The organism is Paenibacillus sp. FSL R7-0272, from assembly GCF_037969905.1.
In the GTDB taxonomy this organism is placed as follows: Bacteria; Bacillota; Bacilli; order Paenibacillales; family Paenibacillaceae; genus Paenibacillus; species Paenibacillus polysaccharolyticus.
The window spans coordinates 3,169,690-3,227,360 of sequence record NZ_CP150221.1; the positions used below are offsets into that span (position 1 = coordinate 3,169,690).

Sequence of the window (57,671 nt, forward strand, 5' to 3'; positions counted from 1 at the left end):
GCAGTCCGTCTCTCTAGTAGCGTGCCAGGTGAATTATCATTCACAGCGTTGTTCGGCAGAGGTTCCGTGTTACAATGGTCGCCGTTATCGGGAGCGCTAAGACATCCGGTCGGGTTCCAATCGTTGATCGATCGAATCGAACAGCGCAGCAATGGTGAACTGATCGTCCGGGGAAGAAGCGGGGGAGAAGGTGGGATTCGTTTTTGTTGTGCGATTCGGATCATGCACGAACAAGGAGAACTTCAGTATTCGAGTGGTCAAATGTCACTTTTAAATGCTGATTCCGCCACCGTGCTGATCGCAGCATGCACTGATTTTCGTTATGACAAGGAAGATTTGGAGGCAGAATGTTTACGAAGAATAGATGCGGCCTCCGCCAAAAAGTATGATCAGTTACTTCAGGATCATATCACTGACTATCAGGCGCTGTTCAAACGAATGGATCTGCATCTGGAAGGTGGACACACAGATACCAGTTATATGACTCTGCCGATGAATCAACGAATCGAGCGTCTTAGAGCAGGCGGTGATGATCCTGAACTCGTAAGTTTGTACTTCCAGTTCGGGCGATACTTGCTAATCTCCAGCAGCCGGCCCGGTTCGTTACCTGCCAATCTGCAGGGCATATGGAACAAAGACATGCTTCCGGTATGGGATAGTAAATACACCATTAATATCAATACAGAAATGAACTATTGGCCAGCCGAGAGTTGTAATCTGCCGGAGTGTCACATCCCGTTATTTGATTTTATCGAGCGACTACAGGAACGTGGAAGGGAAACGGCCAGCAAGATGTATGGCTGTAGCGGATTTGTAGCACATCATAATTCTGACATATGGGCAGATCCTGCCCCGCAGGATGTATGTCTAACGTCGACCTTCTGGACGATGGGCGGCGCGTGGTTGTCTCTTCACCTGTGGGATCATTATGAATACGGTAGGGACAAGATTTTTTTGAAAAAAGTATATGAAACGATGAAAGAGGCAGCTTTGTTTATTCTGGATTTCCTTGTACAAGACCCGGAGGGGAATCTCACGATATGTCCTTCATCCTCACCGGAAAATATCTATATCCTGGATAATGGTGAGTCGGGTGCGCTTTGTTATGGGGCATCGATGGATAACCAGATTATTCGGGAGTTGTTCACGCGGTGTATTTATAGTACACACATTTTGCAACAAGATCAGGAATTTGCATCACAGTTACAAGAAGCATTAACTCGCATTCCGGATATCGCTATGGGAAAACACGGACAGATTCAAGAATGGAGCAAGGATTACGATGAACTTGAACCAGGTCATAGACACATATCACATTTGTTTGCGCTGCATCCGGGATCACAGATTACTCCGAAAGCGACGCCTGATCTGGCAAAGGCCGCTCGTGTTACGCTGGATCGCAGACTTCAGCATGGCGGCGGACATACAGGCTGGAGTCGGGCCTGGATTCTGAACATGTGGGCCAGACTGGAGCAGGCTGAACAGGCACATGATAACGTTATGGAGCTGCTTCGTTCCTCGACACTGCCTAATTTATTCTGTGATCATCCTCCGTTTCAGATTGATGGAAACTTTGGAGGTACGGCAGGCATAGCCGAAATGTTGCTCCAGAGTCACGGCGGTGAGATTCGTTTACTTCCTGCGTTGCCAAAAGCATGGCCTACAGGTTCCGTTCGAGGGCTGCGAGCGCGCGGCGGATTTGAAGTGGATATGGAATGGAGCGAAGGGAAGTTGCTTCATGCCAGCATACGTGCAAGCGAGGCAAGTAAAGTCAGCGTTTCTTATCTGGATCAACATATAGAACTGAATTTTCAGAGTGCACAAGATTCAATTATTTTAAAAGGGGAAAAGTGGAAAGTAACCTCTTGATTAGAAGGATAAGGATATAGCATAAAATTCACCTCTATTTCTTAAGCGAAACGTCCGGGTTAAACTCGGTTCTGTTTCGCTTTTTTTATATTATGAAGCTGATGTCTGTACTTTCGCGCAATAAAATCAACGATTCACGCAATGAATTTGCTCACGGCAAAGGATAGAATGAGAACCATCTTGTATAAATAGCTGCAGAATTGTAAGCGGTTTCTAATTATAATTGGAATATACCGTTTTTTGTTGATTTCATTCAACGATTTTCGCTTGAAGGGAAGGGGCAGATCATATGTTAAAAGTACTTCTGGTCGACGATGAGATGTATATCCGTAAAGGAATGCATGAACTGATTGATTGGCACAGTCTTGGCATGGAGATTGCGGGGGAAGCAGAGAATGGACTGGAGGCGCTGAATAAGGCGGAGTGTCTACATCCTGATGTCATTATTACCGATATCCGAATGCCTATTCTGGATGGACTCGAGCTCATCCGTGCCGTTGACAAGTCACCTACGCTAGAGCCTGTGTTTATTATCATTAGCGGTTACCATGATTTCAAGTATGCACAACAAGCAATAAGGTACGGTGTCCAGGATTACATCCTCAAGCCGATTGATGACGAAGAAATGACCGCAACGCTGCAAAAGGCGGCTAACCTGATCCAGAATAAGCGAAAACATGCATTTTTGGAGGAAGGACAAGCCAGTCGAATTATGTTAAAAGATATGATCAAGGGTCAGATTCGAAAAGAAGATGAGATCCGGTATGCAGAAATGTTAGGTATTGACCATCAGACGTCATTGATCATTGTGCTGTTTGAATTACAAACAGGCTCAGAGCACCGGAAAGTGACTCTTCACCAGGTTAATGAAATCCTTCATTCGTTGGCGGATCATCGGTTCAACCTATACGTTATTGAGGAACAGCTAGGTAGATTTGCCTTGATTGTTCTATTGAAGGAACCCTCACCAAAACAACGTGTAGTCGATAAAATTCAATGGATTCAAAACATGCTCAGCGACCACCTTGGCGCAGATGTAGGCTTGTACGCAGGTACATTAATAGATGACATGAGCGATGCACCTCGGTCTTATGCGGAAGCAGAGGAAGCATCCAAGCATAAATTTGCAGAGCCTGGAAGTGTTGTCCATTATGCAGAAGTGAAGGATAAAGCGTTATACGTATTTAACATAAATCAGGAAGAGGTTGATCCCCTAATTCTAAGTCTGGAAGAGCGAAATCGTGAGGCTTGTCATGAGATTGTGCACGATATGTTTAACAAGTTTCACTCTCGCCGGTTTTCTACTCAGGCAGTTACAGGTTCTCTGTTGCGTTGCATTACGGGCATACTCGCGGTTGTGCATGAAATGGGAGGTACGGACGCAGGGTTACAGAAACTCAAGTTATTAGCTGAGCAAGGTCAGGATGGATGGAATTTGCGACTATTGAAAATTGCATTTTTGACTGCATTGGAGGAAGCAGAGGAGTATATTGCGCAACTGCGGATGGAGCAGTCCAAAGGAGATATCAACAAGATCAAACGATATATCGATTCCCATTACATGGAGAATATCAGTCTCAAAAGTATAGCGGCCCAGTTCTATATGAATCCGGTCTATCTGGGTCGACTTTTCCGTAAAAGTTACAACCAGTATTTTAATGAGTATCTGCTGAATCTTCGGGTTCAGGAAGCCCAGAAGTTGCTTCGCCAGACGGATCTGCGAATGTATGAGGTGGCGGCTCGTATCGGATTTCAGAATGCGGATTATTTTGTGACCCAGTTTGAGAAAATCGTTAATATGACGCCAACAGCCTACCGTAATCTTCTCAAAGAGGATGGACAGCGGGGGGCCCAATGATCAGGTGGAAGTGGAACTACATGAAGCTTCGGGACAAATTGTTGCTGATGTACGTGTTATCGGTGTTCATTCCGATTGTTGTGACGAATGTCGTTTTCTATCAAGTAACCACAGCCAATATCCGTAACCAGAAATCTCGTGATGCCGGAATGGCGTTAAACAATCTGAAGAACGAATTACGTGTGACGATTGACCAGGGGGTAGGTCTGTCGTATTCGCTCTATGCTGATCCTGTATTCAATGACACGTTATCTCGTTCGTTTGAAAGTAACTCGGAGTATATTCGGGCATATAACTCCTATCTCAAAGGAGAGTTTTCCGGTCAACTGAGTCAAGGCATTCGTTGGTACCAAGTGTATACCGATAATCCAACGATTTTGTCCTCAGGCTACATTGAACACTTAAATGAAGCGGTTCGCAGCACGAGCTGGTATAAGCAATTACAGGATAATGTTGTACCTTATCCAACCTTGATTGCAACCGATCAGATGTTAAGCCTCATCCAGCGGTTAAACAATCAGGACACGGGCGGTATCGAACAATTACTCAAAATTGACTTTAATATGGATCTACTCCAAGAGCAATTTCGCAACAGCGGTTTTGATGGCAAAGTGTATTTGGTTGATCCAGGAGGCCATATTCGCTTTTCGAATGATATAAGCACAGAGAATGTTTCAATTGGACAGCTTTACGGAAAAATGGAATTCCCCAATAAAACCATTCGATTTGATCGTGTCTATTCTGGCATTAACTATTTGGAAGGGTGGTCCCTGCAAGGTGTGATGGATGAGGAAATCGTGTTACAGGAAGTTCGTAAATCACGATCCTTCGTCGTCTGGCTGGCATGTATCAATTTCGTGTTGCCTTCGATTATCATTGCGGCGATGTCCCGCTCCATTCACGTCAGACTGGTACGTATTCTCAAACATATGAAAAAAGTAAAAACACAAAATTTTCAGACCATTCCTCCTGAAGATGCAAGGGACGAGATTGGACAATTGACAACCGAATTCAACCGGATGACCGAGACGATTCGGAATCTTATTGATGAAGTATATCTAGCGGATATTCAAAAAAAAGACCTGGAGCTTAAACAGCAGCAGGCGCAGCTTCATGCATTACATAGTCAGATTAATCCGCATTTCCTGTTTAACACGCTTGAATCTGTGCGAATGCGGAGCCTGATCAAGGGCGAGAAAGAGACCGCTAAGATTGTGCATCATATGGCAAAAATGTTCCGTAAGTCCATTAGCTGGAATCAGCATGACGTGACCGTGAAGGAGGAACTGGAGCTAATCGACAGCTTTTTGCAAATCCAGAAGTATCGCTTTGGGGAAAAACTCCAGTATTATATTGAAGCTGATCCTGAAGCGTTAAAGTACCGGATACCAAAAATGGTCATCTTGCCATTCGTGGAAAACGCCAGCATACATGGCATTGAATCTACACCGGGTGAAGGCATTATTCGGCTTGTTGTTCAATTGGAGGGTCAGAATCTTCATATCGGGCTGGAGGATAACGGTATTGGCATGTCCGCAGCAAGATTGAAAGAATTGGTAGGATATCTGGAACAGAATATGGATATGGGTGAGCATGTAGGGATGAAAAATGCCTATAGCCGGTTGAAACTTTGTTATAGGGATCGATTCTCTTTTTCTATCCATTCAGAGGAAAGCAAGGGGACGTGTATACAAATCAGGCTCCCGCTTGATGGAGATGAGTCTGAAGTTAAATGATGGTTCGATATACTTTTTAAAGAACAATGTACAGTTTCATGGGTAACTATGAAAGCGTTATCTTGATATATTGAAAATGCTTACATACACCGTTTAACTAAAAAGGGGGAACAAAACACATGTTAAAACCGCTTTTGAAAACGACAGGATTAGCCGTATTATTGGCATCCCTGTTGGCTGGGTGCTCGTCAGGCAGCTCTTCTCCAGGGGCTTCGTCTACAGCAAAAGAAGATGATAATAGCCCGGTTACATTTTCGTATTACATGTTTTCTTCGGGCAAGAAGGATACTTTGGCAAGTGAAACAACGATTGGTAAAGAACTGCAGAAGCAGACAGGTGTAGATTTTAAATTGGAATATCTGGTTGGTGACAGTGCGACTAAAGCTGGCGTTATGATTGCGTCCGGAGACTATCCTGACGTCATCGCCTCCAGCGGAGAAATGTCCAAATTGCTGGATGCTGGAGCTTACATTCCGTTAGATGATCTGATCGAAAAATACGGTCCGAATATTAAGAAAGTGTATGGCCCGTACTTCGATAAAATGAGAAACCCGGAAGACGGTAAAATCTATGCGTTGCCATATACGGCTAACCAAGGTGAGTATTCAGGTAGCCCTAACATTGGCGGGGGGGCATTCTGGATTCAACGTTCTGTATTGAAGGAATTTAATTATCCTAAAATTACGACACTGGATGAATATTTTGATCTGATCGAGGACTATAAGGAGAAACACCCGACAGTGGATGGAGCCGAAACGATCGGGTTTGTATCCCTTGCTGGCGTAGCCAATAACTTCTTCACGTTGCAAAATCCAGCCATGCACCTTGCAGGATATCCAAATGACGGCGGCGTTATGGTAGATATGCAAACCCATGTCGCAAGAACCGTTTCAGGTACAGAAGAACAGAAACGCTGGATCAAAAAGCTGAATGAAATTAACGCCAAAGGTTTGCTTGATCCAGAGTCATTCACCATGAACAAGGATCAGTATTTGGCAAAACTGACTTCAGGACGTGTTCTCGGTTACTTTAACTACGCATGGCAAGTAGGAGATGCAACGAAAAACTTGCTGGCAGCAGGTATCGATGAGAAACGTTATGCACCGCTCCCGATCGTCTTCGATAAGAGCATCAAGGACCAATACATTGATCCTCCTGGCTTCGTAAACAACTATGCTACGGGTATTACCGTAAATGCGAAAGACCCGGAACGTATCATCAAGTATTTTGATAATTTGCTCAAAGAAGAGAATCAGATTCTAATCCAGTGGGGGATCAAAGATCAGACTTATAGTGTAGATGAAAAAGGGCGCTACTATTATGCGAATGATGAACAGCGGAAAATTCACGACGATGTCGAGCTTGGCCGTAAATTCGGATTTACCTATTTCAGTAATGACTGGCCACGTTATGGTGGAGAATCGACACTGTCCGATGGGAATGCATTTAATCCAGGCAATCAGCCGGAAGTTGTCGCAGGAACATATACAGAAGGGGATAAAAAATTCCTGGATGCCTATGGGATCAAGACGTTCAGTGAGCTGTTCAACAAACCGGAGGAACGTCCTTGGTTCCCGGCATGGTCAATTGCGCTCGAACAAGGTTCTCCTGAACAAGTTTTCACAACCAAATCGGATGACATACAGCGCAAGTACTTGCCTGAGATGATTTTGAGTGCACCTTCGAACTTCGATAACCTGTGGAATGCTTACATGGCTGAATTTAGCAAGCTGGACAAAGCAGGCTACGAGAAAAAGATGACTGAAGTCATTCAAAATCGTGTCGCAGGTAAATGGTGATTTAATCAAGACCATATAAAATAAACTGTTACGTGCGCTGGAGAGAAAGGGGGAATCGCTTTCTGGTGTATATCTCCGTATATACTCTCTCCGCGCATGAATAACAGATAGGGAAAGGAGTAACTGCATCGTGGAGGAACCCAATGTAACTCTTCAACCGATTCCACCTACTTCGCATCGAAAAGTGAACCGCGAAACCAGCTTTTACAAACGATTGCTACAGCAGCGTACCCTGGCTTTTATGTGTATTCCGTTTGTGATTTGGGCATTTGTATTCAAATATTTGCCGTTATGGGGCTGGACGATGGCGTTCCAGAACTTCAAACCGGCAAGAGCTTTCGCGGATCAGCAGTGGGTGGGGATGAAACATTTCCAAACCCTGTTTGAAGATAATACGTTCTATCGAGTGCTTCGAAATACGCTGGTGATGAGTTCTATTAAATTGGTGCTTGGGTTTGTCACAGCGATTACCTTGGCACTTCTTTTGAATGAATTGAAAAATATTATTTTCAAACGTTTTGTACAAACCGTCAGTTATTTGCCTCACTTCATTTCTTGGGTTGTTGCTTCAAGTATCGTGCTCACCGTATTGTCACCCGATGGAATCATTAACCTTATTCTTATGAAGCTGCACTTGATCGACAGTCCAGTGCTGTGGATGGGAAAAGGCGAGTATTTCTGGGGTATACTGGGTGCCACTGAGGTATGGAAAGATGTTGGCTGGAACACGATCATCTATCTGGCGGCGATTACAGCCATCGACCCTGCTCAGTATGAAGCGGCAGAGATTGACGGAGCCAGTCGTTTTAAACGAATGTTATATATCACATTGCCAGGTTTAAAACCGGTTATCGTCATTTTGCTCATTATGAATATGGGAAGCATTCTGGAATCCGGATTCGAACCTCAATATTTGCTGGGCAACGGGATGAATATGGATTATTCAGAAAACCTGGATATCTTTGTCTTGAAGTATGGTTTGGGAATGGGGAACTTCTCCTTGGGTACAGCAGCAGGTATTTTCAAAACTGTGGTCAGCTTCATCTTCCTCTTCACCGCCAATTATATCGCCAAAAAAATGGGAGAAAGCAGACTATTCTAAGAGGAGGCCTGAGCCATGCCAAAAGCAAAATCATCCCGCTTGCGGAACAGTAGCACCGGGGACCGGGCGTTTGATGCGATTAATATCACGTTTATGATCTGTTTGATGATTGTTACAATCTATCCGTTTATCAATATGATTGCCGTATCTCTCAATGATGCGAATGACGCCATACGCGGAGGGATCTATTTGTGGCCACGGGAGTGGACACTGGATAACTACAAATATATCTTCGGAGAATCCGACATTTACCATGCTACGCTGATCTCGACACTTCGTACGATTATCGGAACGATTGTCTCCGTTTTCTGTACCGCGATGCTTGCTTATACACTTAGCCGGCAGGAATTCGTACTTCGTAAGTTTGTGACGATGTTTTTTGTCTTCACGATGTACTTCAGCGGAGGACTCATTCCAGGATACCTGTTAATTCGTGATCTCGGGCTGATTGGATCTTTCTGGGTTTACATCATTCCGGGTGTAATCGGTGTGTTTAATATGATCGTCATTCGTTCTTTCATTGAAGGATTACCTGAGGGAATTCTGGAGTCGGCCCGTATTGACGGAGCGGGAGAATTTACAACGTTTATTCGAGTGGTACTGCCATTAACGATTCCAGCGATGGCAACCGTTTCTCTTTTCGTAGCCGTGGGTCAATGGAATTCCTGGTTTGACGTCTTTCTCTATAACTCGTCTAACAAGGAGTTAAGCACACTTCAATATGAATTGATGAAGATTTTGCAGACGTCAACAACGGCGGCAACGTCATCGGCAAGTGATGTGTATCAGTCTGCTGAGAACAGCGGAGTTGCCGTGACACCAACTTCTATTCGGGCAACGATGACTATTATTGCAAGTGTTCCGATTCTGATGGTATATCCTTTCCTGCAGAAATACTTCGTTCAAGGTATGACCATCGGAGGCGTAAAGGGATAAAAGTTAGGTTAAGGTTAAGATTGCTGTGTTTGAATTTGAATGGTCGGGAGATGAGAAATCGTGAATTCTATGTTCAAAAAATCACTCTGTACGATGCTTGCAGCGTTAACAGCACTACCCCTGTTTTATGTACCTGCTTCCTCCAAAGTAATGGCGGCGAACGATGCTGTAATTAACGTAACTTCACCCAAACAAGTGATTCGGGGTTTTGGCGGTATGACACATTCCGGTTGGATTGGTGATCTCACTGCCTCTGAGAGGGAAACCGCTTTTGGCAATGGGCCTAACCAGCTGGGCTTCTCTGTTCTAAGAATTCCGATTGATGAGAACAAGAACAACTGGCAACGGGAAGTGGATACAGCCAAAAAGGCGATTGAACATGGTGCGATTGTATTTGCATCTCCTTGGAATCCACCAACAGATATGACGGAACTGGTCACCATCGGCACTACTTCGGGCGGTGGTTCAACGTATGAAGCTGAATCCTCGACAACGTTGACCGGGGCTGTAGCGGGGAGTTCTTTGACAGGATATACAGGATCAGGTTATGTTACTTTCCAAAATGCGAGCGGCTCGGCTGTTCAGTGGAATACGATTCTGATTGGCAGCACCGGCACCAAAAACATTAAAATTCGATATTCACTTCCTTCAGGAACGAGTAACCTGGATGTCTACGTGAACGGCACATTAGCGCTTAGTAACGTACCATTTGAAGCTACAGGCAGTGGAAACACTTGGAAGGACAAATCGATTCAGGTACCAATGGTGAATGGTACAAGCACGTTGAAGCTGGTTACTACAGGAACGGGTGGACCGAACATTGATAACATCAACGTAACCGCATATACGCAGATTACACAGGCCAAACGACTCAAGTACGACAAATACGCGGCTTACGCTCAATATTTGAATGAATTCGATACATTTATGAAAAATAACGGCGTCAACTTGTATGCGATTTCCGTACAAAACGAGCCTGACTATGCCCATGACTGGACATGGTGGTCTCCGGAGGAAATGCTTCGTTTCATGAAAGAAAACGCGGGTTCCATCAACAATCGGGTCATTGCCCCGGAATCCTTCTCTTATGTGAAAAACATGTCGGACCCTATTTTGAATGATCCGCAAGCCCTTGCGAATATGGATATTTTGGGTGCACATACGTATGGTACGCAATATAGCGACTTTCCATATCCGTTATTTGAACAAAAGGGAGCAGGAAAAGAGCTTTGGATGACAGAGGTATACTATCCGAACAGCGAGACCAATTCTGCAGATCGCTGGCCTGAAGCTTTAGGAGTAGCGGAGCATATGTACAATGCGATGGTTGAAGGTAATTTTCAGACGTATGTATGGTGGTATATCCGTAGACATTATGGACCGATCAAAGAGGATGGAACGATAAGTAAACGTGGCTATAGTATGGCTCATTACTCCAAATTCGTGCGCCCTGGTGATGTCAGAGTAGATGCAACCAAAAATCCGGCAAATGGTGTATATGTCTCGGCATACAAGGGAGAGAACAACAAAATCGTTATCGTTGCTATTAACAAAAATACATCAGGCGTGAATCAGCGATTCACTGTGCAAAATGGAACAGCCTCCGCTGTATCCTCCTGGGTAACGGACAGTACACGTAATTTGGCGGCCGGCTCCGCCCTGCAGATTTCCGGCAACGGATTCTCGGCAGACCTGCCAGCCCAAAGTGTAACAACATTTGTTGTGCAACCGTAAGGTAGATGTAAATAAAGTGAACAAGGCAAGAAGCAAAAGAGCAGGTATAGATATAAGGAAGAGAAGAACGAGGCAAAGAAGTAAATAGAAGTGAATTGAAGTCAAAAGAAGTTAAAATAAGATAGCAGAATTTAGTAGAAGTTAAAAGAACAGGTTGCCCTTAGGCAGCCTGTTTTACTATGACCATAACTCTAATGAGAATTCGTCAATCTCTTGCTCTGCTTCGCGCATTAAATCAAGCACCTGATCTGCATAATCACCGAGCTTTTCTCTGCTTATATCAAAGTGACTCCAGCGGATCGTCAGCGGCATCTTGACTTCACCTGTCAAGGCATCCCATAGAGCGTCCAGATTGTGTCCGTAATGTTCATCCAATTGCAATTTATCTTGCAACAACTGATGGAGTGATTCCCGATTAAGAAGGTAACGACCGTCGATCTGAATGATATTCATGTGTTCCTCCGTTATTTGATCTGTTGAAAAGTCTTATAATGATCGGTGGTTTGATAGATTAGACCGTCATTCGAATATAGAATTCGGTCGCTTCCGCGTTTTCCACCAGTATAATGGATATCCGCCTCATACCAGATCCGACCTTTTTTATTGGGAAGCAGCCCTTCGCGATTTCTGAATACGTCACCGCCAATGCTCTTTCCTGGAGCGACCTGACCCAGATTGCCTTCACTAGGCTCCCAGCCCAGCCTACGAGCTTCTTTTTTCGTAATATAATTGGGCGGAAGTTCATGATGCTCTTTGATATAATCGGCGACCTCCTGAAATCCCATCTCTTTGGAGGGTTGACCAGCGTGAGAACTGGTATTGGTAATAATCTGTGAGGTACAACCTGCAAGCAATAATACGGAAAGCAAGACGAATAGAGGATACAACCATTTTCTTAAAAGCATGTTCTGATCTCCTTTTAATGATGACAATGCTCTTAATGGTAATCGGTTTCCGGCTACAAATCAATTCTAACCTCGGCTTGCCGATACCTCGTATATTTTCCCGGTGAGATTCCAACGATCTTGGTAAAGCTACGAATGAAATTGGCGTAGTCACTAAACCCTGACTGGAAGCAAACATCTGTGATGCTCAGTCCATCTGTAAGAAGTGTTTTGGCAAGTTCAATGCGTCTACCTAGAATGTAGGAGCGAAGCGTAAGCCCGGTATGCTTTTTAAATTGCCGGCTGATGGAGGTGCTGTTCATATAGAATTGTTCGGCCAATTGTCCGAGAGTAATATGTTGCGTGATGTGTGCTTCGATATATTCCATCGTTCTGCGTACCAGTTCAGGCATGATGTCTTGGGGTACAAAGGAATTATGCTGGAACCACTGGTTGATCAGAACAAGTAGTTGTGCCATAGCAGCATTGGTCTGCACGTCTGCACCATATTTGTTAGAATCAGCAGATTCTTCAATCTGACGGGTCCAATACAGAAGCTGATTTAACTGGTTCCCATTCAGATGAATGATGTTGCCACTTCCGTCAGGGCGATGATCGAAACAAGATAATAAATTCGTCAAAACTGTGGATAGCTGGCACACATAGGTTTTCTTGAGGTTAATCGTGATTCGCTCATATTCAGTCTCGTCCACAATAAGTGTCCGATGCATCTCCTCAGGAGATATGACAAGCAAGTCACCACGCTGCATGGGATAACAACGATGATCGACATAGAAGTGTACATTTCCTTGCAGAAATAAGTAGATTTCATACGCGTTGTGGCGGTGATAACTGGAATCATACCTGTAGGTTGTTAGGGGATGGCGGTACAAAAGCTCTGGCTGAATCGCATCATAAAAATAATCAGAAGACATATGGTAGAAGTACCTCCTGTCATTTCGCGCAATAAAACATGCAAACTACGCAATGAAATTGGACTTAGTTTCACTTAAAATGTAATCATCCTATCATGAAAACGTTTGATTTGCAAACGCTTTCTATTTGTTGTGCCCTAATATATGGATACCTGATTAGATATGAAAATAATGCAAGATCCATTCTATTTGCGGGAGGAAATGAAATGAACAATGAAACGATGGCACAAGCTGGGGAGCAGAAGACTGAAGCTGGCTTAACGGGTCACTTGCAGCATACACCAAAGGAGATTGGAAAGCTTCGTCCCAACGCTAATCCTCTAATGGCACACAAATTCGGAGCTGATCCTTATGCACTCGTGTTTAATAACCGGGTCTACCTCTATATGACCAGTGATAAACTGGAGTATGATGCGAATGAGATTCCTCAGAAAAACAGTTATCAGTCGATCAATAAAATTACAGTCATCTCATCGGATGATTTGATCAACTGGACAGATCATGGGGAAATCAAAGTAGCAGGTCCAGAAGGGGCAGCTACCTGGGCTTCCCAATCTTGGGCTCCAGCAGCTGCACATCGCAATTTGAATGGTGAAGATCGTTTTTATTTATATTTTGCCAATAATGCCAGCGGTATTGGTGTTCTGAGCGCACCAACACCTATAGGGCCTTGGACAGATCCGATCGGAAAAGCGTTGGTGACAAGAGAAACGCCGGGTGTTGAAGACGTAACGTGGTTATTTGATCCTGCTGTGCTTGTGGATGATGACCATCAAGCTTATCTTTATTTTGGTGGAGGCGTGCCTGAGGGAAAACCAGAGCGTCCGGATACGGCGCGAGTGATGAGACTTGGAAAGGATATGGTCAGTGTTGAGGGGAAGGCCAAGATCATTCCTGCACCTTTTATGTTTGAAAATTCGGGGATACATAAATATGATAACATCTATTATTACACTTACTGCTCCAACTTTTTTCAAGTTGAACGTGACGAGGATAGCCCGCCGCCGGGAGAAATTGCATACATGACAAGTGCGCAGCCTATGGGTCCATGGACGTATCAGGGAACAATCCTTAAAAACCCGGGCCACTTCTTCGGGATTGGCGGTAACAATCATCATGCTATTTTCCCACTGGAGAATGAGTGGTATATTGCTTATCATGCGCAGACTCTGTGCCAGGCGATGGATATCCCGGAAGGGTATCGTTCCACACACCTGAACAAGGTGCAGTACGAAGAGACAAGTGGAAGAATCAAAGCGATTCAAGCGGACTACGAAGGTGTAGATCAACTGAAATCATTCAATCCATATCAACAGGTCAGCGGGTCAACGATTGGCTGGAATGCGGGAGTGATCACCCGTCAAATAAGTGGCTCGGGTCCGGAGCAAGCGGAACAAGGCGAGTCTCCAAAACCAGATGAAGTTGCCAGTGTGATGCATGAAGGAAGCTGGATTGCGATCTCGCGTGTGGATTTTGGTCAAAAAGGGGCGGCAAGCTTTACTGCAACCGTATGCAGCCAAGGTGGAGCATGTACTCTTGAACTTCGACTAGGACGAGAAGACGGTGATTTAATTGGAAAAGTGCATATTCCTGCATCAGCGGAGGGTCAAGAATGGATGGAGGCATCGACTTCAATAACTGGCGCTAAGCATGAACACGACCTGTATCTTGTACTGAAACCATCAGAAGAAAACCCATGCATCCTTTTAAACCAATGGATGTTTGAAGAAGCCTAACATCAGGAAGGGACTTATCCTGTTGATTGGAGAGCTGGAGCCAGAGTGAACAGCTATGATGCTGAACTCCGAAAAGAGGTGTTTTACACGATGTATTCAAATCCGATTATATGGGCCGATTATCCGGATGTGGACGTCATTCGGGTAGAAGATACGTATTATATGGTAAGTACGACCATGCATATGATGCCTGGATGTGTTATTCTCCGTTCATATGACCTGATTCAATGGGAAACCGCTTCGTATGTATATGACAGACTGGATAATACACCAGCCCAGCGGCTGGAGAACGGGCAGCAGATCTACGGAAAAGGCATGTGGGCGGCTTCACTCCGTTATCATCAAGGCAAGTTCTACGTCATTTTTGTAGCCAATGATACTCGTAAAACGTATCTGTATACTTCTGAAACGATAACCGGACCTTGGAATAAACAGATTGTAGAAGGATTCTACCATGACTGCTCGTTATTTTTTGATGATGACGAACGGGTGTATCTGGTACATGGTAATCGGGAGATTCACTTAACCGAATTAAAAACCGATCTCTCCGGCCCCAAGCCGGAAGGGAGGCATCGCATCCTAGTGACAGACCTTCAGCCGCACTACTTGGGTTATGAAGGAGCACATTTTTACAAAATTGAAGGTATCTATTATGTCTTCCTGATTCATATGACGAAGGAAGCAGGGCGACGAACGCAAGCTTGTTACAGGGCGGATACGCTGGATGGTACATTTGTTGGCGGAGAAGTGTTCAATGATGATATGGGATACTTTAATTCAGGGGTTGCTCAAGGCGGAATCGTGGATACACCGGATGGTGACTGGTACGCTGTGCTTTTTCAAGACCATGGGGCCGTAGGGCGAATTCCGGTTCTGGTCCCGATGCGTTTCGAGGAAGGCGTACCTGTATTTGCAAAAGAGGCTCCGAAACAAATCGATCTGGCCAGCACAAGGCCGGGCTACCGTTACCAACCGCTGGTTGCAAGCGATCGTTTCGAATATACGCTGGATGGTCAGGGTAATGTGCGACTTCGGGATGTTTGGCAGTGGAATCATACACCGCATGATGATTTGTGGTCTGTTACGGAAGTACCGGGAGTGTACCGAATTCGAACGGGTCAACTTAGCCCTAACCTGACGTTTGCAGTGAATACACTCACTCAGCGGGCCATGGGGCCGGCTTGTGTAGCGTCAGTAACATTGGATGGCAGTGGCCTGAACGATGGTGATTATGCAGGTTTATGTTTTCTGATTGGCACGTATGGTTTGATTGCAATGACAAAAAATGAAGGCAAGTACTATCTCGTTATGCAGGCCAGAGTAAGTCAGGATAACAGCATATTTGGCAGTATGATTGACCAGGAGCCTGCCACGGAGTACGCCCGCATACCTGTAACAGGACCTGTAGTGAAGCTGCAAGCCTCAGCTAATTTTGTAGATAATCAAGATGAATGCCGCTTTGCCTATCTGGATGGGGCAGATTGGAAGAGCCTCGGGATTCCGCACAAAATGGTCTACAAGCTGGATCACTTCATGGGCTGTAGAATTGGATTGTTTCTGTTCTCCACACATGAAATAGGGGGCATGGCCGACTTTTCGAATTTTGAATATCATATCTCTCCGTAAATCAATCCTTGCTCAGAGTTATAAATAAAAGTCGCCAATCGGCGGCTTTTTCGTACTCATGACAGATCAAATGTTGTACAATGATAACAATTATGGAAAAAAGAAATAGATACGTTCATTCAATCAAAATGGGGGCATGTCACCATGCATAAGCGATGGATGTACAAAACAAGATGGACGATTATTATCTTTCTAACCGTATGTATACCTACTGGACATACGCAGGGAGACTCCGGTCATATCAACAACTTATCTAAAGATCAGCAGACCTCATCTTTGGCGGCCTATTCCCCGCCCATTCAAGTTTCTTTTGTCAGAGAAACGGGAGAAGACTTACAGCGCATGATTGAGCAACTGCCCGGTGAGACACTGGTCGATAACCGCTGGACTCGTTTGTACGAACAGGAGCTTGGTATTCAGATTCGGTATGACTGGATTGCAACGGGCGATGTGTATAATCAAAAGTTAGGGGTTTCCCTTGCTGCCGGCCGTTTCCCGGATGTCGTCAGAGTTAACCCATATCAGCTAAGGCAGCTGAGCAATGCCAATCTAATTGAAGATTTGACGGAAGTATATCGTGATTTCGCCACGCCACTAACCAAAAATATTTTGGAGGCCGAAGGGAAAGGGGCGTTTGATGCAGCTACGATTAACGGCAAGCTAATGGCTATTCCCGAATCATCTTCTTCCATTGAAACGGCACAGTATTTGTGGATCAGAACAGATTGGCTGGATAAATTGGGGCTGCAGGCACCTGAAACGATAGAAGACGTGTTGAAAGTTTCGGAAGCGTTTACATCATGTGATCCGGATGGTAATGGAGAACAGGACACCTACGGACTTGCGCTAACGAGTTATCTATGGGACCCGGTTATGGGCGTTTCTGGATTTATGGCGGGGTATGGTGCGTTTCCGAATATCTGGATTAAAGATCCTGAGGGCGGTCTGACCTATGGAGGCATACAGCCTGAGGTACGTAAGGCGTTGGAAGTATTACAGACCATGTACCTTGAGGGACAGCTTGATCCGGACTTTGCTTACAAAAATGGAAGCAAGGCATACCGTCTCATTGATCAGGGGAAAATTGGCATGCTCTATGGTGAGCAGTGGACTCCTTTTGTTGTCCAGTCTACCCGTGATGAAGATCCGGAAGCAGAATGGCAGGCATATCCGATCGTAGCTGAGACAGGTCGAAACAGAGTTGTACCGCTGCGTTCCAATACAGGAAACTACTTTGCTGTGAGAAAAGGTTTTGCCCATCCTGAAGTCGTCGTTAAACTGATGAATTTGCATCTGGACAAAAACTGGGGACAGAATGCGGAATATGAAACGTACTATAATGACGACTCACGTGCGGTGTGGATGCTGTCTCCGGTCACTCCTTTTCCGGGAACCAAAAATTTAGATGCATATCGAGATATTCGGGATGCACGTACAACAGGTGACTTTTCTGTGCTGGAGAACGAAGCGCTGGCGATTCACAAGCGAATTGCTGCTTATGAATCAGAAGGCTTGAAGAGCGGGTGGGGATGGAAGCAGACTTACGGGCCAACAGGTGCGTTTAGCATCGCGGATGATTACGATCTGAATGGACAGCTTCTGTATGATCAATTCACAGGCGGAATTACGGAAACGATGGTAGATCGGCAGATTATCCTTCGGGATCTGCAGCTTGAAGTATTTATGAATATTATTTATGGATCACCTATCGAAGAATTCGATCAATTTGTAGTAGATTGGCTTGAACTGGGCGGAAAAGAGATTACATCGGAGGTGAACGCATGGTATAGAACGCAAGCCGCCAGGGATCACCAGGCGTTCGCTTTATCCTATTAAGGCAGGTGTCTTTGATCTGAAATCAGGAGGGGAGTTCGTTGTTCAAGATACCGGCACAGTCGTGGTTTAACAGTATATTTGCGCGGCTGATTATGACCTACCTGGTTTTTGTCATACCTTTGATTCTTCTGGGCGTGTATCTGTACCACTGGAGCTATGATACGGCAAGTCAGGAAATTTCTTTATCGACAGAGAGGCGGTTAAGTCAATACGCGACAGAACTTAACCGGGAGATCGAGTGGATGGAGTTGCAGCAGTTTGACATTGCAGAGGACCGCAAGCTGAATCGGCTGGCGATCCTCTGGAACAATATGGACCAGATTGAAAAACGGGAAATACTAAACTATTTGTCCGAACGGCTGGCCTCTTTCAAAAACAGCAGCGTTTATATCAAGAACGTTTATGTACATATTCCTACAGTCAACAAGAGTATCTCCGCAGTGCAGGGAATTGATGAATTTAATAGTACCTCATACGATTATTTCAGTTCATTCACGCACGAAGAAAGCATTCGATTCACAGTTAAAGACGATACCCTGAATCTGAGTGCTGTCCGTTTAACAGGCAAAATGGGAGACGCACCGCTATTTGTTGTTCAGGTGGAACTGGATAATGTTGCTTTTCAGAATGAATTATCTCAACTTAATCTATACCCTGAAAGTGCTTCCCTCCTTATTGAAGACAAAACAGGTTTTGCTATTTTAGACCGGGAAGAGCGCGAGATCATTCTTGCCAACTACCGTGAATATAGTCAAAAGAACTCCCTTGAGAGCTTTCGCGTAAATGTTGAGGATACAGCGTACCATGTGAACCAACATCATATGCAACCTCTTGGTTTATCCATTGCTACATATTTGCCTGAGAAAATGGTCACCAAACCCTTGAGCAAGTTTTATAAATGGGCATGGATATTTGCCATCACATCGTTTATTGCGATTTCAGCATATCTCTATTCAACGTACAAACTGATTCACATTCCTTTATTATTGCTGGTGAAAAGGTTCAAAAAGATGGAGGGCGGGGTGCTGGATATCCCGATTGTACATCATCGCAAAGACGAGTTCGGATTCTTGTATGGCCGATTTAATCATATGATCGAGAATCTGCAATTGCTGATTGACCGTGATTTCAAAAAAACGATGATGATGCAGCGAGCTGAATTAAAGCAGCTTCAATCACAGATTAACCCACACTTTTTGTACAACAGTTTCTTCATTCTGAGCTCGCTTGCACGAACAGGAGAAACGGATCGTATTGAACAATTTACGAATATGCTCGGTGAATATTTTCGATTCATTACACGCAATGGGACAGATCATGTGCCACTGAAGGAAGAAGTACACCATTCCCGAATCTATACGGATATCCAGCAACTGCGATTCTCCAGACGAATCAAGGTTGAATTCGGTGAGGTTCCGCTGGAAATGCAACAGATTCAGGTTCCCAGACTTGTAATCCAGCCGATTATTGAAAATGCCTATGAGCATAGCCTTGAAAAAAATACGTCCGAAGGTCTGCTACGTATCCAATTCCATATGGAGTCATCATGGGCGGAAATTACGGTGGAAGATAACGGGCATGATCTCCAGACAGAAGATATAGAGAAGTTGCAACATAACATGCATCGTGAGGCAATGACAGATGACATAACGGGATTAATGAACATTCATAGGCGATTGCTTCTGACCTTTGGCGAAGGAAGCGGGTTGTTTTTGTCACGAAGTGAGCTACAAGGTTTAAAGGTTGTCATCCGAATCCAGTGGAACGAGGGGGAACAGGAATGTATCGACTTCTGATTGTAGATGACGAGGAGATCATTACGGATAGTTTGTATGAAACATTTGCGAGACATATGCCGGATCGGCTGGATGTATGCAAAGCATACTCTGCTACAGAAGCACTCTCCTGGATGCGGCGCTCCAGAATTGATATTGTGTTGACGGACATTCGTATGCCGGGCATGAGCGGACTGGAGCTGACGGAAGAGATTCAAAGCCGCTGGCCGCAGTGCCGTGTTATTTTTCTGACGGGTCACAGTGATTTTGAATATGCATACAAAGCCTTTCAGATGAACAATGTACGGTACCTGCTTAAGACAGAAGGGTACGATAAAGTGATGCACATGGTGGAGCAGGTTATGGAAGAGATCAGGCAAAGTCATGATATGCATAATCTTCTGGAACAACAAAGCGAGATTACATCCCGGCTAACCGCATTTAGGCAGGATGAATACATCCGAAAGCTTCTTCAGGAAGGTTCAACTGCTGCTTCATTAATTGAACTTCAGGCTGAACTACTAGAGAGGGAGATTCATCTAAAAGCTGATTCTCCGGTGTTTTTGGTGCTTGCAAGATTGAATAAGCTACATGAACCGGCAGAAGTTGAACAAGGGTGTACTGAATCATCTATTCGGATCATTGGAACATCATTGATGAGTGAGTATACGGAATGTGTCAGTGCTACGGATCACTATGGTGATACGGTGTGGCTACTTCAGCCTAAAGATGGCCAGCGAGATGCAGACCAGCATTTTGCGAGATACATGGAAGGTACCTTAGAGCTTGTCCAGGAGTCGTGTCTTGCTTCACTGGGCGTGTCGATTGCATGCACACTTAGTGGACGGGGGTGTGAGTGGTTCCAACTCCCGCAGCAATACGAGCGTCTGCGCTTGTTACAGTGGATGAAAGTCGGGGATGGCATGTCGATGGTTCTGACAGACAATTACAAGGAGCCTCAAGCGGGTACGCCGAAGGAATCACCGCGGATATCAAGCCGGGTAGAAGCAATGAATGGTTTTCTGGAGACAGGACGCTTTCAATCCTTCTATGATATCTTCGAAGAGCTTGTGGGAGAGCTCCTTCAACAGGATATGACGATGGAGCGAGCCATGGAGACATACTATCATCTGGCATTGACCTTTTACGCAGCATTTAATCGCTGGGGACTGAAGCAGAAAACCCCGGATCAGCGAAGTTTTCTGCATTTGGACCATTTTCCAAGCATGAAAGATGCCGTTCAATATCTCTATCTGGCAGCCGATGAACTGGTCAACTTCAAACGATCAAACGAAGAGGAACGTGCGAATATAGTCGTACAGAGTTTATGTAATTATATCAAGAGTAATCTGGAAAAGGATCTTACGTTAGTACGACTGGCAGAACTGCATCACTTTAATCCTTCGTATCTATCTAGATTTTTCAAACAGGAGATGGGCATTAATCTATCCGAATTTATTGATGATAGCCGAATTCGCAAGGCCAAGGAGTTGCTCATGAACCATGAGCTAATGGTGCGGGAAGTGGCCCTTCAGGTCGGTTATGAATCTGCTCATTCGTTTACGAGGCTGTTTAAAAAACAGACGGGCATGACTCCTCAGGAGTATCGAGAATCCTTACTGATTCGCTCGGTGGATCGGTAAGTGATAAGAACGTAATAAAGCACGCAGGAGTAGCATCTCCTGCGTGCTTTTTATTAGATAGATTTTCAATATATATGTAGCCTGGGATACGCTCCGAATACATACGGCTCCGTATATTACTTAATTAATTAAGCGGTGTGAGCCTTTTGTCTGCGATAGGCATTGGGACTTGACCCAGCGTAAGCTTTGAATTTTTTATAAAACCAATCGATATCCCGATATCCGACCTCCAGAGCAATTTCGTAAATCCGCAGGTCGGTGGACAGGAGAAGTTGTTTGGCTTTTTTCATTCGCTCCTTCAACATGTAGTCATTAAAGGAAACGTTCTCTTGCATTTTAAACTTCTGACCAAGATAGGCACAATTGAAATGCAACATGTCAGCGATCTTTTTCAACGTAATTTCTTCATTCAGATGATCTCTTACATAAGCTTTCACGATCCGAATCACATGATTGGAATCCATCGCTTTGCCATTGAGCTGAATCGTAGGCTTGACGGCAGGGCTTTTTTTCACAGGAACAGGCCCAAGTTTGTTCAGAAGTTCATATAAACTGTGTACAAGCGCGGAAGCACTAAAAGGTGAGGGTAAATAATCATTCACCTGATAAGTTAATGCTTTGCGGACTAGTCTGAATTGATCCCTTCCACCGAGCAGTAGAATAGGAATATCGTTTGTTTTTCGAATGTGGTGACACAACCATAATCCTGCCGTATCGTACTGCTCTGTATGCACGACGACAACACTGAAATCCCGATCAGATAGTGCTGCAAGAGCAGCGTTTGAAGAGGAAACCGAATCCGTAATTGTAAATGGGAATTTGTGGTCTTTCAGAAGCTGTTCAAGCTCTCTACACAAGCGGCGGCTATAATCAACAAGTAAAACACTGTACATGAAGCATGACCTCACCTTCTCCTGATATTCCGATCCACTGTTTAACTGAAATAAGGCTTAGTTTCATTATGGGAAGAAAAGAAAGCGCATACAATGTGCATTATTTTGCAGATAGTGCATTTCTTTACCAATTGCAGGTGAAATACCCTAAATCACTCCTCAAATGAACCTGATCTATAATCTGACCGGGTAAACACCTGTATTTAAGCAGGTTGTTTACGCTTACATTTGGACGATACACTTTGGTAGCACACGACAATCAGGGGGGAAGACAATGAAGAAAAACAAGTTTATGCTACTGAGTCTTTTGTTTGCGGTCATGTTGATGATCAACGCTTGTAGTTCTGCACCTGCTGCTGAGCCGGCACCCGAAAAACCGGCACCACAAGAGGAGCAAGCACCAGCCGAAACTGAGCCGAAAAATGAAAATTCTACACCTGAGATGGATTTTGACATGGGTGGTAGAACGATTAAGGTTGTGGCGTGGTGGGATATGCAAATTACAGATAACAATCCAGACAATATCAAACGACTCGAGAATCTCGAAGCTTTGAAGAAAAAACATAATTTCAATATCGAATATGTATCCATCGATTTTGGTGAGTATCAAGAGAAAGTTGTAGCCTCCTTGATGGCAGGCGAGCCGCTCGGAGACTTTGTTAGACTCGGTAAAAACTACGCTATTCCGGCACTGACCAAACAGGATCTGTTGTGGCCGGTAGATGATTATATCAAGAACGATCAGGTATTCAATCAAAAAACAACCAAGGAATATATGCAATACGAAGGGAAAGGTTACGGATTTACGGAAGATAAGTCTTCCTTCATCAACGGTATTTTCTACAACCGTACTCTGATGCAAGAGCTTGGCCTGAAGCCACTGCAGGAATATGTTGATGCGGACGAATGGAATTGGGATAACTTCCTGGCTGTAGCCAAACAAGCCAACAAAGACCGGAATAATGACGGCAAGCTGGATACGTGGGGCCTCGCTCAAACGGGTTTGCTTGAACCAATTCTGTATTCCAACGAAGCTTCACTAACCAAAGAGGATAAACAGAACCTTGAAGATCCAAAAACAAAAGAAGCGCTTAATTTCTTGAACAAATTGGCTACAGAGAAAGTGGGCAGACCAACAGAAGGCGGCGACTGGACTGAACCAGCTACCTTCTTCCGTCAAGGAAATACACTGATGTACTCTGGCGCGATGTACGAGATTGAAGGCATCAAAACAGATATGCCTGATTATGATATTGGCTTCCTGCCTTATCCTAAAGGCCCAAGCGCTTCGGCCTACCATTCTGGTGAATCACGTTATCAAGCGATCACGATCCCTAAAGCGGTAGAAAATCCAGAGCAACTGATGTACATCTGGGAAAAAATCAATGAGATTGATTCCATCTATGACTATCCGGAACAATCCACGCTCGAAAGACATCTGACGGATGAAGCAGATATTAACAACGCCAGAGAAGTGGCAGCTGGCATGCTTGTTCTTGACCATAACACGTTCCCGTCCCTTCCTTATTGGGATTTTGATGGAGAACTGAAAGAAGGCGTATCCGTATCTACGTTGATCGAGAAATACAAGGCTCCTTTCCAAGCCGCTATTGATGAGGTATACAAATAAGCACTGCTAAATACGGGCAGAACGCGCGAGTACCAAGTGCGGTCTGTCCGGGTAGGGCGTGTCTGAAAAGTCCGAAGGAAGCAGGTTTTGCCGGATTTTTGTTCCAAGCAAGGAAGTTTTCCGCAGGCGTGCCGGGGCACGTCAAGGGAAAGTGACGAAGCAGGGGGCGAAAAGACGGTAAAAGATGCACTTCAGCGAGTTTTATGACACGCCCTAGTCAATCATTCTTTTGCTGATACGCTTACAGGAAAGGGGATACATGCAAACATGCGGTCACGTAAGAAAAAGGTACTGATTCTGGCACTTGTTCTGGCTTTGGTGTTCTCGATCATCGTGATCTATCCATCCAAGAATCAGAGCCCCGGGACAGTGCATGCACTTGAGGATTTTGAAGCTGTAGCGGGCACAAGGGATACACGAAGTTATGAACATTATCAGGAAACGTATGCGAGCACTGCCAAACCGGACACTACCGTAAGGATTCAAGGTGAAGCTTATACGGAGGCGGATAACGGAGAGTTTAAGGTGGTGCAAGGATATGAAGGGCTGGATGGCAGTGCAGTCATTACACCCGAATCCGGAACCATTCGCTGGGATGTTCCCGTTCAAGTGAGTGGTTTATATCAGGTTCGCATTCACTATTATCCTGTCGAAGGCAAAAGTTCCGGAATCGAGCGCAAGCTGGAGTTAAACGGGGAAGTTCCTTTCCGGGAAGCGGATGTACTTCTGTTCGACAGGGTATGGGGCAATCGCGAAGATCACGTCCGTCAGGATGATCGAGGCAACGATCTCAGACCAAGGCAGGTGGAGAAGCCGGAATGGCAGCTCGCTTCGTTTAGAGATAGTGCCGGATATTTTGAGGAACCGTTTCAGTTTTATTTTGAAAAAGGCAACCAGCAATTATCTTTGACTTCTCTCAGAGAGAGTATGGCGATTGATTACATCGAACTGTATCAGGAGGAGGCCGTTCCTACGTATGCCGAAATCCAGAAGACGTATGATTCGTTAGGTCTAAAGCCAGCTAGCCCCATCTTGCTGAAAGTGCAAGGCGAAGAAGCGATCACCAAATCTTCACCTACACTTGCGCCCATCTCGGATCGATCCAGTCCATCACTTGAACCCTACGACGTATCCAAAATTCGGATCAATGCCATCGGAGGCCTGAACTGGAAACTTCCGGGGGAATGGGTTGAATGGGAGATTGATGTGCCTGAAGATGGACTGTACCAGATTGCGTTAAAAGTGAAGCAGGATCAGCTTCGGGGTATCTATGCCACACGCAGTCTTACCATTAACGGCAAAGTTCCGTTTGAAGAGATGAAACGAATTCGCTTCAACTATAGTCCGTCCTGGCAGACACAAATGCTTGGAAACAGTGAAGAAGAACCCTATCAGTTCCATCTGGAGAAGGGGAAACACCGCTTACGGATGACTGTCACACTTGGCGATATTGCCCCGTTACTTCGAACGGTGGAATCAAGCGTACTTGAACTGAATGAAATGTACCGCAAAATTCTAATGATTACCTCCAACAAACCTGATCCACTTCGGGATTATCAGTTGGAGAAACGTATTCCAGAGATGATCGAGGTTTTTGAAAAACAAGCTGTGGTACTCACATCTGTCGCGGAGTATCTCGAAAAAGCAACCGGAGAACAGAGTGACAAAGTAGCTATTTTGAATGCCATGGTTGTACAGCTCAAGGATATGGCGGCAAGGCCGGAAACCGTTCCGAAACGATTGGATACATTCAAAATTAATGTCGGTGGCCTGGGCACATGGATTCTGACTGTACGTGAGCAACCGATTACGATGGATTACCTGGTTGTAGCTCCTTCAGGACAAGAAATGCCAAAGGCTGAAGCGTCTGCGTTCCAACAGGTGAAGCATGAACTGGGTGCTTATGTCGCTTCCTACACGGAAGACTATGACAGTATCGGTAACGTGGAGAAAAAGAAGGACTCAATCACCGTATGGATCACCACCGGACGGGATCAGGCTCAAGTGCTTAAGGGCATGATTGACGATACGTTTACACCGGATACCGATGTGTCTGTGCAGCTGAGACTTGTGCCGCCAAATATTTTGTTGCCCGCAACGCTGGCCGGAGAAGGTCCCGATGTGGCGATGCAAATGGGTGAAGATATTCCTGTGAACTATGCGATGAGAAATGCCGCAGCAGATCTGAGCAAGTTTCCGGATTTCAAAGAGGTGGCTAGCAGATTCCGGGCAAGTGGAATAACACCTTATGAGTATGACGGTGGAGTGTACGCACTACCGGAGCAGCAACATTTCCCCATGCTATTTTACCGCAAGGATATATTGAATGAATTAGGTTTGGAGCCACCAAAAACTTGGCAGGACGTGTATAATGCAATCGCTGTATTGCAGAAACACAATATGGAGTTCTATCTGCCGATTGAAGATACGCTGAACAATGCCAACATGGTTCCTAACGCCACATTTGCAATGCTTTTATATCAGAATGATGGCAAGTTCTACAACGAAGACGGGAAAAAGAGTGCGCTTGATTCAGAAATTTCGATGGAAGCTTTCAAACGCTGGACGCAATTTTATACAAATTACAAGTTCCCGTTGAAAGCCGATTTTCCAAACCGTTTCCGTACAGGAGAAATGCCAATCGGCATAGCCGACTACACGACCTATAACATGCTGACTGTATTAGCACCGGAAATCCGCAACCTGTGGGACTTCACGATTGTGCCTGGCACACAGCTTCCGGATGGTTCTATACGGCATGAGGTAGCTAGCGCGAGCAGCGCAGTCATGATGCTCGAAAATGCCAGCAACAAAGAAGCGGCATGGAAATTCATGAAGTGGTGGACGGATGAGTCAACCCAGATCGAGTACGGACGAGAAATGGAAGGTCTGATGGGCGCGGCTGCCCGTTACCCTACAGCGAACATTGAAGCATTAGAACAGTTACCTTGGCCAGTGAAGGATTACCAGAACCTGGAGAAGCAATGGGAATGGGTGCAAGGGATTCCGCAGATGCCAGGGGGTTATTTTACAGGTCGACATTTGGATAATGCTTTCCGAAAAGTCGTTAACGCGAATGAAAATCCACGTGAGGCTTTATCAGACTATGTACTGTATATTGACGATGAGATTGAACTGAAACGCAAGGAATTTAATCTGAAATAAAGGAAAGGGAGGGTAACGGTTGCAAGCTAAAACATCCAAGACAGCCGCCGCTCCTGTTATGCATACACGCCAGGTCGGCTGGTGGTCCTTATTGAAAAGGAATCTGTATCTCAGCAGGCATTATTACGTCTTAATGGCACCATTTATGCTGATCTTTTTCATGTTTACAGTCATCCCGGTCGGCATATCGCTCGGTCTCAGCTTTTTTCACTTTAATATGCTGGAGTTGCCACGTTTTGTTGGTTGGCAAAACTATTCCCGGTTGTTTCTGAACGACGACGTATTCCTAATTGCACTCAAAAACACGTTGCTGTTTGCAGTGATCACAGGTCCAGTCAGTTATATTGCCTGTTTTTTATTTGCTTGGATTATCAATGAGCTGTCTCCTAAAGTCAGAGCAGTTATGACATTGGTTTTCTATGCACCGTCAATCTCAGGTAATGTATTTTTCATCTGGCTGATCATTTTCTCTGGTGACAGCTACGGTTATATGAACGGTTTTCTTATGCGCCTTGGCGTGATTCTGGAGCCGATTCAATGGCTTTCTAACGAGAAGTATGTACTGGGCATCGTTATATTGGTGCAGCTATGGCTTAGTCTCGGAACCAGCTTTTTGGCTTTTATTGCCGGTTTGCAGACGATTGACCGCTCGCTGGTGGAAGCCGGAACGGTGGACGGTATCAAAAACCGCTGGCAGGAGCTTTGGTATATTACGCTGCCATCCATGAGACCTCAGTTGATGTTTGGTGCAGTCATGCAGATTACAGCATCGTTCGCAGTAGCCGAAATTTCGATTGCCTTGGCTGGATTCCCAAGTGTTAACTATGCAGCGCATACGGTAGTCACCCATTTGATGGACTTTGGTACGATTCGCTTTGAGATGGGATATGCTTCAGCGATCGCAACCGTGCTGTTTGCATTGATGCTTGGAACGAACATTTTCACGCAAAAAATGCTGAGAAAGATAGGTGAATGACGATGACCAGCAAAGTACGTGCCGTCTTCGGCATGCCGAAGAGACTTAACCGGTCATTTACCGTCAGTTTCATGTTGTTTGCGCTACTGGCTGTGTTCGGATCATTTATGGTGCTTCCGTTGATTTATGCGGTCAACAATGCCTTTAAGCCGCTGGATGAGCTGTTTATCTTCCCGCCGCGCTTCTGGGTGAACAATCCGACGACAGAAAATTTCGCAGATTTGATTAATCTGATGGGCAATTCCTGGGTACCCTTGTCTCGATATATTGCCAATACACTACTCATTACACTAGTGGGCACAGCTGGGCACATCCTGCTTGCTTCAGCAGCAGCTTACCCCTTGGCGAAATATCGTTTTCCTGGGTCAAAAATATTATTTACCATTGTTATTCTGTCATTGATGTTCTCGCCGCACGTTACGGCAATTCCGAACTACATGGTGATGTCCTGGCTTGGTTGGATCAACACACACGCTTCCATCATTGTTCCTTCGCTGGCGTTCTCACTAGGACTATTTCTAATGAAACAGTTCATGGAACAGATTCCTGATGCATTGCTGGAAGCAGCGAAAATTGATGGCGCGAATGAATATCGAATTTTTTGGAGCATTGTGATGCCTAATGTGAAGCCAGCATGGCTCACACTTATGATTTTGCAATTCCCTGCCCTATGGGGAACAGACGGCGGTAGCTTTATTTACAGTGAAAATCTCAAAACGTTGCATTATGCACTCAGTCAGATCGTGCAAGGCGGGATTGCCAGAGCAGGGGTTGGTGCTGCCGTAGCGCTACTGCTCATGATTGTACCGATCACGCTGTTTGTTATCTCTCAGAGCAGTGTGATGCAGACGATGGCTACTTCAGGCATGAAAGAATAGAAAGGAGGCAGCAAAGTGCAGCATAGCACGCGAAAAAGCACATGGAAAGAACGTAAATGGGTCATCATGGGCATGGTCTGCCTCCTGCTGTTCAGTTCAGCAGCACTGCCTGCAAGCGCAGACGGTGATCCAGATGCCTATCACTATTCCTATTACGGAGATACCGTTCCAGCTCCGGCTGCTTATGAAGCCACAACGATTATTACGGGCAAAAAGCTGAATATAACGCCTTTCAAGGAACCGAGTGATATGCATGTAACCGCAGATGAGCGTGTCTATGTGCTTGACTCGGGTAATGGACGAATTGTCGAGATGGATCGCGACTTCAAGCTAGTACGGACAATTGAGTCGTTCCAGAATGACGGCAAAACAGATCAATTAAAAAACCCGCAAGGATTGTTTGTAACGGAAAAAGGGGATTTACTGGTGGCTGATTCGGATAATCAGCGGGTTGTACACTTGGATAACAAGGGACAGCTCGTGAAAATTGTATCTGAACCGAAGTCAGACTTGTTGAATGAGGACTTTCAATTCAAACCTATGCGGATTGTGATGGATCAGGGTGAGCGAATTTACGTAATGGCCGCAGGTGTATTTGACGGCTTCATGGAATTCAGCGCCGATGGCGAGTTTTCCTCTTTCATTGGTGCGAATAGGGTTCAGGTCGATCCGGTTGAATATCTCTGGAAACGATTCGCTACTCGGGAGCAGAGAAGTCAGATGGTCATGTTTACCCCGACCGAGTTCACCAATCTGGATATGGACGAAGAAGGATTTATCTACGCCACCAGCGGTGATCGCGGCAAAGATCCGATCAAGAAGTTGAATGCTCAGGGAACAGACATTTTGCGGAGAGAAGGATATTCAGCACCTCAAGGTGATCTAAGGTATACCACGGAAGCTGGACCATCACGTCTGATTGATGTCGATGTAGGGGACAGCGATATGTACTCTGTACTCGATTCAAACAGGGGCCGCATCTTTACCTATAATGGCGACGGTTATCTGCTCCATATTTTTGGCGGCATCGGGAACCGGATGGGTATGTTTAATACACCTGTCGCGCTGGAGCGAGCGGGAGACCGGATGCTTGTTCTGGACAAAGCGCTTGGCGAAATTACCGTATTCCAGACGACAGAGTATGGACGCACACTACATGATGCCGTGCGCAGTTATTACAATGGCGAAGAAGATCAGTCTTCGGAACTGTTTGCGAAGGCTGCCGAGATGAATGCCAATCTGGAATATGCCTATGCAGGTATTGGTAAAGCGTTGCTTCGCCAGAAAGAATATGCCGAGTCGGCGCAATACTTCAAGCAAAGCATGGAGCGTCAAGGGTACTCCAAAGCTTTTCTTCTCTATCGGAAGGAACTGATGCGTGAACACTTTTCATGGGTGATGTCCGGTATATTCCTGGCTGTAGCTGCGTTCGTCACTATCGCCATCGTTCGCAGGCAGAAAAGGAGGACAACGAATGCAGGCATCAAGTAAACAATTGTACCAGTATCCGCTGCATCTTATTTTTCATCCCTTTGACGGGTATTGGGAATTGAAATATGAGCGGAATCAAAAAACGACACTGGTGATCTCTTTAATGATTATGGTGTTGCTCGTCTTCACTAAAATTTTGCAAGCCCAGTACAGTGGCTTTCTGATTAACTTTAACAATCCAAAGTATCTGAACAGCCTGCTTGAGATGGTGTACGTTGTCATTCCCGTGTTGTTCTGGTGTGTGGCCAACTGGTCTTTAACCACATTGATGGATGGCGAGGGCAAGTTCTCTGAAATTTTCATGTCAACGTGTTTTGCCCTGGTTCCGATGTTTCTGGTGCATTTCCCGTGGATCTGGCTGAGTCTCGCTATTTCTGCACAGGAAACGGCATTTTATTACTTCTCTAATGCGATTGCGGTTTGCTGGACCGTGTACCTGTTATTTGTAGGCAACATGACTGTGCATCAGTACACACCAGCCAAAACGATTCTAACGATGCTGCTCACGCTTGTAGCTATGGCATTTATGGCTTTCTTATGCTTGTTGTTCTTTAGCCTTGTGCAGCAGATTGTCTCTTTTGTCTACACGATCTATCAGGAATTAGTGCTTCGGGGCTAGGAAGGAGGAAATCAGAATGAAATATGCCGCAGCAAAAAAATTAACCGGAATACTGCTTGTGAGTAGCTTGCTTCTAAGCGGTTGTCAGTTCTCGCCATCTACAGCGGCTCGCGAGACGGCAGCAGATGTTAGTCAAGTGGAGACTCCTTCCCTGCCTCCCGGAGAAAAACTGAAATCTGCTTTTAGTGATACACGCATTCCCGGCATGATCGGCATCGCCCGAAACAATGCTTTGCAGTTGTTGATCAACGAGGAGACTGCTGAAATTGCCGTTATTCATAGTAAAAGCGGACAAATCTGGCGCAGTAACCCGGAAGAACGCGAGAAGGATGGCATTGCAGCCGGAATTAACAAGGACCTTTTGTCCTCCCAATCCAGACTCAGCTTTTTCAACAGCTCAGGCCAGAGCAGTATGGTGAATTCGTTCACGGACAGTGTTCGGCATAAACAAGTGAGTTACGAAACATTACCGAACGGGGTACGCGTTCACTATCAATTTGGCAACACGGAGCGATCCATTGAAGATCTGCCAGTGAAGATAAGCAAGGAACGTTTCGAACAATATGTGCTGGCTAAGCTCGATAAATCCGGCGAACGGGCCTTGAAAGTCGGATATGCAGAAGATAAAGATGAAGGCGTATACAATCGGATTGACAAAGCTATGCAAGGTCTGCAACTTACCCGTGCACTGAAAGCTTTCGAAGACGCCGGATACACAGAAGAAGATCTTGTCAAAGATCACACCGAGCATGGCATTGAGCAGGAACGAAGCGGGCCACGTCTATTCATGCTCACGATGGAATATGAACTGGACGGAGAGCAGCTTAAAGTGCGAGTGCCAGCTTCAGGTATCCATTTTCCAGAAGAGTATCCCATCAACACTCTGTCTGTGCTGGAGTACTTCGGAGCTGGAGGCTCCAAAGAAGAAGGATCGATTCTCGTACCAGATGGTTCGGGAGCGCTCATCCACTTCAACAATGGTAAGTTACAGTACCCATCCTACCAGCAGGATATTTACGGTCCAGACTTAACGATGAAGCTGCGTGAAGCCAGTTCCAGTGAAAGCAAAGCAAGATTGCCTGTCTTTGGCGTGATTCGTCCGGAAGGTGCTTTCCTGGGCATTATCGAAGAAGGGGATGCGGTGGCTGTAGTGAATGCAGATATTAGTGGGAAGCTGAACAGCTACAATAACGTATATCCCAGTTTTTATGTCGTGAACAAAAGTGATATTACACTTCAGTCCAGTGACATGGTTCGCACATTACCGAAGTTCCAGAATAAACCGACGTCGTCTGATTTTGTGGTTCGTTACGCTTTTGTAGGCGAGGAGCAGGCTTCGTATTCTGGTCTGGCCTCACTGTACCGGGAGTACCTGGTGCAAACCGGGGGACTTCCTGAAATGAAATCGTCTGAGGAGCAGTCTGCAATGCCGTTTTATCTCAAGCTTTTCGGAGGCATGACAACAAGACAGCATATGCTCGGCATACCTTATAATTCCACGGAGGCTCTGACGACGTTTGATGAGGGAAAAGAGATTCTTTCGAAGCTGATGGAAAAAAATGTGTCGAACATTCAAGTGCGTTATGCCGGATGGTTCAATGGCGGACTGCACCACAGATTGCCGGATTCCATTAAGGTGGACGGAGTAATTGGCGGAAAAAAAGGAATGAAAGAGTTCAGCGCTTTTACGAGTGAAGCGGGAATCGGATTTTATCCGGATGTAGCTGTACTTAACGTGCAATCGAAAAAAGGATTCAGTCCATCGAATGAGGCTTCCCGGTCTTTAACACAGGAACCAGCGGTCCTCTATCCAATGGATCTGGCTTTGGAGCGACGGACGAAGGATGTATCTGCTTCCTATGTCCTCTCACCGAATGAGATTGACGATGTGACAACAGATATGCTGAAGGACATGGAACCACTCCAGGCGGGAGGCATCTCTCTGAAAGATATGGCAGAACAGTTAAACAGCGATATGAATCCGAAGAAATTGCTTGATCGTACGCAAGCACTGGATACGGTTCGAAAATCTTTGGATCAAATTAAACAACAAGCAGGCTCCATTGTGGCTGAAGGCGGTAACGCTTACGCGCTTCCTTACATTACAGGCCTTACGGATGCTCCGATGAGCAGTAGTCGGTTCAAACTGGAGGATGAAGAAGTTCCGTTTTTTCAGCTGGTCGTTCACGGCCGTATTCCTTATACCGGTTCTCCGTATAATCTGTCCACGTATACCGATGCAAGACAGTATGTGCTGAAGCTGATTGAATATGGAGCGAGCCCTTATTTTGCCTGGTTTAATGCCCCGGGCCATGTGGTGAAAGAAACGGATTACAACCATCTCTATGCCGTGAATTACGAGCAATGGATGGATATGGCAGCTGAGATTTATACCGAAGTTAGCCAAGTAAACAAGTCGTTCACCGGGCGTCCAATGATTACTCATGAATCTTTGAGTGAAGGTGTATTTCGAACAACCTATGAAGGCGGAGGATATGTAATTGTCAATTACAATGACTCTTCTGTTGAAGTAGAGAATCATACCGTTGAAGCCCTAAGTTATGTGACTGGTGGTGAGCAGCTCTGAAGACACTCCTGAAATCGAAATGGGGAAGTCGTACGTATGCTCAGCAAAAAGCAATGTGGGGTGTCATCTACGTACTTCCGTGGCTGATCGGATTTGTATTGTTTTTCTTCGTTCCGCTACTGGCGTCTCTGCGATACAGCATGAGCACCATTCAAGCTAACGCAGAAGGAATAGCGATTCAATTTACGGGGTTCGCCAATTATATTCAAGCACTTACCGTAAATACAAGCTTTAACCGGGCACTGATTGAGTCCATTACAGATGTACTTGTGAATGTACCGCTTATTGTCATTTTCAGTTTGTTTCTTGCAGTCATTCTGAATCAGAAATTCAGAGGCCGAGCTGTGGCAAGATCGATTTTTTTCTTGCCTGTTATTCTGGCTTCCGGTGTCATTATGTCGCTCGAAAGCACAAGTTTGATTGAAGCTGTGAACCAGAACAGCACAGGCGGAAGTGCTTTTGGCACATTGGAACTGGAAGGTCTGATGCTCAATGCAGGCGTAAGCGAATGGATTGTTACGTATTTAAGCGGTGCAGTTGATCGAATCTACCAGATTGTCAGTCAATCGGGTGTACAAATTTTGATCTTCCTGGCCGGTATTCAAACGATCTCCCCGCAGCTCTATGAAGCGTCCAAGATGGAAGGGGCGACTGGATACGAGGCATTCTGGAAAATCACGTTTCCGATGGTCAGCCCACTTATTTTTGTGAACGCGATCTATACGATTATTGACTCCTTTGCGAATAATGCGATGACCAAATTGATTCGGGACACGGGATTTGTGAAATTTGACTTTGGTCTTAGCTCCGCGATGGCATGGGTGTATTTCGTAGCCATTGCCATTATTCTAGTGATCGTATCGATCATTTTCTCAAAACGAGTCTTCTATCAAGATTAGAAAGGAGGGCATTCCGCGTGACGACATCACGATTATTATCGCTTGAGCAATGGAAGAGTTGGCTGTGGTCTATCATCCGATTTGTTCTGATCACCGGACTTTCCTTTGTTATTTTATTTCCGATATTCCAAAAAATATCCACATCGATCAAGGCCAAGGGTGATCTCTATTCGGCAGTAGTTGTATGGATTCCGCAGAACTTCTCGATCGACAATTTTAAGCAGGCCATTCGTGTCATGGATTACTGGGTAACGCTGTTTAATACGTTTGCATTGTCCGCTACAACAACACTGTTGACTACAGCCTCATGCGCGCTTGCAGGTTATGGATTCGCCAGATTGAAGTTCAAAGGAAGCAACTGGCTGTTTGCAGGAGTCATTCTGACGATTCTTGTTCCGCCAACAACCATTCTTATTCCCGTATATCTCAATCTGAAAAGCTTTGATTTGATGGGGCTGATGACGCTGTTTTCCGGGAAGCCGGTGAACTTGCTCAATACGTACTGGCCGTTTATTCTGACAGCCGTTACCGCAAATTCACTAAAGGCAGGTTTGTATATCTTCATATTCCGCCAATTTTTCAGAGGCATCCCGAAAGAAGTAGAGGAGGCTGCATATGTTGACGGCGCAGGCATCAGTCGCACATTCACTCGCATCATGTTGCCGAATGCCATTCCATCCATGGTAACCGTCATGCTGTTTTCCTTCGTATGGCAATGGAACGACAGCTTCTACACAACAACATATCTGACTTCGAGTAAAGTCATGTCAACACAGTTATCGTCGTTGCCGTACAATCTCGCTCAACAGGTGACAGACGGTGCAGCCTCTCAGGCCGATCCGTTCTATCTGAGCATGATTCAGGATACAGGTATTCTGCTTGCAATTCTCCCGTTAATTATTATTTATTTATTTGTGCAACGATATTTCGTGGAAAGTGTGGAGCGTACAGGTATCGTAGGATAGCCGTTTGGAGCGAAGAAGTGTACAGCTATAACATGTTCAAACATTCCTAAACGAAAGGAGGCATATCTCATGAGTGATTCCAAGAATTATATTAAGGACTATTCCAAGGAAGCTTACCTCAATGAGGTGAGTTTCACCGAATGGCGTACAGCTAATCTTATGTGTTACAGCCCGCATTATCATTGGATATGGAATGGCTTAAGGGAGCGCGCGCCAACCGAGTCTAGATGAGGTTAAATCTTGATCTTGCTAAATATCAGGTTTGAGGGTAGCTTCCTATCGCAGTAATGTAAGCCAATTTAATCAAACAGGAGGAATAGCAGTGAAAAAGTTCATGATGTCTTGCAAGCTTTTACTCGTTCTGGCATTACTGATTACGATTGCTCCCTGGGGCGGTAGCCAAGCTGATGCTTGGGTAGGTATGCCTATGGGGAAACTAAAAGTGAGTGGCAAAAACTTGGTCAACAGCAACAATCAACCTGTACTCCTTAATGGCTGGCATCAACCTTCCGGCGCATACTGGACGTATCAGGACAGCAATTATTACCTCAACCTTCATGGTAACAATCGTCATGCCGCAACATTGGCCTATCTGAAAGACATCACAGACACATTTGCAGATACCAGTCCGAAATATGGCAGCAATCATGGCTGGAAAATGAATCAGGTGCGTCTGTTCATTGACCGTCAAGACATGGGAGATGTGGCGGCAGGTACATACAACTTTGCCGGTGTGCAGACTGTGACGCAGAACGTCATCATTCCTTATATCCAGTATGCAAAAACCAAAGGGGTATATGTCGTTTTGGGACTGGACTTCACGTTGAAGGATGATCAGGCGACGACAGCTGCAAACTTGCAAAAGTTCAATCAAATCTGGGGGTATCTTGCCTCCCGTCCAGAGATTAAAAGTGCAGACAACGTTCACTTCGAGCTGATTAACGAGCCGGTGAAATCGTACGCTAACGGACACTGGGGTGGTTACAACGGGGAGAATGATTTTGTGGATCACTGGAATGACTTGCGTAATTTCCAAAACTCCATGATCTCCACGATTCGTAATCAGGGCGCAGACAATGTGATCTGGGCTGCGGGTCTAGGTTACAATCAGTTTTACAGCCTGACAGCAAGTCATCCGCTTACTGACCCACTGAACAACTACGGTTATGCTGTACACTGGTATCCAGGATACGGAGCGTATGATAACTTCAACATTTTGCAAGATCAATGGAATACCAACGTCAAGGCGGCTGCCGATAAATATCCAATCAACATCACAGAAGTGACATGGTTCAAAAACAAGCCAGGTGATTCAGCTTATTGGAATCTGTTCAATGGTAGTAATGAAGGTTTCGGAACGAACACCAAAAGAATTTTCAATGCGGCAGGTAATGTTAGCATCGCGGCTCATATGAATGGTTTTATCTTAGAACCGGGCGCACGCAGTTCATTCGCTGATCCAACCGCAGGACTGAAATGGGATGGAGATGCTTCACGCAGTGCGATGGGACGATTCTTGTTCACTTGGTACAATGAGCGCTCCCAGAATTACGGTAGTGGTACTCCAACCAATCCAACGAATCCGTCTACAGGTCTGGTGTCTGGTGCAACGTACAAAATTGTAGCGCGTCATTCCAATAAAGTAATTGATGTTCCTGGTGGGCAAAATCAGAACAACCTCCAATTACAACAATGGAGTGATCTGGGCGGTAATCCTCAGAAGTGGGTGCTAACCTCCATTGGTGGGGGCAACTACACGCTGACGAGTGTGAATTCACCTGATAAAGTGATCGACATTCGTAACGGTACACAGACCAATGGTGAAGCTGTGCAACTTATGGCTAATCTCAATACAACGGCACAGCATTTCAAAGTGAATGATCTCGGCAATGGCTACTACAGCATTATCAACGTCAACAGTAATAAAGCTATTGAAGTTGAGAGCGCTTCCACATCGGATGGAGCCAAACTTCAACAGAACACCTACTCGGGTGCAACGAACCAACAGTGGAAATTCGTAGCGGTTAGTAATTAACTAACCTCAACATTTCCATCACGAAATTAGTGGCAATAAATAACCTTTTCAGGTCATCTGATGACTTGAGAAGGTTATTTTTATTGTACCTATGTATGGATACAACGAAATGGGATGACTGAAAAGGTTGTTATTCATTGCCTTTGTCTCGTGAAGTTGCACATTACGCTGGAGAAATCAAGTATTGTATAGCTACAGGTGTAAATGTACCATAGGGAAGAAGTTGTACCTTCACTGTTCAGAAATGCCCGTTGTATCATGAAATGATGATCATACACCGTTAAATGTAAGCGCTTGATTAGAAAAAGGGGGGAGTACATTGAAACTCCTATGGTCCAAATTTTCACCGATGTTCCGTCGTTATTTGATTTCGTATCTAATCATTCTAATGATTCCACAGATCGCCGGATACGCCTCTTATCGGGCATCCATTGAAGCGGCAAGGGCCAGCTCGATAGAGAACAGTCTGAAGTCTCTGAATCTGGGCAAAGAAATCATTGAACGGAATCTGCTACAGGTCGAAGCGTTTACGAGGCAACTAGCCATTAATCAGGAGCTGTACCGTTTGATTGCCGATCCCAAACCACTGGATTCCTACAATGTTTATGGCATAGGTAAAATGCAGCGAAGTTTATCCATGTACAGCAGTACAAACGAATACTTATCCCATTTTTTTATTTACATTCCAAACTATAACGTCATTATTACACCCAATACGGTCTATTACAGACCTGAACATTATTACGCAGCCAACGCGTTGGAGGGTATGACCTTCGAACAGTGGAGCGAAAACATATTGAAAAAGCCACACTTTAATGAGATTATTCCACTTCAGAATTACAAACGTGAAATAAGCAGCAACTTGCGCACCACCGCACCGGCAATTACCTTTCTGCAATCCTTGCCGCTGAATAGTTTCAATAAACCACAGGCTACCATTGGTGTTTTAATTGATGAAGATGAGATGGCTAGCCTGACCCAGCATATCGTTGATCAGTATGGCGGCTGGACTTTGGTTCGAGATGCGAACGGCGAAATTATCTTCTCACGCGGTATTGAAGAAGGAGAAGCGCAGCGTTTGGCGCAAAATGTGGGTAACGATTCGAATGAGGTACAGCCTATTGAAGATGGCCGGCTGCTCATATCCATTCATTCAGATCGAAACGGCTGGAGTTACATGGCAGGTATTCCCGAGAAAGCACTTATGACCAATGCGGATCAGATCAAGAAAGTGACATTGGCCTTTACGCTTGCAACATTGACGCTTGGTTTAGGTTTTGGACTGATCCTGGCCTATCGAAATAGTGCCCCCATCTACAAACTGTTGTCTGCCTTCCGAGAACAAGTCAGTGAACCTTCAGGTAAAAGGCGTAATGAGTATGATTTTCTAGCAAGCCATATTCATCATTTAATCGCCAATAATCAATCGCTGGAGAACGCGCTGAATGAACAAATTCCGCTCTTGCGCGATGGATTCATCAAACGTCTGCTTACGGGTGAGTTCTATACTACTCGTGAACTGGAAGCTATTTCTTCTCAGACACAACTATCCATTGAGAACAGCCAGGGGATCACTGGTTTGCTCAAGGTGAATGGTTATGCGAGTCTGGATAGCGAAGAAACGATTCAGGAGCTTGGTGTGGCGAAATTAATTATCAGACAGACGATGACAGAATGGAACGAAGGTCTGCTGATGACGGACTGGGGCACAGATCAGATTGCTTTTATATGTCCCGTAACCGAGATGCCGCTGGAAACAGCAATACGTCATTGTGAGTCTGAACTCAGCAGATTAACCGAACTCATTTATAAGGAATACCGGATATCAACAACAATCGGTACCGGAGCCGCATACGAAGTTTGGAATGATGCAGGCCGTTCATTTGACGAAGCCAAACAGGCCATGGAATATGCGATTCATATGGGAGCAGATGAGCTCGTCCGATTTGAAGATACATTGAAGGAAAATGAAATGTACTATTATCCCATTGAGTCAGAACAGCGCTTGCTGAATACGATCAAGGCAGGAGAACTGGAAGAGGCTCTTCGTATTTTGGATCAGCTGTTTGCACGCAATTTCGAAGAGCGCGAACTTTCCTATGAGATGGCACAACAATTTATTATGGAGTTAAAGGGAACATACCTGAAGCTGGATGAGCCCAAAATCAAACACGATGATTCCTTTGCAGAAGAATACAAAAATGGTGTCACCAGTATCCAGATTACCGATTCCATTGCCGCATTACGTGGTAAATTCAAGCGCTTAACCGAAGATATGTGCAAAGAAGTGCTGCGAAAAAGATCATCCACACATGCGGATACCGTACGAGAAATTACGTGTTATATTGAAAATCATTATGGCGACGCGAATTTGACGATCTGCCGAATCTCCGAACATATGGGGAAATCCGAAAAATTCATCTCCCAACTATTCAAAGAGCACACCGGAGAGAATCTTTCCGATTATGTGGAGCGGGTGAGAATCAATGCAGCATCTGAACTGCTTCGGGAAAGTAATCAGACCATCGATGAAATTGCACTTTCTACAGGATATAACAGTGCGCATTCATTCCGCAGAGCATTCAAGCGTGTACGCGGCATATCACCAAGTGTATTTCGGAAGATGGATAATTAGGTCGCTGAATGTACGCTGCTTATATAGTATCTATGCGTATAATGTACGCTGATTTCCGAGATGTACCTTTACGATTTCCCCAGGCCGAACTTATGATATGGGCACAAAGAAAGCGCTACCAATACAAGGTGACGCTCACTTCAACCATAGGGTTCACTGACTGGGGGGATGATTCTGAGAACAACAATAACAAGTGAAAGCAAGTCCGGTGTGAAGGAGCGCAAGCGATCAACATTACAGCATGCGCTAGCCAGAAGTTTCAGGAGGCATTGGCAGTTATATCTGCTCATATTGCCTCCGGTGGTGTACTTTATCGTTTTCAAATATGTACCGATGGTGAATACGGTCCTTGCATTTAAGGATTATAACGTCATCAAAGGAATTTGGGGGAGCCCTTGGGCTGGCACCAAGTATTTCGACCTGCTTTTCCAGAATCCCGCTTTTATGACTTTAATCAAAAATACGCTTCTCATCTCGTTTTACAGCCTCATCGTCGGATTTCCGATCCCGATCTTGCTGGCACTGGCTTTAAATGAAATCAAAAACATGAAGTTTAAGAAAACCGTGCAGATGGTAACCTACGCACCGTATTTCATATCCACGGTGGTTATGGTATCGATCATTATGCTATTCCTCTCGCCGAGGCTTGGTATTGTCAATACCATTGCAGGTGCACTTGGCTTTGAATCGGTGAATTTCCTTGGTAATCCAGACATGTTCCGCTCAATCTATGTTTTTTCTGATGTATGGCAGAGCATGGGATATTCAGCAGTCATCTATCTGGCTGCGCTTGCGGGCATTGACCCTTCATTATATGAGGCGGCCAAAGTGGATGGAGCTAATCGACTGCAGAAGATTATTAACGTGGATTTGCCCGGCTTGTTGCCGGCAGCCGTCATTATTTTAATTTTGAGCGTCGGGAACATTATGGCGGTAGGATTCGAGAAAATATATTTGATGCAAAACCCGTTAAACCTGTCTGCTTCAGAAATCATCTCCACATATGTCTACAAAATGGGACTATTAAACGCCAATTACAGCTTTGCTACAGCGGTTGGTTTGTTCAACTCTCTCATTAATCTCATCTTGTTGTTAACCGTCAATGCAGCCGCAAAACGGCTGTCCAATACAAGCCTATGGTAACCACACGGAGGGGAGGAGACTTGAAGGATGTCTAATTTACAATCACAGGCAGGTCGTTCACGAGCAAACAAAAACCCTGTCATTAGAGAATCGCCTGGGGATCGCTTGTTTATTACGGCAATCTACATCATTCTGTCACTCGTGCTGGTTGCCGTGCTGTATCCTTTGATCTACATCGTAAGTTCGTCACTCAGCAGTCCGTCAGCCGTTTCTTCAGGCAAAGTCTGGCTATGGCCGGTTGATCTGTCATTCGAAGGATACAAGGCTGTATTGCGAAATGAACAGGTGCTGATGGGATACGCCAACTCATTGTTTTATACGGCATGCGGCACATTTATCAGCGTAGCATTAACAATTATGATCGCTTATCCATTGTCTAAAAAGACCTTTGTTGGTCGCAGTACGCTGATGATCTTCATCACGTTCACGATGCTCTTTGCCGGTGGTCTGATTCCAACATACCTCGTTGTTAAATCCCTGGGACTCATTGATACACGCTGGGCGCTTCTGATTCCCAATGCGATCTGGGTGTGGCAAGTCATTATTGCACGAACCTTCTTTCAAAATTCCATACCGGATGAGCTATCCGAAGCGGCTGATATCGATGGCTGTAGTGACATTAGGTTTATCTTCAGTGTCATCCTGCCGCTTGCCAAACCCATTATTGCGGTGCTGTCGCTGATGTATGCGGTTGGTCAATGGAACGCTTACTTCGACGCACTTATTTATCTGAAATCGCAGTCGCTCTACCCGCTACAGCTGATTTTACGAAGTATTCTTATTCTAGGTAGCTCAGGCAATATGGATGCTTCCGAAATGATCAAACAACAGCAAATGGCTGAACTGATGAAGTACTCCTTGATTGTCATGGCCAGCTTACCGGTTCTGATCATCTATCCTTTTGTACAACGTTATTTCGTACAAGGCATGTTGATCGGCTCAGTTAAAGGATAAGTCAATTACAACTTTCATGAGGGAGAGGATTTTATTGAAGAAAATAAGTGCGCTTGGATTAATAGGTGTGCTGGTTCTTACGTTGGTACTAGCAGGCTGCTCGTCATCCGATAAGAGCAATGGGGAAGTGGATGCGGACGGGAAAGTCCCGATGAATGTGTTTGTGCACCAAGGATCGGATATGAACCTCGCAACCAATAAATTCACGAAGAAAATGGAGGAAAAGTTCAATATCAAGTTCAACTGGACGACAGTTCCTTTTGATGGAGCAGCTGAAAAAAGACAGATATCCCTGGCTTCCGGGGACTATCCAGATCTGTACCTGCTCATCCCTTGGGTAGATCGTTTCTCACAGACTGACTTGTTGAAGTTCGGGCAACAGGGTGTGATCCTGCCGCTGAATGATCTGATTGATCAGCATGCGCCTAACATCAAGAAGGTGCTCGATAGCAATGATTACTACAAAGCAATGAATACCGCACCTGACGGTAAAATTTATGGACTGACCGGGCTGAATGAGTGTTTCCACTGTTCGTATCCAAACAAGATGTGGGTGAATACCAAATGGATGGAGCAGCTGAATATCAAAGAACCAACAACGACAGAAGAGTTCCGGGAAATGCTGAAAGCGTTTAAAACGAAAGACCCGAACGGAAACGGCAAGGCAGATGAAGTACCTCTGAGTGGTTCTACGGAGAACTTTGGTGTACACATTATTCCCTATCTGATGAATGGTTTCATCTATGACGATGACCGGAATTACCTCATTCTGAATCAAGGCAAAGTTGAAACGGTAGCGAATAAACCGGAGTGGAAAGAAGGTCTTACGTACATCAAATCCTTATATGATGAAGGGTTGATTGATCCGGGTTCTTTTACGCAAAATGTAGGTGCCTTCAAGAAAATTGGAGACAATGCTGACGCACAGCTTCTGGGTGCAGGAGCGGCTATGCATCCATCCTTGTTCGTAACCACGGCTGAAGGGTCACCGTACGGCAATGATTACAATCCGATTCCACCATTAAAAGGGCCAAATGCTGAATATGCTTCGTACAACTATCCGGTCGATCCTGGTGCAACATTTGTACTGACCAACAAAGCCAGTGAGCAAACGCAGATTACAGCCATAAAAATGCTGGATTACTTCTATACCCAAGAAGGAGCTATGGCTTCATATCTGGGCGAAGAAGGCTTAAGCTGGCGCAAACCGGAAGAGGGAGAAGTGGCTCTGAATGATCAGGTACAGCCGCTCTATAAAGCGATTCCGCTTCCATCCGGAGAAGAACCTCGTAATGACAGCTGGGCTGCATTAAGCCAGTACAATCATCACCGGGCATATCGCGATGCAGAAGTACAGGGAACAGATATCTATGCCAACGATGGGTATGAACGTCGCCTGTACGAAGCAACATTGTTGATGGAAGGTAAAGAACCTAAAGAGGTTTTCCCGCATTGGGCATTGTGGGTTGATCCATCCCTTGCGGATGAAACCAGCATGATGCAAACCAATATCAAGGATTATATCGACCAGAATGCGTTACAATTTGTTACAGGAGCAAAGAGTTTGGATAAAGACTGGGATGAGTATGTGAAAGGACTGGAAGGGTTGAATATGAATCGTTATCTGGAAATTATGCAGTCCGCGTATGATGCTTCATCCGTGTCATCCAAATAAAAGAACAAATTAAAGGAAAGACGGACCTTACTCGCAGCATGCGGTGGGGCCCGTCTTTTTTGTCATATTTGCGTCTTAATATACCCGATATCTTCCGCTTAAGGCGAGCATGGTGAAGAAATAAAGACAGTTATCGTAATAACGACGTTTTCCTTGGCGGAGCGGTGTGTTCCAGAATAACCGAACAAAATCATCTGCATGAGGGCCATCTGCTGCCAGTGAAGCCATCGCATTGGTTGCCAGCAAACCTACAGGATGTAGTGCAGGTTCGTCAAAAGCCTCACCCTCGATCGTATACCGGCGATAATCCGCTACGTCGATATCACTGAAAAAGGCCTGAATCCGATTGGATTGTTCCACTTGCCACGGATCTTTACGGAACCATTCCCAGTCTAGGGCAATGTTAGCTGCTACGCGATAGGCATCACTGTAAAAATGCCTGAAATCCCCGTGCGGCTGAATCGGAGCAGGAGTGCCGTCATAATTGGCGTATTCAGGCGAAAGCCCGGTTACCGGATGACAGGCTGTACGCAAATAAACCCGGCTTGCTTCGGCAGCTTCTTTCCAGAACGTCTGATCTGCTTCATTCGCGTATTCGGCAAACAGTTCATAGAAATGAGGAAGATGATAGGAAGGGTCGCTGAAAGGTAACTCTGGAATAAACTTGATTAGTCGGTTACTCGCTTCCCACATGGGATCGCCTTCACCTTGTTCTCCTTGATGCAGACAAGCATGTAGAATCTTCTGAGCTTGAGTTCTGTAATCATAAGGGGCCGGCCCATCACCCCAGCGATTCGAGGCAAAAAATAACGCCATGGCAAAGAACTCTTCACCATCAGGAGCAGGCCCCGGAGATAGACGGGTTCCATCCGGTTTGCAATGCCATGCAAAATAATCCTTGTATCGTCCTTCCGTATGTTGCATATAGGTATGAGCATAATTCCACAGACGATCAAATTCCTCTTTTTTATTCATCTGTACAGCCATCATCATGCCATAGGACATACCTTCGGAACGAACATCGTCGTTACCCGTGTCCAACATATAAGCTTTGTCTTCGCCAACAGGATAGTAGATTCGTGTATGTTCATCTCCATAAAAAAGATCATTCCAAGTCTGTTCCAGCCTTGCGTTGATTTCTTCTTCGTTATACCCCGATTTGTGAAAAAGATTGACATATGTACCTGTCTCATAAGCGCCTTTTCCTGTGATATTCATGAGATCCTCCTTCTAAAATGCTTATATATGAAAGTATATCATTCGTAATACTACTCAAATTAAAGCGTTTACATGGAAAATTATAGGTGTGATATACCATCTATTTCCATTTCGTGATACGGATGATATATTTAGGCAAGTCCTATAGTTTATCAGGTTGTTGTTAAATTATGTAAGCGCTACACTCGGAGAGAAGGAACCGCCTGATATCGACATCAGTCAAGTCCAGGTTTCTTCACATGGCAATACTCAGAGTGTAAATTTTCGCTGGAAGGTTGGTGAGGATGTAACATGCTTGGCGATTCAGGAGATGTAGATGAGAATCAAGGAACCCATGCACCACGTGACCCCGTAGGAGTTACCGTTTCATCATTTGAGGCTGAATTTGATTATAACTCTCCGACTTATCTTGACATGATCGACAGATCACTCCTGAATTTGGGGAACAACGTCAGATTAAAGAGAGCGATCGAGAAAGCCAGACGTGGTGAACCTGTTGTCATTGCTTTTATTGGGGGATCGATTACTCATGGCGCTGGTGCAGCACCGATTCATCTCCAAAGTTATGCCTACCACTCTTATGAACACTTTAAAAAAATGTTCGCTTCGATGGACAGCAGTGCAGTAAAGCTGATCAAGGCGGGTGTAGGCGGGACGCCTTCGCAACTTGGCGTCATTCGTTATGAGCGGGATGTGCTCCGGGATGGCAGCGTGCAACCGGACATTGTCATTATCGAGTTTGCGGTAAACGATGCTGACGATGAGACGCGTGGAAACTGTTACGAAAGCTTAGTATTGAAAGCGCTTGCTTCTAGTAACGAACCAGCGGTCATCCTGCTTTTCAGTGTGTTTAAAAATGATTGGAATCTTCAGGATCGTCTCGCTCCTGTAGGCTTTCATTATGATCTGCCTATGGTGAGCATGAAGGATGCTCTTGTAGAGCAGTTTCAGAAGACGAAAGATGAAGGTGGCATAATAACCAAAGAGCAGTACTTCCATGATATTTATCATCCCACGAATGTGGGACATCGGATCATGGCGGATGCACTGGCGAATTTGTTTCGTGTGACAGATCGTACGAATCTCGATCAGAAAGAAGATGAATTAACGAAGTTACCGATTATTGGAAATGATTATGTGAATGTCAAACTATTGGATCGGAAAAACGGGGAGCAGATTGGCCAGATTGAATCAGGAAGCTTCAGTCTCATAGACACAGAGCTCCAGATGACCGAGATGGACGATCATGATTATGGTACACCGCTTTTTCCGAACAACTGGATGTATGTTCCTGGCGAAACAGCTGGTGACAAAGGTTTCGAGCTGCATTTGCGGTGCAGCCGGCTCATCCTGATCTTTAAAGACTCGGACAGTGATAGCTTCGGAACGGCCCATATTAAAGTAAATGGTGAACTTGTCAAAGAGGCGGATCCGCACCAAGTGAACTGGACTCATTGCCATGCCATGCTTCTATTTAGTAACAAGGAAGTGGGGAAACATGTTATTGAGATTGACATGGCACCTGGACAGAAGGACAAGCAGTTCACCATTCTGGGTTTTGGTTACGTTGATTAGCGGGAACTTGATTTGAGGTTTAGAGGATTTTGCTAACCGTGAAAGGAGTAAGACCAATGATAGCTTCAGCATCTGCTGGTTTTGACCAGTATCGTGATAACATAACACGCGGCGTAGTTGAAACGATAGAGTATGATTCCAAGACGGTTGGCAACGTGCGTAGAGCGATGGTATATACGCCGCCAGGCTTTTCTTCGGAGCTTACCTATCCAGTACTCTATCTGCTGCACGGAATTGGAGGGGATGAGAAGGAGTGGCATACCTATGGTTCTCCTGCCATCATCCTGGACAACCTCTACACCGATCATCTCATCCAGCCGATGATTGTTGTTTGTCCTAATGGGCGTGCAATGTCTAACGACCTTGCGGAAGGTGACCTCTTTGATCCTGAGAAAATTCGGGCATTTGAACAATTTGAATCGGATCTTATTCAGGATCTTATCCCGTATATGGAGTCCCGTTACCCGGTAGCTCAATCAAGGGACAAAAGAGCCATTGCTGGCTTGTCTATGGGTGGAGGACAGTCTTTAAACATTGGACTACGTAATTTGAATCATTTTGCATGGGTTGGTGCTTTTTCAGCAGCGCCGAACACTAAAGCGCCGGAAGTACTTGTTCCAGATCCCGCTACAGCGACATCGCTTCTGTCATTGCTCTGGGTGTCTTGTGGTGATCAGGACAATCTGATTCAGATTAGTGTTGATGTTCATGAGTATATGAAGCAGCATGGCGTACCTCATATTTGGTATGAAGAAAGCGGAGGGCACGACTGGCCCGTATGGAAAAATGATCTGTATCTTTTTTCCCAGCGTCTCTTCAGGTAAGTGAATTACAAAAAATAAAAATATCAGGAGGTTTTTCCCTATGTTCAAATTCGGCAAAAAATTGTTGACCGTTGTTCTTGCAGCTTCCATGAGTTTTGGTGTATTCGCCGCTACGACGGGTGCTACAGATTACTGGCAGAACTGGACGGATGGCGGGGGTTACGTTAATGCTGTGAACGGTTCGGGTGGTAATTACAGTGTCAATTGGCAAAATACAGGGAATTTTGTTGTTGGTAAAGGTTGGACTTACGGCACACCTAATCGTGTGGTTAACTATAACGCTGGTGTATTTTCACCTTCCGGCAATGGTTATCTGACGTTCTATGGCTGGACCCGTAACGCACTTATTGAATACTATGTGGTAGATAACTGGGGCACATACCGCCCGACAGGAACTTACAAAGGCACGATGACTAGTGACGGTGGTACGTATGACATCTATACAACCATGAGATACAATCAGCCATCTATTGACGGGTATTCAACATTCCCGCAATACTGGAGTGTTAGACAATCTAAACGTCCAATCGGTGTGAACTCCCAAATTACGTTCCAGAATCACGTAAATGCGTGGGCGAGCAAAGGAATGTACTTAGGGAACAGCTGGTCCTATCAAGTGATGGCAACTGAAGGATATCAAAGTAGCGGTAGCTCGAATGTGACTGTCTGGTAGTCGTCATTATCGTTTTTTTCCAGCCTAGATTCAAGCAAGACAGGTCTACGGATCTGTCTTGCTCTCAATTCCCGTTTTAAAGGAGACTTCCAGATGAGAAAGTGGATGGTATTTCTGCTCATCGCAGCTGTTGTTGGATTAAGTGCTTGTTCGACAGGTGGCAGTACAACCGTGAGTGATGATCTTGTATTGGTAGAGGGTGGGGCATTTAAGAGCAGTAAAACCAGTTATAGCGGCAAAGACATCAAACTGTCTGACTTTTATATCGGCAAATATGAAGTAACCCAGAAACAATGGGCAGACGTTATGGGGGACAATCCCTCTGGTTTTAAAGGTGAAGATCGGCCCGTTGAAAGAGTGAGCTGGTACGATGCAATCGAATACTGTAATGCACGTAGCATGAAGGAAAATCTCAAACCGTATTACACCATTGATAAAGAAACGATGGATACGAATAATAAGAATGAAAACGATAATGTCAAATGGACTGTAACCATCAATGAAGATGCGAATGGATATCGGCTGCCAACGGCAGAAGAATGGGAATATGCCGCAAGTGGCGGACAAAAGAGTGAGAATTTTACTTATAGCGGAAGCAACAATCCAGACGAAGTGGCGTGGTACTGGATGAATGCCGGTGAAAAACCGTTAACAGGAGATTGGAACTGGCCTGCCATTGAAAACAATCGGAATCAAACCAAGCCAGTCGGTCAGCAGAAGGCCAATGAACTAGGCATTTATGATATGTCTGGTAATGTGAGAGAATGGTGCTGGGACTGGCACAGCCACCCGGAAACCCCGGATAACACTTGGAGAGTCAGCAAGGGAGGCGGCTGGGTCAGCAGTGTAAATACAGAAGAGATTTCATATCCAGGAAAATTCGATGCGAATGGCCTTGGTCCCGATCAGGGATTGCGAGTCGTACGTAGTAAATAACGAGGCCTGTTCATTTAAAATGGGCCTTCAGGCATTTCGCCTGGTAAAGGGAAGCAATCTTAAAAAATGAATATGAGTTCTTTAAACTTTGCTATAGTTCGTCCATTATGTAGCATATAAAATGGAAATACCAACCAATGTAAGCGCTTTACAAAAATAATTAAATCGATTACTTGCTGTTGAATCTAAGAACGAAAAGGAGTTGTGTTCATTTGTTTACATGGTTGGAATCAAAGGTGGAGGTGTATTGATGAAGAGGAAGACATGGTTCACATTAATGGTATCGGGAGTGGTTTCATTATTTATTTCGGTAAGCGCTTTCGCAGGATGGGTGTTTTGGGAACCGTTGACGTATCACAATGCAAGTACCTGGCAGAAGGCGGATGGGTATTCCAACGGTTCCATGTTCAATTGTACGTGGCGGGCAAATAATGCTAATTTTACGAATGATGGCAAGCTGCGGTTGAGTCTGACAAGTCCTTCAAACAACAAGTTTGATTGTGGTGAATATCGGTCAACGAATACTTACGGGTATGGTCTGTACGAAGTAAGCATGAAGCCTGCTAAAAATACAGGAATTGTATCTTCTTTTTTCACCTATACCGGTCCTGCTCATGGCACACAATGGGATGAGATTGATATCGAGTTCCTGGGCAAAGACACAACGAAAGTCCAATTCAATTATTATACGAATGGCGTTGGAAATCATGAAAAAATCGTAAATCTGGGCTTTGATGCGTCCCAGGGATTCCACACGTATGCGTTTGATTGGCAGCCAGGTCACATTAAGTGGTACGTCGACGGTGTGCTTAAACATACGGCTACAACCAATATTCCGAAAACACCGGGTAAAATTATGATGAATATCTGGAATGGAACTGGTGTGGACGGATGGCTGGGGTCATATAACGGTGCTAATCCATTGCATGCCGAATATGATTGGGTGAAATATACAAGTAATTAACAGAAGCTTATGACTACTCAGGAGTAGCCATATAGCCACATGAAACAGAGGAGGGGATCTCATCCCATGCTCCTCTGTTTTTTATGTTCATTTTCAATCTTTACAGAACGAATAAAACGTAAGATGATGAAAGAAAAGGGCAAAATCGATCTCACTTCGAGAGGATGGAAACATGAACATGAGCAACAACAAGGATACCAATAACAAGCAATCACCTGAGCAGTTTATCGAACTGTTGGGTCAACCATACGATGACAAGCAGGTACAAACGTTTCTTGAACCCTTCGGTGTAAAAAGAATAGCGAAGCCAGACGGTCCTTTTCAGGATGACATCATCTGGTCTGTTAAAGCATCTGTGCGTATTGATGTGTATCGCTCCCCCAAAATCAATACGTTAACCGGACGTGATGATCTCCCTGCGGATGAGTGGATCATTGGAGCGATTTATTTTCTTGCACCGGGTTCGGACGATCGAATTAAAAAACCGTTTGCCGGGCAATTGCCCAAAGGCATAACGATGAATGCAACACCTGACGAATGGATTGAAGCATATGGTCAACCGGATATCTATGAGCAAGGTGACTGGCTTGGCGGCAGTGGCCCTTATCTGGCTTGGCGTAAATCCGACATCAATATTTCTGTTGAATATGAAACGGATGAGGACAGCAGTGTGATCACATGTGTTAAGTGTTGCTTAATTGGCTGTATGGGCGCCTGGAAGAGTGATTACCCGGAAGTGTTTTCCCCCTAATTAACAAGAGAGACAGAAGTAAGACATTGTACTAATGCAACATATGTATTCACTTTTTAATATCCTAAATAAATACAATAAATGTTGCAATATTAGTATGGGCATCCATATGGTTCATTCATTATGATGGACTCTGTAGACAACATCACTACATACAGGGGGACACACAAGTTGAGAACAATCAGGAAAAGAAAGATTGGCGGTTTGGCTTTGGCCGGAATGTTGGCGCTTACAGCAGTTCTGAGCGGGTGTAACAGTGGAGCAAGTAAAGAGGCTGCACCGAGCACACCGAGTACTGCACTGGAATTGAAGGACGGGAAGTATGATCCACCCGTAAAACTTACTTATTTACGTCCTTGGGGACCCGAAATCAAATTCAAATCTGGTGAAGATCAGGACAATAACGTACACACGAAATGGGCAAAAGACAAGCTCGGCATTGAATTGAAAAATCAATGGGTGTCACCATCCACCAACAACGCGTTTGAAACGAAGCTTCGTCTGTCACTGGCTTCCAATGCAGAAATGCCGGACATCATCTCGTATCGCGGTGACTTCAATCTGGCACGTGAGCTGATTGAAACGGGCAAATTCGTCGATGCTGGAGAATTGTTTGACAAATACGCAAGTGATACCTGGAAAGCTGCCGTGAATGAAGATCCTTCCGTATGGTATCCGTATATGCAGGATGGTAAACGGATTGGTATTCCGATTCTGGATTACTCCTACAACAGTGATCCAGTGATGTGGATCCGTGAGGATTGGATGAAGAAGTTTAATCTGAAAGCGCCCGAAACGCTGGCTGATCTTGAAGTGATCATGGATACGTTTACGAATAAAGACCCAGATGGCAATGGTAAAAAAGACACTTACGGTCTGACCATCGGATTCAAAAACTGGCTCAGCACATGGATGTCTGATGCTGGTTGGGTCTTCGGAGCCTATGGCACGATGCCAAATCAGTGGAATCTGAACGCAGAAGGCAAACTGGAGTATGGCTCTGTAAATCCAGGAGCAAAACAAGCTTTGGCAACACTGGCTGACTGGATGAAAAAAGGATACATTCCAGAAGAAGCCGGGGTCTATGATGAAACCAAAGCAGCAGAAGAGTTTACAGCAGGTAAAGCAGGAATTGTTGTCGGACCTCACTGGATGCCGTCATGGCCGCTCGAAGATGTGAAGAAAAACAATCCGGAAGCGGAGTACAAAGCTTACCCGATTCCATCTGGACCTGATGGCAAAGCAGGCAGACGCGGTACCGCGAACGACAACGGTGTAATTCTGATTAACAAAGATATGAAGAACCCGGAAGTCTTTTTCACATATCAAAACTATCTCTTTGATCACTATGCAAATCCAAAAGCAGGTGATGAATTCGAACACGGCTTCGCTGAAGGCTACGACTGGGCAATGAAAGACGGCAAAGTAACAACGGATGCTAGTGTGACAGGCGGTTATGCACCTGAGAAATACACATTAACGTTTGACGGTGCACGTATCCCGAGTCTGAACATGACTACGCTTGCGAAGTTTGCTAACGGTGAAGAAGCTACAACACCTTTCGAGAAAAAACTCAAGTCTGGTGTACCAGCACCAATGGTGGAAGCGGCGAAGATTGTTCAGGATCAAAAAGATATCGCATTAAAACAGATGTTCACAGGTGCACCAACGATGTCCATGCAAATGAACAACGACATCTTAACCAAAATGGAGAAGGACCTGTTCTCACAAATCATCTATGGTAAAGCTCCGGTGGATGCTTTTGATACGTTTGTAGAGAAGTGGAATTCTTCCGGTGGAGATCAAAATACGAAGGAAGTTAATGAGTGGTATCAATCCGTAACTAGCGGCAAGTAAGTACGAGCGAAGTAACTTGATTTTGTCCGTTATTTCATTCTAACGAAGCTGCTAAGGCAGGTAGAAAACTACAAAGAAAAGGCCTTGCTGGAAACATTCCAGCGAGGCCTTTTTGCTTCACACCGGCAGATTCTCTCTATATTCCTGCGGTGTCAGATCGTAAAACTTTTTGAATACCCGAATAAAATACGCCGTGTTGTTGTAGCCCACAAGCTCCGCAATTTCGAATACCTTGGCGCTGGATGAGCGCAAATAGTATGCTGCTTTTTCCATCCGTAACCGATAGACATAGGCTGTCAGCGCTTCTCCAGTCTCTGCCTTATACACTTTGGAAAGATACACCGGGTGCAGATGGACATGATCGGCAATAGCCGGTAGGGAAACATCGGAAGCCAGATGCAAATCCACAAAGCTTTTGACACTGCGAACGATGGTGCTGTGATTATCCTTAAGCTCCTGTTCTGCGTCTTCACTGATGGAATGAAGTGTGCGGATCGACCAGTCTTTCAACTGCTGGGCGGTAGCATAGCTTGGAGCCTGAAAGTATTTATACGTTTCGGCAGGAAGGACAGAAGAGATCTGTTTTCCGTTCTTGTGGATGATATAAGCAAAGGCTCCAGCCAATGCATGATAAACCTCAATCGTTGTTTCCGCGATATCATGATGTTGGGCCGATTCGAGCAATTCTTCGAAAATGATCTCAATCTTCTGTTCCACATCGTCAAAGCGACCAGCTTCGAGAAGACTAATTAAGGTTGGGGGTTTGTACAGAGAGCGGATGGCAGGAAGGGGATGTACATCCTTATCATCTGATGCCGTAATGAACAAGCCCTGAGCATGTCCCATACGCTTCCGCATGGATCTGACAGCACTCTCATAAATCTCTCCGATCTCATTAGGAAACTTGCCCCAGTGAGAGACTGCGATTGAAATAGCCCCTTTTAAATATAACTGAACGTTTGTCTGAATTTGGGCAGCGTAATGTTCCAGCAAAGCTTGAGGTTTCTCCTCTTTGCTCACATTATGCATACCGCCTTTTTTGACACTAACCAGTACAACCAGATAATCATGGACATCCCGCGTATGCCACATATGAAAATGGTGCTGCGTCACCTCGCTGATAATGTTGCTAATGGCATACTGCATCAGTGAAAGATCATGGTCAGCCATCTCGGATAGATGCTCTTCCATTCGAATGACAAGCATGCCCAGCTCCTCACCTACCGAGTAGGGCAGATTTAGTAATTCCAGCTTGTCCGCGAGTGCGGAGGGGGTATAGGTTTTTCCTGTCAGCAATTCATGAAGCATCGTAGATTGCAATAACGGCAAGTTATCCTGGAATGCATGTAAGGCACGTTGATAGGAGGCCGCCGCTTCCCATTTTTGCTTGATCCGGTCAACGAGTCGCTGTACGGTTTCGATCAGATCTTCATCACTTACAGGCTTCAGCAAATAATCAAAGCTTTCCTGAGCCATCGCTTGTTTGGCGTATTCGAAGTCGGCAAAGCCCGAGAGTAAAATCGTCTGCACATGCGACCATTTTTCGTGAATTGCCGTGATTAATTCAATACCGGACATCTCCGGCATCCGAATGTCAGTGATTACGATATCAATATCATGATTCTCCATAATTTCCAGCGCTACAGCACCTGACAACGCTTCGTGTACAGTGCCGATTCCGCAGCTTTCCCACGGAATGGTCTCCGCCAGCGTTTCTACTACCGAACGTTCATCATCAACTAACAAAATCTGTAACATGTACTTCACCTACTCATTGATATTGTTGTACCATGTAATGCTTACTTTAACGCCTCCGCCAGGCGTATGTTCATAGCTTAGACCCGCATCTTCACCATACAAAAAAGACAAACGCTGATGAACATTCCAAGTTCCGCATCCCATGTTGCCATCAAGCGGTTTGTTCAGATTATCAACCAATTCTTGCATCTGATTCTTGGTCATACCCAGCCCGCTGTCCTCGACGGTGATCGTACACATTTCATCCGTATGATAACCCGTTATATTGATATGACCGTCTTCTGTACGGGGTTCAATGCCATGAATGATAGCGTTCTCAACGATAGGTTGTAAGCTCAAACGGGGTAACGTTTTATGAAGCATATCGTCCGGTACATCGATGGTAAAATGCATTCGCTCCAGCCGGAGTGCCTGGATTTGCAGGTAATTTTTCACCATGTTCAACTCTTCTTTGATGGTGGCCTGATCATTCTCCGACCTGGTGATGTATCGATAATACTCACCTAAATTAAGAGCCATCGCCACAACGGCTTTCTCATTTTTCATCCTCGCCATATTTTTGATGTAGAAGAGGCAATTGTATAGGAAATGCGGGTTAATCTGTGATTGTAACTGCTTCAGTGTGGCCTCACGTCTTCGGAGTTGTTCTTCGTACACATTCTCAATCAACTCCTGAATTCGCTGTGCCATGATGTTAAATCGTGCAAACAATAAACTGAACTCATTACGTGACGAATGATGTAATCGAACAGAGAAATCTCCGGTCGACAAACGGTTCGTTCCCTTCACCAATTGAAGCAATGGAAGCTGCACACTACGATACAGCACATACAACACAACAACACTCATGGCAATTAAAACGGCTATGGAAGCGTAGAAGAGATTGCGACTATTTGTGATCGGCCCTAGAATTTGCTGCATAGGCACGTAGTCAACATAGTACCATCCTAGACTGCCTGACTCTATGTACGAAACATAGTATTCTGTGCGGTCGAGCGTCGTGGTGAATCCGCCTTTTCCCTGCAACGACATCTCTTTCAGCTTGGACTGAATCGCAGTCAATGTGCCATTTCCACTACTGTTGCTAATTAAGCCAAACTCGGGATGGAACATAAAGGGGTCACCTTTGTTATTCAATTTGTTCTGATCCAGCATATTGATCAAATGATGTACTGGAAAGCTGATCTTGGTAATCAGTCTCGACTTCCCAGGGGTGTCAATCGCTGTCGTTGGATCGGTCGTGTACCACTCGAATTGATTATGCTTATATGCCCATGATTTCGAAAGTGGCTTGGAAAATTCATCCTCCGCATACGGGATATAAGCATAATAATCCGTAGAAATGACTTTTTGCAACCTTGGAAAATAAAGGGTGATGGTGGAATGCCATTTGCTGGCTGCATTATACAGATTCATCTTTTCAAGAATAGCGCTTCCAACTTTGACACGTTCATAAGGCACATCTGTGTAATCCGGCCGCTGATATTCCTGTATGCTCGAATCTTGCCCAATGGACATTCCATAGAGAGATAGTTGGTAGATATTGGATTCTACAGAATCGGCAAAAGTGGACAAATGATTCATAGTATTGTTCTGAATTTCGTGTTCGATCACCCGTACACTTTCCCGGTTCGAATAGGTGTACAGAAACAAAACCAGGACAAGCAATGCTACAAATAACAGTGTAATTTTGGTAAAGACATTCAGACGAGCGAACAATGCGTGGCCTCCTCAACTCATTAAAATATTGTTATCGTTGTTGCAATATTAGGATATAGATTGCTAATAACCGTTGCTATAATTTTAATATACAAGTTCATATCCACTTGTAAAATACAAATTTTAGAACATGGGGGATGTAGGGGTGAAGGAACATACGTTAGAAACGCCTCGCAAAGGGCGTGCCATCAAGGCAAGACAGCGCTGGAACATGCAACGGAATTGGTCCTTGCATATGATGCTCGTACCAGCGGTTTTGCTGGCAATTGTATTTCAATACATACCAATGGGCGGGATTGTGATTGCTTTCCAGGATTTTAAACCATACCTCGGATTTACCGAATCCAAATGGGTAGGTTGGGATAATTTCAAGTATTTATTTTTATACCCGGACGTAGGCCAGGTCATCTGGAATACACTGGTGATTGCATTTTTCAAAATTATCGCAGGTTTAGTTGCTCCATTTCTGTTTGCGATTTTGTTAAACGAAGTTCGTATATCTGCTTTTAAAAGGGTCAGTCAAACACTGGTGTATCTGCCGCATTTTCTGTCATGGGTTATCCTGGGCGGAATATTGCTCGATATTCTCTCGCCGCAGGGCGGTATGGTGAATAAACTGGTCGTTGCACTGGGCGGAGATCCGATCTTTTTCCTGGGGGATGGAACATGGTTTCGGATAACACTCATTGTTAGTGATGTCTGGAAAGAATTTGGCTTCGGCACGATTGTATTTCTGGCTTCTCTGTCCGGTATTAATCCGGCACTGTACGAAGCTGCGGAAGTGGATGGCGCAAACCGGTTCAAGCAAACGCTGTTCATTACGATTCCTGCCCTGATGCCGATCACGATCGTACTCATGACACTCTCGATCGGAAACATTTTGAATGCTGGGTTCGATCAGGTGTTCAACCTGTACAACCCGCTCGTTTATGACAAAGGTGATATCATCGATACCTTCGTATACCGTCTTGGTATCCTGAACGGCAAAATGAGCTTTGCAACGGCTGTAGGACTTTTCAAATCTGTCGTGGCAACCATTCTGATCGTTATCTCATATCGCATGGCTTACAAATTGGCGAATTATCGCGTGTTCTAGTAGAGAGGAGAAAAGGGCTTGTATTACAAAACAAAAGGCTATCGAATATTCAGCGTTGCGAACTATATTTTCCTGGGCGTCTTATCACTGCTTTGCATTCTGCCCATCATTCATATTTTGGCCGTTTCGTTCAGTAGCATGGCACCGGCCTCATCCAATCTGGTCGGCTTCTGGCCGATTGGCTTTACGACAGATGCATATGTCAAAACGTTCGGTAATTCCAATTTCATTAATTCCTTGCTGGTCTCGGTTAAACGAACAGTCATTGCTACTATAATCGGTATGG

The 57,671-nt window shown here is 45.0% G+C and carries 42 protein-coding genes and 2 pseudogenes (2 of these 44 only partly in view); 37 read left to right on the top strand and 7 right to left on the bottom strand.

Translation table 11 applies throughout. The features are described 5' to 3' along the window. From MKY23_RS14045 to MKY23_RS14080, 8 genes and pseudogenes are all read left to right on the top strand, one after another. On the top strand, positions 1 to 1,869 hold the 3' portion of the coding sequence (locus MKY23_RS14045; protein WP_339838982.1) for a glycoside hydrolase family 95 protein. It extends 456 nt beyond the left edge of the window; the window shows 1,869 of its 2,325 coding nt (coding positions 457-2,325); its start codon lies off the left edge, out of view; it ends in the stop codon at positions 1,867 to 1,869. Positions 1,870 to 2,158: 289 nt separating this feature from the next. Continuing rightward, a complete protein-coding gene (locus MKY23_RS14050) occupies positions 2,159 to 3,727 on the top strand; it encodes a response regulator (RefSeq protein WP_339838985.1) in 1,569 nt (522 codons plus the stop codon). Continuing rightward, the gene (locus tag MKY23_RS14055; RefSeq protein WP_154889124.1) at positions 3,724 to 5,463 is read left to right on the top strand and encodes a histidine kinase; all 1,740 of its coding nucleotides are present in this window, start codon (positions 3,724 to 3,726) and stop codon (positions 5,461 to 5,463) included. Before MKY23_RS14050 ends, MKY23_RS14055 begins: the two co-directional genes overlap by 4 nt. 119 nt (positions 5,464 to 5,582) lie before the next feature. After that, complete coding sequence (locus MKY23_RS14060; RefSeq protein ID WP_090915923.1) at positions 5,583 to 7,262, top strand: ABC transporter substrate-binding protein; 1,680 nt, start codon at positions 5,583 to 5,585, stop codon at positions 7,260 to 7,262. 184 nt (positions 7,263 to 7,446) lie between these two features. Beyond that, entirely contained in the window at positions 7,447 to 8,364 is a 918-nt protein-coding gene (locus MKY23_RS14065; protein ID WP_339839427.1) for an ABC transporter permease subunit, read from the top strand. Between the two features lie 15 nt (positions 8,365 to 8,379). Continuing rightward, positions 8,380 to 9,300, top strand: coding sequence for a carbohydrate ABC transporter permease (locus MKY23_RS14070; protein ID WP_339838989.1), 921 nt, complete (start codon positions 8,380 to 8,382; stop codon positions 9,298 to 9,300). A 423-nt stretch (positions 9,301 to 9,723) separates the two neighbouring features. Beyond that, positions 9,724 to 10,128 (top strand): annotated as a pseudogene (locus MKY23_RS14075) (carbohydrate-binding protein); the annotation flags it as partial. Positions 10,129 to 10,161: 33 nt separating this feature from the next. Then, positions 10,162 to 11,034, top strand: a pseudogene (locus MKY23_RS14080) (glycoside hydrolase family 30 beta sandwich domain-containing protein); the annotation flags it as partial. 177 nt (positions 11,035 to 11,211) lie between these two features. On the opposite strand, the gene MKY23_RS14085 reads toward MKY23_RS14080, so the two are convergent. Genes MKY23_RS14085 through MKY23_RS14095 form a run of 3 tightly spaced genes read right to left on the bottom strand, consistent with a single transcriptional unit; the run spans position 11,212 to position 12,853 of the window. Further along, positions 11,212 to 11,487, bottom strand: coding sequence for a barstar family protein (locus MKY23_RS14085; protein ID WP_154984055.1), 276 nt, complete (start codon positions 11,485 to 11,487; stop codon positions 11,212 to 11,214). An 11-nt stretch (positions 11,488 to 11,498) separates the two neighbouring features. Next, on the bottom strand, positions 11,499 to 11,939 hold the full coding sequence (locus MKY23_RS14090; RefSeq protein ID WP_339838994.1) for a ribonuclease domain-containing protein: 441 nt from the start codon (positions 11,937 to 11,939) through the stop codon (positions 11,499 to 11,501). Between the two features lie 53 nt (positions 11,940 to 11,992). Then, positions 11,993 to 12,853, bottom strand: coding sequence for an AraC family transcriptional regulator (locus MKY23_RS14095; protein WP_339838997.1), 861 nt, complete (start codon positions 12,851 to 12,853; stop codon positions 11,993 to 11,995). A 206-nt stretch (positions 12,854 to 13,059) separates the two neighbouring features. On the opposite strand from MKY23_RS14095, the gene MKY23_RS14100 reads away from it, so the two are divergent. From MKY23_RS14100 to MKY23_RS14120, 5 genes are all read left to right on the top strand, one after another. Further along, positions 13,060 to 14,589, top strand: coding sequence for a glycoside hydrolase family 43 protein (locus MKY23_RS14100; protein ID WP_339839000.1), 1,530 nt, complete (start codon positions 13,060 to 13,062; stop codon positions 14,587 to 14,589). Positions 14,590 to 14,634: 45 nt separating this feature from the next. Further along, positions 14,635 to 16,215, top strand: coding sequence for a glycoside hydrolase 43 family protein (locus MKY23_RS14105; protein WP_339839003.1), 1,581 nt, complete (start codon positions 14,635 to 14,637; stop codon positions 16,213 to 16,215). A gap of 144 nt (positions 16,216 to 16,359) precedes the next feature. Then, positions 16,360 to 18,051, top strand: a complete 1,692-nt coding sequence (locus MKY23_RS14110) for an extracellular solute-binding protein (protein WP_339839006.1) — start codon at positions 16,360 to 16,362, stop codon at positions 18,049 to 18,051. A 38-nt stretch (positions 18,052 to 18,089) separates the two neighbouring features. Then, complete coding sequence (locus MKY23_RS14115) at positions 18,090 to 19,847, top strand: histidine kinase (protein ID WP_339839009.1); 1,758 nt, start codon at positions 18,090 to 18,092, stop codon at positions 19,845 to 19,847. After that, positions 19,832 to 21,469, top strand: coding sequence for a response regulator (locus MKY23_RS14120; RefSeq protein ID WP_336119914.1), 1,638 nt, complete (start codon positions 19,832 to 19,834; stop codon positions 21,467 to 21,469). Before MKY23_RS14115 ends, MKY23_RS14120 begins: the two co-directional genes overlap by 16 nt. A 128-nt stretch (positions 21,470 to 21,597) precedes the next feature. On the opposite strand, the gene MKY23_RS14125 is transcribed toward MKY23_RS14120, so the two are convergent. Next, on the bottom strand, positions 21,598 to 22,362 hold the full coding sequence (locus tag MKY23_RS14125) for a helix-turn-helix domain-containing protein (RefSeq protein ID WP_154984050.1): 765 nt from the start codon (positions 22,360 to 22,362) through the stop codon (positions 21,598 to 21,600). A gap of 274 nt (positions 22,363 to 22,636) precedes the next feature. Between MKY23_RS14125 and MKY23_RS14130 the strand changes: the two genes are divergently transcribed. From MKY23_RS14130 to MKY23_RS14200, 15 genes are all read left to right on the top strand, one after another. Continuing rightward, positions 22,637 to 23,992: an extracellular solute-binding protein gene (locus tag MKY23_RS14130; RefSeq protein ID WP_145412997.1), complete on the top strand. Its 1,356-nt coding sequence runs from the start codon at positions 22,637 to 22,639 to the stop codon at positions 23,990 to 23,992. Positions 23,993 to 24,259: 267 nt separating this feature from the next. Further along, a complete protein-coding gene (locus MKY23_RS14135) occupies positions 24,260 to 27,157 on the top strand; it encodes an extracellular solute-binding protein (RefSeq protein WP_339839016.1) in 2,898 nt (965 codons plus the stop codon). Positions 27,158 to 27,176: 19 nt separating this feature from the next. Next, on the top strand, positions 27,177 to 28,133 hold the full coding sequence (locus tag MKY23_RS14140; RefSeq protein WP_090915950.1) for a sugar ABC transporter permease: 957 nt from the start codon (positions 27,177 to 27,179) through the stop codon (positions 28,131 to 28,133). 2 nt (positions 28,134 to 28,135) lie between these two features. Continuing rightward, positions 28,136 to 29,011: a carbohydrate ABC transporter permease gene (locus MKY23_RS14145; protein WP_090915952.1), complete on the top strand. Its 876-nt coding sequence runs from the start codon at positions 28,136 to 28,138 to the stop codon at positions 29,009 to 29,011. Between the two features lie 66 nt (positions 29,012 to 29,077). Further along, a complete protein-coding gene (locus tag MKY23_RS14150; RefSeq protein WP_339839430.1) occupies positions 29,078 to 30,502 on the top strand; it encodes a hypothetical protein in 1,425 nt (474 codons plus the stop codon). Next, positions 30,486 to 31,121, top strand: a complete 636-nt coding sequence (locus tag MKY23_RS14155; RefSeq protein WP_090915954.1) for a YIP1 family protein — start codon at positions 30,486 to 30,488, stop codon at positions 31,119 to 31,121. The genes MKY23_RS14150 and MKY23_RS14155 overlap by 17 nt, the downstream gene beginning before the upstream one ends. 16 nt (positions 31,122 to 31,137) lie before the next feature. Beyond that, a complete protein-coding gene (locus MKY23_RS14160; RefSeq protein ID WP_339839021.1) occupies positions 31,138 to 33,708 on the top strand; it encodes a DUF5696 domain-containing protein in 2,571 nt (856 codons plus the stop codon). Between the two features lie 53 nt (positions 33,709 to 33,761). After that, on the top strand, positions 33,762 to 34,607 hold the full coding sequence (locus tag MKY23_RS14165) for a sugar ABC transporter permease (protein ID WP_154984047.1): 846 nt from the start codon (positions 33,762 to 33,764) through the stop codon (positions 34,605 to 34,607). Between the two features lie 17 nt (positions 34,608 to 34,624). Continuing rightward, positions 34,625 to 35,572 (top strand): carbohydrate ABC transporter permease, encoded by a 948-nt coding sequence (locus MKY23_RS14170; RefSeq protein ID WP_090915961.1) that lies wholly within the window; start codon positions 34,625 to 34,627, stop codon positions 35,570 to 35,572. Positions 35,573 to 35,641: 69 nt separating this feature from the next. Further along, entirely contained in the window at positions 35,642 to 35,803 is a 162-nt protein-coding gene (locus MKY23_RS14175; protein ID WP_186809664.1) for a hypothetical protein, read from the top strand. Positions 35,804 to 35,894: 91 nt separating this feature from the next. After that, positions 35,895 to 37,607, top strand: coding sequence for an RICIN domain-containing protein (locus tag MKY23_RS14180; protein WP_339839026.1), 1,713 nt, complete (start codon positions 35,895 to 35,897; stop codon positions 37,605 to 37,607). 319 nt (positions 37,608 to 37,926) lie between these two features. Next, positions 37,927 to 40,242 carry a helix-turn-helix domain-containing protein gene (locus MKY23_RS14185; RefSeq protein WP_339839029.1) on the top strand — a complete coding sequence of 772 codons (2,316 nt, stop codon included), beginning with the start codon at positions 37,927 to 37,929 and terminating at the stop codon, positions 40,240 to 40,242. 168 nt (positions 40,243 to 40,410) lie between these two features. After that, a complete protein-coding gene (locus MKY23_RS14190) occupies positions 40,411 to 41,385 on the top strand; it encodes an ABC transporter permease subunit (RefSeq protein WP_186809662.1) in 975 nt (324 codons plus the stop codon). 27 nt (positions 41,386 to 41,412) lie between these two features. After that, positions 41,413 to 42,339 carry a carbohydrate ABC transporter permease gene (locus MKY23_RS14195; RefSeq protein WP_090915965.1) on the top strand — a complete coding sequence of 309 codons (927 nt, stop codon included), beginning with the start codon at positions 41,413 to 41,415 and terminating at the stop codon, positions 42,337 to 42,339. Between the two features lie 16 nt (positions 42,340 to 42,355). Continuing rightward, positions 42,356 to 44,014: an ABC transporter substrate-binding protein gene (locus MKY23_RS14200; protein ID WP_339839033.1), complete on the top strand. Its 1,659-nt coding sequence runs from the start codon at positions 42,356 to 42,358 to the stop codon at positions 44,012 to 44,014. Positions 44,015 to 44,089: 75 nt separating this feature from the next. On the opposite strand, the gene MKY23_RS14205 is transcribed toward MKY23_RS14200, so the two are convergent. Next, the gene (locus MKY23_RS14205) at positions 44,090 to 45,232 is read right to left on the bottom strand and encodes a glycosyl hydrolase family 8 (protein ID WP_339839036.1); all 1,143 of its coding nucleotides are present in this window, start codon (positions 45,230 to 45,232) and stop codon (positions 44,090 to 44,092) included. Between the two features lie 291 nt (positions 45,233 to 45,523). On the opposite strand from MKY23_RS14205, the gene MKY23_RS14210 reads away from it, so the two are divergent. The 7 genes from MKY23_RS14210 (at position 45,524) to MKY23_RS14240 (ending at position 52,812) form a co-directional block, all read left to right on the top strand. After that, positions 45,524 to 46,807: an SGNH/GDSL hydrolase family protein gene (locus MKY23_RS14210; RefSeq protein WP_339839039.1), complete on the top strand. Its 1,284-nt coding sequence runs from the start codon at positions 45,524 to 45,526 to the stop codon at positions 46,805 to 46,807. A gap of 56 nt (positions 46,808 to 46,863) precedes the next feature. After that, positions 46,864 to 47,631 carry an alpha/beta hydrolase-fold protein gene (locus MKY23_RS14215; protein ID WP_339839042.1) on the top strand — a complete coding sequence of 256 codons (768 nt, stop codon included), beginning with the start codon at positions 46,864 to 46,866 and terminating at the stop codon, positions 47,629 to 47,631. Between the two features lie 40 nt (positions 47,632 to 47,671). Beyond that, a complete protein-coding gene (locus tag MKY23_RS14220; protein WP_154889082.1) occupies positions 47,672 to 48,304 on the top strand; it encodes a glycoside hydrolase family 11 protein in 633 nt (210 codons plus the stop codon). Positions 48,305 to 48,397: 93 nt separating this feature from the next. After that, positions 48,398 to 49,240 carry an SUMF1/EgtB/PvdO family nonheme iron enzyme gene (locus tag MKY23_RS14225; protein WP_339839048.1) on the top strand — a complete coding sequence of 281 codons (843 nt, stop codon included), beginning with the start codon at positions 48,398 to 48,400 and terminating at the stop codon, positions 49,238 to 49,240. A gap of 250 nt (positions 49,241 to 49,490) precedes the next feature. Beyond that, positions 49,491 to 50,204 (top strand): glycoside hydrolase family 16 protein, encoded by a 714-nt coding sequence (locus MKY23_RS14230; protein WP_090916502.1) that lies wholly within the window; start codon positions 49,491 to 49,493, stop codon positions 50,202 to 50,204. A 178-nt stretch (positions 50,205 to 50,382) separates the two neighbouring features. Then, positions 50,383 to 50,955 carry a hypothetical protein gene (locus tag MKY23_RS14235; RefSeq protein WP_339839052.1) on the top strand — a complete coding sequence of 191 codons (573 nt, stop codon included), beginning with the start codon at positions 50,383 to 50,385 and terminating at the stop codon, positions 50,953 to 50,955. Positions 50,956 to 51,126: 171 nt separating this feature from the next. Then, the gene (locus MKY23_RS14240; RefSeq protein WP_154889074.1) at positions 51,127 to 52,812 is read left to right on the top strand and encodes an extracellular solute-binding protein; all 1,686 of its coding nucleotides are present in this window, start codon (positions 51,127 to 51,129) and stop codon (positions 52,810 to 52,812) included. Between the two features lie 117 nt (positions 52,813 to 52,929). Here the strand turns inward: MKY23_RS14240 and MKY23_RS14245 are convergent, their stop codons facing one another. Both MKY23_RS14245 and MKY23_RS14250 read right to left on the bottom strand, forming a co-directional pair. Next, the gene (locus MKY23_RS14245; protein WP_090915981.1) at positions 52,930 to 54,570 is read right to left on the bottom strand and encodes a response regulator; all 1,641 of its coding nucleotides are present in this window, start codon (positions 54,568 to 54,570) and stop codon (positions 52,930 to 52,932) included. A gap of 9 nt (positions 54,571 to 54,579) precedes the next feature. Next, positions 54,580 to 56,289: a histidine kinase gene (locus MKY23_RS14250; RefSeq protein WP_221788775.1), complete on the bottom strand. Its 1,710-nt coding sequence runs from the start codon at positions 56,287 to 56,289 to the stop codon at positions 54,580 to 54,582. Between the two features lie 211 nt (positions 56,290 to 56,500). Between MKY23_RS14250 and MKY23_RS14255 the strand changes: the two genes are divergently transcribed. Further along, complete coding sequence (locus MKY23_RS14255) at positions 56,501 to 57,385, top strand: ABC transporter permease subunit (protein WP_260510890.1); 885 nt, start codon at positions 56,501 to 56,503, stop codon at positions 57,383 to 57,385. Between the two features lie 18 nt (positions 57,386 to 57,403). After that, positions 57,404 to 57,671, top strand: partial view of a carbohydrate ABC transporter permease gene (locus MKY23_RS14260; RefSeq protein ID WP_221788779.1) — the 5' portion only. The gene runs 611 nt beyond the window's last position; 268 of the gene's 879 nt are visible here — the first part of the coding sequence; the start codon lies at positions 57,404 to 57,406; the stop codon falls past the right edge of the window.

Bases quoted from the DNA above. Each gene is read 5' to 3' on its own strand.
- MKY23_RS14050 (WP_339838985.1), top strand. From the start codon at position 2,159: ATGTTAAAAGTACTTCTGGTCGACGATGAGATGTATATCCGTAAAGGA.
- MKY23_RS14055 (WP_154889124.1), top strand. From the start codon at position 3,724: ATGATCAGGTGGAAGTGGAACTACATGAAGCTTCGGGACAAATTGTTG.
- MKY23_RS14060 (WP_090915923.1), top strand. From the start codon at position 5,583: ATGTTAAAACCGCTTTTGAAAACGACAGGATTAGCCGTATTATTGGCA.
- MKY23_RS14070 (WP_339838989.1), top strand. From the start codon at position 8,380: ATGCCAAAAGCAAAATCATCCCGCTTGCGGAACAGTAGCACCGGGGAC.
- MKY23_RS14085 (WP_154984055.1), bottom strand. From the start codon at position 11,487: ATGAATATCATTCAGATCGACGGTCGTTACCTTCTTAATCGGGAATCA.
- MKY23_RS14090 (WP_339838994.1), bottom strand. From the start codon at position 11,939: ATGCTTTTAAGAAAATGGTTGTATCCTCTATTCGTCTTGCTTTCCGTA.
- MKY23_RS14095 (WP_339838997.1), bottom strand. From the start codon at position 12,853: ATGTCTTCTGATTATTTTTATGATGCGATTCAGCCAGAGCTTTTGTAC.
- MKY23_RS14100 (WP_339839000.1), top strand. From the start codon at position 13,060: ATGAACAATGAAACGATGGCACAAGCTGGGGAGCAGAAGACTGAAGCT.
- MKY23_RS14110 (WP_339839006.1), top strand. From the start codon at position 16,360: ATGCATAAGCGATGGATGTACAAAACAAGATGGACGATTATTATCTTT.
- MKY23_RS14120 (WP_336119914.1), top strand. From the start codon at position 19,832: ATGTATCGACTTCTGATTGTAGATGACGAGGAGATCATTACGGATAGT.
- MKY23_RS14125 (WP_154984050.1), bottom strand. From the start codon at position 22,362: ATGTACAGTGTTTTACTTGTTGATTATAGCCGCCGCTTGTGTAGAGAG.
- MKY23_RS14130 (WP_145412997.1), top strand. From the start codon at position 22,637: ATGAAGAAAAACAAGTTTATGCTACTGAGTCTTTTGTTTGCGGTCATG.
- MKY23_RS14135 (WP_339839016.1), top strand. From the start codon at position 24,260: ATGCGGTCACGTAAGAAAAAGGTACTGATTCTGGCACTTGTTCTGGCT.
- MKY23_RS14145 (WP_090915952.1), top strand. From the start codon at position 28,136: ATGACCAGCAAAGTACGTGCCGTCTTCGGCATGCCGAAGAGACTTAAC.
- MKY23_RS14150 (WP_339839430.1), top strand. From the start codon at position 29,078: ATGGGCATGGTCTGCCTCCTGCTGTTCAGTTCAGCAGCACTGCCTGCA.
- MKY23_RS14155 (WP_090915954.1), top strand. From the start codon at position 30,486: ATGCAGGCATCAAGTAAACAATTGTACCAGTATCCGCTGCATCTTATT.
- MKY23_RS14160 (WP_339839021.1), top strand. From the start codon at position 31,138: ATGAAATATGCCGCAGCAAAAAAATTAACCGGAATACTGCTTGTGAGT.
- MKY23_RS14165 (WP_154984047.1), top strand. From the start codon at position 33,762: ATGTGGGGTGTCATCTACGTACTTCCGTGGCTGATCGGATTTGTATTG.
- MKY23_RS14175 (WP_186809664.1), top strand. From the start codon at position 35,642: ATGAGTGATTCCAAGAATTATATTAAGGACTATTCCAAGGAAGCTTAC.
- MKY23_RS14190 (WP_186809662.1), top strand. From the start codon at position 40,411: ATGATTCTGAGAACAACAATAACAAGTGAAAGCAAGTCCGGTGTGAAG.
- MKY23_RS14195 (WP_090915965.1), top strand. From the start codon at position 41,413: ATGTCTAATTTACAATCACAGGCAGGTCGTTCACGAGCAAACAAAAAC.
- MKY23_RS14200 (WP_339839033.1), top strand. From the start codon at position 42,356: ATGAGGGAGAGGATTTTATTGAAGAAAATAAGTGCGCTTGGATTAATA.
- MKY23_RS14205 (WP_339839036.1), bottom strand. From the start codon at position 45,232: ATGAATATCACAGGAAAAGGCGCTTATGAGACAGGTACATATGTCAAT.
- MKY23_RS14210 (WP_339839039.1), top strand. From the start codon at position 45,524: ATGCTTGGCGATTCAGGAGATGTAGATGAGAATCAAGGAACCCATGCA.
- MKY23_RS14215 (WP_339839042.1), top strand. From the start codon at position 46,864: ATGATAGCTTCAGCATCTGCTGGTTTTGACCAGTATCGTGATAACATA.
- MKY23_RS14220 (WP_154889082.1), top strand. From the start codon at position 47,672: ATGTTCAAATTCGGCAAAAAATTGTTGACCGTTGTTCTTGCAGCTTCC.
- MKY23_RS14225 (WP_339839048.1), top strand. From the start codon at position 48,398: ATGAGAAAGTGGATGGTATTTCTGCTCATCGCAGCTGTTGTTGGATTA.
- MKY23_RS14230 (WP_090916502.1), top strand. From the start codon at position 49,491: ATGAAGAGGAAGACATGGTTCACATTAATGGTATCGGGAGTGGTTTCA.
- MKY23_RS14235 (WP_339839052.1), top strand. From the start codon at position 50,383: ATGAGCAACAACAAGGATACCAATAACAAGCAATCACCTGAGCAGTTT.
- MKY23_RS14245 (WP_090915981.1), bottom strand. From the start codon at position 54,570: ATGTTACAGATTTTGTTAGTTGATGATGAACGTTCGGTAGTAGAAACG.
- MKY23_RS14255 (WP_260510890.1), top strand. From the start codon at position 56,501: ATGCAACGGAATTGGTCCTTGCATATGATGCTCGTACCAGCGGTTTTG.